Raw genomic sequence first — 57,671 nt, 5'->3', positions numbered from 1 at the left:
AGGGAGATCTTATATTTACAGGGACGCCAGCTGGCGTTGGTCCCATTGCCCAAGGTCAACAGTATAAGGGCTTTTTGAAGGGCCAAGAATTACTGAGCTGCGAAATTCGCTAGCATGTAGGCCCATTAGGTCCTAAAAATTAGGAGGGCTTTAGCCCTCATCAGGCAATTATCGCAAAGCGATAGCATTATTGCTGTGGGCCTTGGCCCACAGTATCGGCTGAGGGATGGAAAAGGGGGCGGCGCAGCCGCAGACCCAGGCGCTGCAAGCGCCGCAGGGCCGAGCAGACCTGCGAGCCCTGACACAGCCCGACCCGAGCCGATAGGCGAGGGGCAGCCCCAAAACAGAGCAATTATGGCAAGAAAAAAACTAGATATCAATATTCGGGCATGGATCGACAAACTGCCCCCTAGCCTCCGCAACAAATATGTGGTGGCCGCTATTGTCTATGGATTTTGGATGTTGCTCTTTGATCAGCATAGTATTATGAATCAATATCGGCTGAATAAAACCTTGCAGGAATTGCAGACCAAAAAGGCTTATTTTGAGACCGAAATTGAGAAAGATAGCCGCAAGAGAGAAAATCTGAGCACTGACGACCGCCACCTCGAGCAATTTGCCCGAGAAGAACACTTGATGAAAAAAGATGATGAAGATATCTTTATCATTCAAAAGAAACCTTAGGGGGAAATTGGCAGGCTAAATATAATTTTCTAAATTTGAACGGAATTCTAAGAGCGAAAAACTCGCTCGGTCTATCACTTGTTTTAAAACCCTTTTTTCATGTCGGTACTCGTTAATAAAGACTCTAAGATTGTCATTCAAGGTTTTACCGGAAAGGAAGGCTCTTTCCATGGTCAACAGATGATTGAATATGGCACCAATGTGGTTGCCGGTGTAACTCCTGGCAAAGGAGGCACAATGCATTTGGACCGCCCTGTTTTTAACACTGTAGAAGATGCAGTGAAAGAGGCCGGCGCTGATGTTTCTATCATTTTTGTACCCCCAGCTTTTGCTGCTGATGCCGTTTTGGAAGCTGCCGATGCTGGTGTAGACCTCATCGTTTGTATTACAGAGGGCATTCCCGTGCAAGACATGTTGAAGGTGAAGGCTTATGTTAAGGACAAAGGCGTGCGCCTTATTGGCCCTAACTGTCCTGGTATTATCACTCCTGCTGGTGCCAAAGTAGGTATCATGCCTGGCTTTATTCATAATCCTGGTCGTATCGGTATCGTTTCTAAGTCAGGTACACTCACTTATGAAGCTGTAGATCAAGTTACTAAAGCCGGTTTGGGCCAGTCTACTTGTATCGGTATCGGTGGTGACCCCGTTTTGGGTACGCCCATGATCGAGGCTGTTCAGTTGCTTATGGCTGATCCCGACACAGACGCTATCGTAATGATTGGCGAAATCGGAGGTCAAATGGAGGTAGAAACTGCCCGTTGGATCAAAGAACATGGTACTAAACCCGTTGTGGGCTTTATCGCTGGTAAAACAGCTCCTAAAGGCCGTAAAATGGGCCATGCTGGTGCTATCGTTGGTGGTAAAGATGATACTGCTGAAGCCAAATACGCTATTCTTCGCGAATGCGGTGTAATCACTGTTGATACTCCCGCTCAAATTGGCGAAACTATCGTTAAAGCACTAGAAGCTGTTAAAGCTTAAGAAGCATACATAATGCTTAGACTGACTAAAGGGTCACTTCTTTTTATGAGGGGTGACTCTTTTTTTATGATTCTTTTTTATTTGGGGCTGCCCCGCCCTTTGGGCGGGTCGGGCTGTGTCGTGGCTCGCAGGTCTGCTCGGCCCTGCGGCGCAAAGCGCCTTGGTCTGCGGCTTCGCCGCCCCACTTTCCATCCCTCAGCCTGCGGCCCTCTGGGCCTGCAAAACGCAGAATTAAACCAAAAAATAAATAATATGAAAACCCTTTTTTCGGCCCTTGTCCTCAGCCTATTTTTATTTTCCGCCTGCCAACCTCCAAATATCAAAGCCTATTATTTCCCCATCAAAGCCCTAGAAGAACCTTTGGTCTATGAGTATGTAGATGATAGCACAGGCCAAACGGATTATTGGCTCTATAATACTGTTTATGATCAAGCGGGCAACCAATTTTTGTTGGGGACCAACTACAACCAAAAAGGAGAGCAACAACAGTTTTTCCGCAGCCAAATCCTAGCCGATGGGGCTATCCTCAAAGATTATCGCTTCTTTCAAACCGATAGCAGCGGAAAAAGCCATAGCAGCTCGGCCAAAATTAAAGAACCCGTTCTTTACCCCTTCAAGCCCACCCAAGCAGAGGGACAAGTTTATCGCTATTGGGTCAATTTTAGCATTGCGCCAGATACCGCCCTGGTCTATGATATTGTCCGAAATAGAAGCTTGTCTAAAGAGCAACCTACTTTTAGTTGGGAGGGCCAAGAACTAGCCGCCATTCAGCTAGATGTAGAAGAGTTTTCAGAAACCCATGATTCGATCAATGGTGGCCACTGGAAAATGCAGGGCCAACGCCAAGAAATTTATGCGGAAGGCCTAGGCTTGGTCTACATCAAAAATATCTCGGATGGGGCTCGGCAACATAGCCGCCTAAAACGACGCTTGCGCAAAGAAGAGTTTGAAGCGCTTTTTAAGGACCAAAACCTTAAACACTAATTGCTGTTTGGTTAAAAAAATGGATAGACTGGAATTAGGGCTAGTCTACCAAGGTTTTACGAGCATTCATCATCTAAATACAACACAACTATGCGCCAAATGTCTGTCTATCGCCGAGCTCATTTTAATGCCGCACACCGCTTGCATAATCCAGCCTGGACCCCAGCGCAAAATGCCGAGGTTTTTGGTCTTTGCAATAATGAATATTACCATGGCCATAATTATGAGCTAGAAGTCAAGGTGACTGGGCCCGTAGATCCAGAAACGGGCTATGTAATTGACCTCAAGATTCTCAACGATATTATCAAGGAGCAGATAGAGGCCAAATTTGACCATAAGAACCTCAATTTGCAGGTCGAAGAGTTCAAAACCCTTAACCCCACGGCGGAAAATATCTGCTGGGTGATTTGGAAAATCCTCAAGGCGCATCTAGATCCCAAATTTAGAGTAGGCGTACGCCTCTATGAAACGCCTCGCAATTATGTGGAGTATGAAGAGCAAGCTTAGGCAAAATCTAAATTCTAATCAAAAGTTTTTATCTTGCTTTAAGCTGCAAAAGAAGTCGCTTTAAGAGCAAGAGCATGCGGTTTCTTTTTCTTTTCCCCAAAGCAGCCGATGCCCCATCATGCAGTCTTTGCGTTTGACGTAAAGGCCGTCCCCGATTGAAGTTACGCTCCTAGGCAGTACAGCTTCTGGAGTAAATGCCGCCTACATGCTTGTACGAACTGCTTATATTTTTACCGTTTGGCTTAGCCTTTTTATTGCCCCAAAAATAAGTTGGGCCCAGCCTTCTTTTACCCAAAATGGCGCTAGCCAGTTGGTTTCTGAAAACTGTTATCGCCTCACCTCTGATGAGGTGAATGAGGAAGTAGGGAGTATCTGGTGTGAGTATCCCATCCGTATGGAAAATGCTCTAGAGCTTCATTTTGCGGTCAATTTTGGCTGCGATCGTTATGCTGGAGAGGGGTTGGCCTTTGTTTTTCATCAGGATAAAACGGGCTTTGATGCCTTGGGCTGCTCAGGCAAGAGTTTAGGCTTTGGTAAAACAAAGGATTGCGAAGGGTTAGCCCCTTCTTTGGCTATTGAACTGGATAGCAAATATAGCCCAGGCATTGGCGATATGTATTTGCCTCATTTGGCGGTGGTCCAAAATGGACAACAAGAGTTTCCCATTGGTGCTGCTAAGCGTTTGCGCAGTAATGGCCAATCTGTAGTAGATTGTGAGTACCATGATGTAATGATTCGCTGGTCTCCTTCTAAGCAGTTGCTAGAGGTTTTTTTTGATGGCGAACTTCGCTTAAGTTTGCGTAAGGACCTCAGCCAGTTTTTTGGTATAGACCAAGATGTTTATTTTGGGTTTACGGCCAGTACAGGAAAAAAACCGAATATGCAGATGGTCTGTGTGCAGTCGGTCTCGGTTTCAGTAGATGAAGTTTTTGAGCAAAAACGCTCCTTTCAAGAAGGGGTAGGTATCTACCCCAATCCCATTCAAGAAAAGCTGACGATTGATCTTCAACTGCCAGAAGAACAGTATATCCAAATGCAGCTTTTTGATGCTACGGGCAAACTCATCTATGAAATCCCCACCCATTCGGTTCGACAAAATCAATATTACTTTAATCTGCCTGGTCTTCCTTCTGGGATCTATTATATTAGCGTGACCAATGGAGACCATCGGGTAAGCAAAAAAATTGTACACATAGCCACCATTCGGGCTTAAAATTATTAGGGGTTTATGGCGCTAATTAAAACCGTAAGAGGAAAGACGCCCAGCTGGGGCAAAAACTGTTTTTTGGCCGAAAATGCCACGCTCACAGGAGATATCGAAATGGGCGATGATTGCAGTATTTGGTTTCAGGCTGTGCTAAGAGGCGATGTGAATAGCATTCGCATTGGCAATAAGGTAAATATTCAGGATGGGGCAGTGGTGCATTGTACCTACCAAAAAACAAAAACAACAATTGGCAATTCAGTCTCTATTGGACATCGGGCTTTGGTGCACGGTTGTACTATTGGAAACAAGGTGTTGGTTGGTATGGGCGCCATTATTATGGATAATGCCGTAGTGCCCGACAATTGCCTGATTGCCGCAGGGGCCTTAATTTTAGAAAATGCCCAATTAGAATCTAATGCAGTTTATGCGGGAGTACCTGCCAAAAAAATAAAATCTCTTTCTCCAGAGCTCTTCAAAAATGAGATTGAGCGCATTGCCGAGGCTTATATGATGTATGCCTCCTGGTACGAAGAAGAGGAAAAATAGAAAAAATAAGGGCTAGATTGGCCCTTTTTTTCTTGGAGCTTGTATCGGCTGAGGGATGGAAAGTGGTGCGGCGAAGCCGCAGACCAAAGGCGCAGCATGCGCCTGCAGGGCCGAGTGATCAGCGAGCCACGACACAGCCCGACCCGACCGCAGGGAGGGGCAGCCCCAAAAAAATAACAGAAGCGAATAAAAATCATGATGAAATTATATATGCCCCTTTTGGGCTTGATGTTGCTATTTTTGGCCAGTTGTGGTGGTCCAGAAGAGCTGCCAGAAGAAGAACTAAATCTCTCTTTGGAGGATGCTGTTTTGCAGCAAATTTTTGATATTCGCGCCAAGCGAAATGCCGAGGGCAAGGCCAATACCGCAGCTCTATTGACCTATTTGGCTGTGGATAATATAGATCATCGCTATGCAGCAGCAATAGCTTTGGCATCGGTGCAAGATAGCGCAGCCATAGACCATTTAGCAGATGCTTTGCGAGCATCCAATGAGGAGCTTCGGATTGCCGCTGCTTTTGCTTTGGGCCAAACGGAAAAGGCCAAGGCGGCCGATTATTTAGCCGAGGCTTTTCAGCAAGATAGCAGCCGACAGGTACTCGCCAATATTTTGGAGGCGGTGGGGCGAGCTGGAGATGCCAAGGACCTGAAAGATCTTTGTACTTCTAGACCTTATGCGCTGCAAGATTCGCTCTTGCTCAATGGCCTAGCGTTGGGCCTTTATCGCTTTGCTTTGCGGGGCATGGTGCAGCCAGAGGGCAGCTCTCGAATGATTAACGATTATTTGGCCAATAGCCTGATGCCCAAAAAAGCCCGCTTTATTGCCGCCAATTATTTGGCCCGAGTGGCAGGTTTGGATCTTAGCCGATACGAGAATTTGTTGATCAATAATGTGCAAGAAGAAAAGGACCCCAATATGCGGATGTTTCTCGTTTTGGCCCTGGCCAAAGCTAAAACGCCAGCCGCTTTTTCGGCCCTAAAAGCCTGCTATGAGCAAGAAGAGGATTATCGGGTGCGAGCCAATATTTTAAGAGGCTTACAGCATTTTCCCTATGATTCTACTCGAAATTTAGCCTATCAGGCACTTCGAGATACCAGCCGCCAAATTCAGTTGTTGGCCGCACAGTTTTTTAGACAATATGGATTGGAGGGAGATGCTTTTAACTATGTCAAATGGGCCGATGAGCGTACCGACAGCATAGATTGGGCACTGCGGGCCGAGCTTTATGGAGCTTCTTTGGCCAAATTACCCGCCTATCGCCGCCCCTCCAAGCTTTATATTAGTAATAAATTGGCCCAGATGGTCAAAACGAGCAAAAATCCCTACGAACAGCAATTGCTTTTGCAGGCTTTGGGGCGCTATGCACTCAACCATCGCACTTTGGGCGAGTTTGCCTTCCCTGCCGATAGCCATGCCGTGGTTCCACCCATGATTAAATCTGCCGTGGCAGAAGGACTTGTTAGCATTTGTGCCTTGCCCGATTTCGATCTAGTGCATGGGGTGGTGGGCAAAGATAGAGCGCGCAGCGAATTACATCAGCTGCTCCGCAAATTGGTCCAAGATGGCGACCCCGGCGCCTTGGCGGTGGTGGCTACAGCCATTAGCACGCCTAGCCTCAAGCTCAAAGAGGCTTTTCCCGATGCTACTTTTCTTAAGGTGGCCCAAAATCAATTGCAGTTACCCAGAGATCTGGAAACCTATATGTTGCTGCAAAGAGCGATCAATTATATTGAGGGGAGCAAAACGCCAGAGCAACCTTATGCTAAGCAGAAGTTTCCCGAAATCGATTGGGCGCTTATCAAGGCATTACCCGAAAAACCCAAGGTGGAACTCACGACCAGCCGCGGAAAAATTGTGATTGAAACTTACCTCAAAGAATGTCCTGCTACCGTGATCCAATTTATTCAGTTGGTGAAGGCGGGCTACTATGATGGCAAGGCCTTCCACCGTGTGGTGCCCAATTTTGTAGCCCAAACGGGCTGCCCTAGAGGCGATGGTTGGGGCGGCCTCAATTTCAATATCGTTTCAGAATTTAGCCAAAGAAGTTACAAGCAAGCTGGAGCCGTGGGCATGGCCTCTGCGGGTAAGGATACCGAATCTGCCCAGTTTTTTATCACGCATAGCCCAGCTATCCATCTAGACGGAAAATATACCCTCTTTGGTCAGGTGGTTGAGGGCCTAGAGCAAGTTCATTTACTCGAACTAGGCGATCAAATTATTAGTGCGAAGCTATTACAATAGTTGTTTTGGGGCTGCCCCTCGCTTCGCTCGGGTCGGGCTGTTCCGGGCTCGCTGCTCGCTCGGCCCTTCAGCGCTAAAGCGCTTCGGTCTGGCCCTGCGGGCCACTGCTATCCATCCCTCAGCCTGCGCTGGCTTCGCCAGCTGTAGGACCTAAAAAAGGGCGGTTGATTCTAAATCAACCGCCCTTTTGCTATTCGCTATGCTTATTTCTCTTCATTAAAGTAGAGTTTGTAGTAGTACATGCCTTTTTCTTCATCAAAACCTTTTTGGAGTAAGCCGTCTTCTTGGGCTTGGGCCGATTGGACCTTAATTTCCATTTGGCTATCTAGCTGAATAACTCGCTTAAACGAACGAGCGGCTTTCTTGACCGCAGGGGTGGCAATAAAGAAGGGCTCTTCTTCTATATCTTCTAGGCCCACTTTTTCTTGATATTGCTGCTTATAGCTATTAAATTGCTCTTTTTTCTCTTCGTTATCCTCAAAAATCTGCTCGACAAATTCTTCCGCATCAAAGCTATCTTGGGTCTCGAAATACTCCAAAGATTTATTGAGGAAGGCGACTTGCTCTTGCTTTTCTTCGGTTTCAAATTGTTGCTTGCCAAAGTCCTTACACATCTTGAGGTAGGTCTGTGTATAAAAGAGCTCATCTTGCAGTTGAGTAATTTGCAAAAACTCATCTCGCCAATATTTGGCCTCACTACTTTTAAGGTCCACAGAAGCTACTCTAAAACCACTTTCGCTTTCCACATTAAAGACCAAACAACCTTTGTCCATTTTCTTGAGGTCTACGCCCTCTTCAAAATAAAAGGTCCAATCTTCTTCTTCATCTAGACGAAGCTTGAGAAACTGCTCTTTATTCTCGGTCTTAAAAATACCAATGGCTTCCACCAATTCGTCATTGACCAAAATATCTTCAAAATAGACCAAGTAGAATTCGCCCCCCTTAATTTTGGGGTGGTTAGAGCAATTGTAGAGCTGCTGCAACATCAAGACCGATTGCTCATAAAAGGTCTCGGCATCAGCTTGCTCAAAAATGCTCTTGCAATAGCTAAAGATTTCATTCATCTCTAGCTCACTAGGATGGTTAAATTGATAAAACTCCTCAAATTTGAAGGAGCCCAAAAAGAAGTTTTGCAATTGCTCTTTTTGTTCGGCCTGAGGAAGGGGCAGCAGTTTGCTGGCCACCTTCATGCCCTCATCTCGGCTTTTGTTGCCCAAGCGATGTAGGGCCAAACGACGCATTTGTATTTCGGAAAGAACGACTTGGGTATCCATAGCTTTGATTTTGGGCAAAGATAAGGGTTTATTCCCTGCGGCGCATAAAAAAAGTCCCGCTTCCTTTTCAGAAAACGAGACCCACACTATAAGAACACCCAATTAAAACCTTTAAAATCTTTTTTATCAGATTTCATTTTTTTGTCAAAAGCTATGCCAAGGGATAGCCTTTTTATTCACTCAATCCTTAAAGAATTGTTAGTTATATTATTACTTTTCTAGATGATTTCTACCAATAACGGTGCCTAAAGGGAGCTTGTTTTATACCTAAAACTTAAAGTATTGTTAATCTAAAAGAAAAAGAGTATAACGAAACTTTTAGTTGTAGAAAGAGGGCAATAGCTTAGAATCAACAAGCTATTGCCCTCTCTTTTAATTGGGGACCTTTTGCGTTTAGCAGGCGGCGAAGCCGCCGCAAAGGCGCGCAGCGCCTCGGCTGAGGGATGGATAGCAGTGGCCGCAGGCCAGACCAAAGCGCGCAGCGCTGCAGGGCCGAGCGATCAGCGAGCTGCGGCACAGCCCGACCCGAGCCGATAATTCATGAGGGTTTTAACCCTCATTTTTTATCGCTTCGCAAAGCGATACCGCTTTGCGCTGGGTTTCAACCCGGCGGAAGGGGCAGCCCCAAAATACAGCCTACTTAATCCAGTTCAAACTCCTGATCGATTTCGGGAAAATGCTCTTTGAAGAAGTAGACCCATTTCATTTTTTCGTTGCGGTCATTGCTGGCAAATATGAGCGCTTGGCAGCTTTCAGAGACATTATAGGCGCAGCGATCTTCTGATTCGCCAGCTTCTAGGGCCAATAAATAATGCTCAATAGCTTGCTCAAAATTTTCTTGGTAGTAGGCGCAGGCGCCTAGTCCAGTTTGGCATTGAGCCTGATAATCGGGATACTGCTCTTGGATTTGCCAGTAGGCCTGTTTGGCCTCTTCCAAAGCGCCTTTGACCATCAGTTGGGCGGCTAGGTTGAGCAGTTGGCTGAGGTCACTTTCTTCGGCCTCAGGAGACAGCAATTGCTGAAAGCGTTGCATCATGGCTTGGGCCTCTTCTGGGCTAAGACCACCTTCGGCCATGCGGCCATAGAGCTGCATGCTGCCATCTTCTTGCACGGCAATAATGAGTTTGGGTTCTTCCTCTTGGCCTAAGGGCAGCTCTTCGAGCTTGAGGTAATCGGCTGCGCCCTTGAGGTAATGCGTCAGGCGGGCCAACTCAACAATGGCCATACCGAGGTCCTCGGCCTCCGATTCATCGGCAATATAGGCGGACAGTTCGGCTTTCATTTCGGCCAAAACCTCTTCTACATATTCATTCTGCTCAATTTCGGGCAGTTGGACCAACTGTCCGATAAAGCGTTGTAGGCGATCAATGGCTCCAATTAGGGCGGGTTCTACCAGCACGGGTTCATCATCGCTATAGAGCAAAATCTCAAAGGCATCTTGGCCAGCACAAAGGGCGGCATACCAGTCTTCCTGCTCAGCAAGCTGGTCAAATTTCTTTATTTGGGTATAGAATCTTTCCATAACATTTATTTTGTGCTCTAAATTAAGGCTTTTCCTTGAAAGGCTGTTAAATCTATACAATTATGCTAACAACTTTAGATTGGGGAGTCATTATTGGCTTTTTGCTCCTCATTATTGCCCTTGGGCTCTCTTATGGGCGGCAATCGGGCAAGAGCCTAGAGGCTTTTTTCTTGGGCAACCGAAAGCTGCCTTGGTGGCTGGCGGGTTTGTCTATGGTGGCCACTACTTTTGCCGCAGATACCCCCTTGGCGGTGGCCGAATTGGTGGGCCAAAATGGGGTTTCGGGCAATTGGCTTTGGTGGAACTTTTTGGCGGGGGGAATGCTTACGACCTTCTTTTTTGCCCCCCTTTGGCAACGCTCTGGGGTCTTGACGGAGGTGGAATTTATCGAGCTGCGCTATAGCGGTCCCGCTGCTCGCTTTTTAAGGGGCTTTAAGGCCATTTATCTAGGCCTTTTTCTCAATATTATCATCTTGGCCTGGGTCAATTTGGCCATGAGCTCTCTTTTGCAAGGCATTTTTGGCCTGACAGAAGGCATGGCCTTTCTTTATACCTTAGGGTTACTGCTTTTGGGTGCTGTTTATTCGGCTGTGGCGGGCCTCTTGGGCGTGGCCGTAACGGATGCGCTGCAGTTTGTGGTGGCTATTTTGGGCTGTATTATTTTGGCTTATGTGGTTTTGGATCAGCCAGAAATTGGGGGCTTGTCGGGACTTACGACACAGCTTAAAGCAGAAGATCCCGCCCTGCTCGATTTCTTTCCTTCTACCCAAAAAGAGGGTTCTGGTCTCTACTTTGGCATTAGTTCTTTTATTGCCTATTTGGGCATTTTGTGGTGGGCGAGTTGGTACCCCGGCGCCGAGCCAGGTGGAGGCGGCTATACCGCCCAGCGGATGATGAGCACGGGCAGCGAAAAGGCCGCCCAATCAGCCAGTTTGCTTTTTCAGATGGCGCATTATTGCTTGCGGCCTTGGCCTTGGATTTTGGTGGGCTTGGCGGCTATTTTGCTCTATGCTTTGCCCCCCCAATTGCCTGAGGGCCCCCTGAAACAGCAGTATAATCAGTTTGTAGAAGCGGGCTGGACCGCCCAAGAAGTACTGGATGAAAAGGCAGACCTGAGCGCAAAATCTCCTGAATTATTGGCCCAATTGCCCGCTTTTCGCCAGGCACTAACAGCTGCTGCTGCCGAAAATCCCAAGCTGGCCTCAGCCATAGATTATCAACTTTCTTATCGCCAAGGCTATGTAATGGCTATGCGCGATTTCTTACCACCGGGCCTTTTGGGGCTGCTGCTCGTGGCCTTTTTAGCGGCTTATTTGAGTACGGTCTCTACACAGTTGAATTGGGGCGCAGGCTATTTGGTACATGACTTTTATAAGCGTTTTTTGCAGCCTCAACAGACGGAGGGACACTACGTTTGGATCTCTCGTTTGCTCAATATTCTCTTGGCCTTGGCGGCCGCAGGCATCAGCCTCTTCATTGAGCAAATCTCTGGCGCTTGGGCCTTTATTTTACAAGCTGGAGCGGGCTTGGGCTTGCTCCTCATTCTCCGTTGGTATTGGTGGCGCATCAATGCTTGGGCCGAACTGACGGCCATGATTGCCCCCGCCTTGATTAGCATTCCCTTTTTCTATTATGAGGTCCCCTTTGAGGAGGCCCTGCCCACAACGATCCTATTTACCACTATAAGTTGGTTGCTGGTCATGATTTTCACCCCCGCTACCGACCCAAAAGTGCTTCAAGCTTTTTATCAGAAAGTCCGTCCCCTAGGCGATTGGTCGGGCTTGGGCATAAAGAGCAATAACCGCCCTTTACTTTCTTTATTGGGCCAATGGTTGGCGGCTATTGTCCTGACCTACAGCCTGCTTTTTGCGGTGGGCAAATTACTGTTTTTAGCCTATACCGAGGCGGCAATTTTCGGAGGAACGGCCCTTTTGGCCCTGCTTGTCCTTTATCTTTTGCAAAGAAAGAAGTAGGGGAGGGGCCTCCGCTGCGGCTTCGCCTTGCGGCGCTACGCTTCAGGGCTCGCAGGTCTGCTCGGCCCTTCGGCCTCTGGCCTCGGTCTGCCGCCTTCGGCGGCCCCCTTTCGCATCGCTAGGCCAAGTCAGCACTTTTACCTTCTAATAAATTAACTCACGTTTAACAGATTATACATTATAAGAAATAAACAACACTCTTATATTTGAATTTACCTTTTTACTAAAAAAAAACACATAAAAAATTTATTTTTAATCATTATTGCGATTTTATTTTTGGGTTCCTGCTCGAAAGGAAATGTTGTTATTGAACAACAAGTGGAACAATCTAGCGCCACTAAAAACCTATCAGATGATGCTAGTAGCTATACCTATTTTAGTATCCCTACAGAATATCAGGCTGATCCAAATGCAGAACTAACAGTATTTACATTTACAGAAACAGCTGTTGTTAATGGCGAAAAATATAATGTACATATAAAAATTGAGTTAGCAGATCAAGCTATTGGCTCGATTTCATGCAATACTGAATGGGCTGATGCGATTAACTTACCTATAGATTTTATCCTTACTGAAGAAGAGTTTATTCTGGAGTTGAATGATATCATGACAGAGGCACAACACAAAGCACCAAATTGGTGGACTCGCCTTAAAAAATGGACGAGGAGAGTTATTTATGGTTGTGATGGCGTAAGGCTCTCCATTGACCCGGTTACAGGTGCTTGTCAGCAAACTGGAGCTCATTATCATTGGCTAACAGGACCCCGTTATGGAGGTAACTATGGAGGTACACAAAGTTCGGAGATTTGTGGTACTGGTTATAAATGGACGGACTGTTAACTAATTGCAAATTATAAACATAGGAATGCTAGCTAGTGTATAGCATTCCTATGTTCTTTTTACAAAAAAAACTATGCTAAAATATATACTTTTCTGTTGCTGTTGGAGTCTGTCTCTTCACGCCCAAACTAGCTCCTACTTTCTATTTGATGAGGAAAGCCAAACCCCCATTCCCTACACTAGCCTTAGCTTAAAGGACCACAGTCAGCATTGGAGTACAGATAGTTTGGGCCAACTAACTATTGCAGCAGAATTTCAACAAGATAGCCTTTTTGTCCGTAGCCTTAACTACCCCAATGCAGCCATTATCTTAGCTCAGTTGCATACAGATACCATTTGGTTAAGCCCCCAAGCTCATCAATTAGAAGGGATTACCGTCAAAGCCAAAAAAGGAAAGAAAAAACGCATTCGCCCTCAAGGAAAATATAGTAAGGGCTATGGATATAAAACAATGACTTCAGATAATATCCATTACCCCAAACAGCGAGTCGCAAGGTATTTTGAAAACAGAGAACAAAAGACAGGTTATTTAGCAGAAATTGCCTTTGATGTAATCAATAAAAGAGGTTGGGAAAATGCTTTTAGACTTTGGATTTATAGTCATCAAGATAGCGTTCCAGGCCAAGCGATTAGTCCCCCTATTGACTTTATTCCCAAACAGAAAAATACTTGGCAAAAATGCGCTCTTCAAGATTACCAAATAGAAGTACCTAAGAATGGCTTTTGGGTAGTTGTAGAAGCCGTTAGAGATTCTGTCGAACTAGTTAATGAATACTATTTAGCCCAAGACACTATGATTACTGATTTAGAGCGATGGAGCATTTTTCCAGATCAAAATGGCAATGTCCTTTATTATGAAATTAAAGTTCGAACAGGACTTCGAATAGAGCATCCAACGCGTTCCAGTTGTAGTAGTTGTGCTCGTCAGGAATATACAACTACTTCCCCCCAACAGCCCTTAGCTTGGCAAACAAGTTGTAACTATCTTCCTAATGATTTACTCTGGGAAGAAGGACATTTATGGGAAATAAAACATCTAAATTGCCTCAAAATGAAAGCTTGGGTTTATTGGGATTGAATGATGGCTTTTGGGCTTTTGAGCAGCAGCTAAAAACAGAACAGTAAGAAAATATTCTTTTCTACGGTTTTGCAGGCGGCGAAGCCGCCGCAGGCTGAGGGATGGACAGCAGTGGCCGTTAGGCCAGACCCAGCCGCCAAAGGCGGCGCAGGGCCGAGCAGACCTGCGAGCTGCGAAATGGCCCGACCCGACCGAAGGGAGGGGCAGCCCCAAAAAAACAATAAGAAAGAGAGATTTATCTTTCAGATGGCCCAGCCTGATTAAAAAGCCTTATCTTTAAAGCCGTTTTTTGATCGCTTTTAACCTTGCTTATGGCCCCCAAATTATCCTATCGGCAGTCGCTTTATCATCGTCGCTTTGAAAAAATTATGAAGCAGCTCAATGATTCGCAGCGGGCGGCCGTAGAGCAGATTGAAGGGCCGGTGATGACGATTGCTGGGCCGGGGACGGGCAAAACGCATATTTTGGCGGCGCGGATTGGGCAAATTCTCTTGCAGACCGATAGCCGCCCCTATAACATTCTTTGTTTGACCTTTACGGATGCTGGGGTGCAGGCCATGCGTCAGCGATTATTGGAATTTATTGGTCCAGAGGCCTACCGCATTCATATTTATACCTTTCATTCTTTTTGCAATAAGGTCATCCTTGAAAATCCCGATAACTTTGGGCAGAAAAACTGGCAATTGGCCACGGAACTAGAGCAGATTGATTTTGCTCGTCAATTGCTAGATGGTTTGGAGCCCGATCATCCTTTGCGTCGCTCTCGTCGCCAACCTTATCGCTATGAGGGCCAATTGCTGCGGCTATTTCAGTTGATGAAAACAGAGGGTTGGACCCTCGAGCTGGTTCAAGAAAAAATTGAGGATTATCTCGATTATATCAAGGAGGATAAAAAGTATCGCTATCAGCGAAATGGCCATAATTACAAAAAAGGGGAGCTCAAACTCAAGGCCTATCAGGAGGAAAAAGAGCGGATGCAACGGCTATTGTCTGCCGCCGCCCTCTTTGAGGAATATGAGTTTTTGATGGAAGAGGCCAGTTGTTACGACTATGCCGACATGATTCTCTGGGTGTTGCGGGCCTTTTTGGACCCGGAACAGGAGGAGTTGCTGTTGCGCTATCAAGAACAATATCTCTATATCTTGGTCGATGAATTTCAGGATACTAATGGGGCGCAAAATCAGATTTTGATGCAGCTCATTGGCTTTTGGGAGCAGCCCAATATCTTTATTGTGGGCGATGACGACCAATCTATTTTTGAGTTTCAGGGGGCTAGGGTAAAAAACTTGATCGACTTTTTTGAGCGCTATCAAAACGGCCTGAGCTTGGTCATGTTGCAAGACAACTACCGCTCGAGTCAAGAGATTTTGGATGCCTCCAAAGCCTTGATCGATCATAATGAATTGCGTATTATTTCTTTGTTGGAGGCCTTGGAGCTGGACAAAAAACTCAAGGCGCGCCGTCCCTTTAAGCAGGGCGAAGAAATAGAGCTAGAACTACAACAATATCCCAGCGCTTTTGAGGAAGAAGTCGCAATTGTCGAAAAGATCAAGCAGCTCAAAGCCGAAAAGCAAAACCTGGCGGAGGTGGCCATTATTTACGCTCGCCACCGGCAGTCTCAGGACCTGATCCGTTTATTGGAGCAGGCCGAAATTCCTTATCAGACCAAGCGGCAAATCAATATTTTAGAAGAGAGTTTGATTAAGAACTTTTTGCTGTTGTTGGAGTATTTGGCCTTGGAGTTTGAGCAACCTTATGCGGGAGAAGAATACCTTTATGAGCTCTTGCACTTTCAGTTTATTCCCATTTTGGCCAGCGACCGACGCAAGTTGGTCAATTATATGGTGCGGGAAAACCGCCGTCGTTATCTGGCCAAGGAAAGAGAGCCCTTAGCTTGGCGGGACCTGCTGCAAATGGCTCCCGACTTGACTGAACTGCAGCTCATCGCTCCCGAAAAAATCAGGGCTTTGGTCGAGTTTTTTGATGAGGCCACGGGCTGGTCGGTCAACGAGCCGCTCAGTCGCTTGATGGAGCTCCTATTTAACCGATCGGGCCTATTGCAGTACGCCAGTGAAGCCGCAGAAAAAGATTGGTATTTGGGCTTGCTCAACACCTTTTTCGACTTTGTCCGCAGGGAGTCAGAGCGAAAAGAGGACCTTAATTTATGGGGCCTTTTGGAGCTGATCCAGCGCATGAAAGACAATCAGCTGCGCTTGCCCATGACGCATAGCCGCTATGCCGAAGATGGAGTACAGTTGCTGACCGCTCACGCCTCTAAGGGCCTAGAGTTTCAGTATGTCTTTATGCTGCATTGTTTGGATGGAACTTGGGGCCCAAATAGCCGCCGAAGCATCAAGAAGTTCAAATTACCCGATAACTTATCGCAGGCCCATGCGGTTTTGGATCAAGAAGAGGCTAGCCGCCGCTTATTTTATGTGGCCATGACTCGTTCTAGGGCCTATTTGCGGATCTCCTACCATGCTAATGATAGCCAAGGGAAATCGTGCAAACGCCTCTCTTTTGTCGATGATTTGATGATTGATGCGGAGCTAGAAGAGCAGCAAATACAGCTGCCCGCTTCTATTCTTCAGCAATATCGACATCAGTTTTTGCAGTATTTGCCCGAGCACTTACCCCAAGAACTACTGCTCGATCCAGCCACAATTGCGGCCCAACTAGAAGATTTCCGTTTGAGTGTAACGGCCCTGAATGCCTACCTCAACTGCCCTTTGAGCTTTTATTTTCAGCGGGTGTTGCGTCTGCCAGCCAGCCAAAGCGTAGAGGCGCTTTATGGGCAGGCGGTGCATGAGGCCTTAGAAGAGCTTTTGCGGCAGGGGCAAAACAATACGCGGCTGCGGCTGCCTTCTTTGCCCGCTTTCATCTCTCTTTTTGAAGAGCGTTTAGAGATGAAACGGCTGCTATTTAGCCAAAGAGCCTATGAAGAAGCCCTCGATTTGGGCCTCAAATACCTCAAACGTTATTATGAGCAGCGACAAGAGCGCTTTGGGCAGGAACTAGACAAAAAAATCTTGCTAGAACAGTCCTTTTATGGTACTCAATACAAGGGCGTGCCCCTAACTGGAAATATCGATAAATTGGTGCAGGCCGAAAAGGGCAGCAGCCTTTGGCATATTGTCGATTATAAAACGGGCAAGCTCGAAGAGAAGCGCTTTAGTGCGCCAAGCAAACGCAATCCCTTGGGCGGCAATTATTATCGTCAGTTGGTCTTTTACGCCCTACTCTTGGAGAGCTCTCGACAGATAGAGGGACGGGCCATTTCTGCCGAAATTGACTACATCAGTCCCAATGAAGCGGGGCATTTTCCCGAAAAAGAAATGGAGATCCATGCAGAGGATTTGGCCAATATGGGCGAATTGGTGCAGGAGGTCTATGGTAAAATTAAGCGACATGAATTTGCTGAGGGCTGCCAGAAAAAAGACTGTAAATGGTGCAATTTTGTGCAGCATCAGCAGATTCCCAGCAGCTTCCGAGATGAAGAAGTAGAAGCTTTGGATGATTAGGGGCTGCCCCTCGCTTCGCTCGGGTCGGGCCATTTCGCAGCTCGCAGGTCTGCTCGGCCCTGCAGCGCTTTCAGCGCTTTGGTCTGCCGCCTTCGGCGGCCCTGCTACAGCCCCTCAGCCGCGGGCCTTCGGCCCTTTTTACTGTAGGTTGAAACCTACAGCTAGAGTGGTATTGCTTCGCAATGATATATGAAACTAGCTTGGTCGCCTGCAAAACCGTAGAAAGAATATTTTCCTACTGTTCTGTTTTAGCTGCTGCTCAAAGGCCCCAAAGTCATCATTCAATCCCAATAAACCCAAGCTTTCATTTTGATACAGGAGATTTTAACTTCTTTGGTACCATAATAATTACAGCTTGTTTGCCAAGCTACAGGCTGTTGGGGGCCTTTGGTTGTGTAGCTCTGAATAGCGCAAATACTACAATAAGGAGGCTTTAGCAGCTCTGTTCTAAGTCCTGTTCGATGCCGCCTGCTGTACGAAATTACATTACCGTCTTGGTCAGTACGAACTCGCCATCGCTCCAAGTCGGTAATTGTGGTGTCTTTGGCCGAATAAGAGGGAGCCTCTAGATGAGCAGAATCTTTAACGGCTTCTACAACTACCCAAAAGCCATTCTTAGGTACTTCTATTCGGTAATCTTGAAGGTCGCATTTTTGCCAAGCATTTTTTTGTTCGGGAATAAAGTCAATGGGGGGACTAATCGCTTGGCCCGGAACACTATCTTGATGACTATAAATCCAAAGTCTAAAAGCATTTTCCCCACCTCTTTTATTGATTACATCAAAGGCAATTTCTGCTAGATAGCCTGTCTTTTGTTCTCTATTTTCAAAATATCTGGCCTTCCGCTGCCTAACATAACGAGTATTATCAGAGCTAAATTTATTCAAAGAGTAGTAGGCTTTTACCGTTTTTCCTTTAGGGCGGATGCATTTCTTCTTTGCTTTTTTGGCCTTGACGGTAATCCCTTCTAATTGATGAGCTTGGGGGCTTAACCAAATGGTATCTGTATGCAACTGAGCTAAGATAATGGCTGCATTGGGGTAGTTAAGGCTACGGACAAAAAGGCTATCTTGTTGAAATTCTGCTGCAATAGTTAGTTGGCCCAAACTGTCTGTACTCCAATGCTGACTATGATCCTTTAAGCTAAGGCTAGTGTAGGGAATGGGGGTTTGGCTTTCCTCATCAAATAGAAAGTAGGAGCTAGTTTGGGCGTGAAGAGAAAAAGAAAACAGGAGGAAAAAAAGGAGTCTCATCTTTACTATCAATTGTTTAGGTGTAAATAAGGGCAAAGGTAAACGAATGCTTTTTTAAGCCATAAAATTTTGGGGCCGAAGCAGAACGGTTAGCCTGAAAACCAAAGGATGAGCGGCCTAGCGATGGGCAGCAGTGGCCGAAGGCCAGACCCAGCCGCCTTTGGCGGCGCAGGGCCGAACGATCAGCGAGCTGCGAAACGTAGCGCCGCAAGGCGAAGCCGCAGCGGAGGCCCCCAAAAAAAGCCCCATTCTTGACAAGCAAGAATAGGGCTGTAAAGCTGCTTATGAAAGATTAGATACTTTCTTCGGGGCCATGGCCTTTGAAGACCACATAAAGATAGCCTAGAGCGGGGAGGATAAAGAGCGAGCCGAGCATCAGGGCCCAGCCGAGCACGGCTAAGGTGGCATCGGGAGCGCGGCTATCGTAGAGGTCTAGGCTGCCCCCATTGCTGAGCATAATGGCATGCGGATAATGTACGAGCAACCAAGCGCCAAGAATGAGAATCGTTTGAGCGCCAGCCATTAGGCGAGCAAGCAGGACTTTTCCTTGGCGGACCGCCTTAAACAGAAAGGGGAGGGCCGCGGCGGCCACAACAACCGCTACAATACTGAGCGGGCTGCTAATCAACTCATTGAAGAGAGGGAGACCATCTACATAGGCGGCAATAAAAACAATAGGGCCAAGGCCAACGGCTGCCAACAGCCATTTCCAAGCTTTTTGAATAAAAAACTCCTTGACCTCGGGGTCTTCATTTTCGCCGATGAGATAAACAGCGGCTAAAAAGGCAAAAAGAGCAGTAGCCAAAAAGCCTACACTAATAGAAAAGAAATTGAACCAAGGGGCAATATAGCCCATATAAAAATCGCTGGGATTGGGGTCAATTTTGCCTAGGCTCATAGCGCCAAAGGTAATTCCTATAAAGAGAGAAGAAACAAGGCTTCCCCAAACAAACACCCGATGATACATCAACTGGCTTTTTTCGTCCTTGATGGCATCATAGTGTTTAAAGGCATAGGCTGTTCCGCGGAAAATAATGCCCAGCAGCAGGATAAACACAGGAATATGTAGGGCGGTAGAGATCACTTTAAAAATGGCGGGAAAGCCCATAAAGCTAATCACCACAGCAATCACCAGCCACATGTGGTTGGCCTCCCAGATGGGGCCAATAGCTCGGCCAATTACTTTTTCGGCCTTGGGGGTAGTAGATAAAAGCTGAATTACGCCTGCGCCAAAATCGGCCCCGCCCAAAAGGGCGTAAAGGACCAAAGAAAGGAGCAGAAAAGTCAGCACAACAATATACATAAACATAAAATCGGTCTTTTAGAGGCACTAAAAATTAGTCGATAGCTTCTGTTTTGGTATGCACTCGTTTTTGGTTGAGGTCAATCTCCTCATCCATACTATCATAGTTTTGGGCTAGGGTTTGGACCTGTCGTTTCATCAGCCAGCTCACTAAAACGGCCAAAAGCGTATAAACAACGACCACCGTATAGAAAGAATATTGGATGCCAGGCATGGGCGTAACCGCCTCTTTAGTGCGCATAATCCCGTGGATAATCCAGGGTTGGCGGCCTACCTCGGTAACTGTCCAACCCGCCTCTACGGCCAGCATGCCTAGGGGAGTAGATAGGGCAATTAGCCAAAGGAAGTTTTTGTGTCCCAGCCAGCGGGGGCGAAAGCGTTGGGCAAAGAAATAGAGTAAGGCCACCATCATGAGGAAGGTCCCTGCGCCCACCATAATTTGGAAAGCAAAATGGGTAACGGCTATGGGAGGCTGTTCATCTTTGGGAATTTGGTCTAGGCCTACCACCTCCTGTTTAAAGTCGCCATGAGCCAAAAAGCTCAATAGGCCAGGGATTTTGATGCCATAATGTACCTCGCCAGTTTCCTCATTAGGTATCCCACCAATCAATAGGCCGGCATACTCTTCTGTATGAAAGTGGGCCTCCATAGCGGCTAATTTAGCGGGTTGGCGGACCGCCACATCCTTAGCTGAAAGATCACCGCTAATAGGTTGTAGAAAGGCGGCAATTCCACCCACCAGCAGGGCAATGCGCATCGCTTGTTGGTGAAATCGATTGGCGGGTTTACGGATCAGTAAAAAGGCATGCACCCCCGCCACGGCAAAGCCCGTAGCTGTAAATGCGGCTAAAATCATGTGTAGGGCTTGGGTAAACCAGGCGGGATTAAACATAGCGGCAATGGGGTCAATATTACTGTAAGTATTACTGACAGGATCATAATCGAAACCTGCGGGGCTATTCATCCAAGCATTGGCCGCAACGACCAAAATCCCCGAAGCCACCCCCGAAATACCGACCACAAGGCCAGAGCTCCAGTGAATCCATTTGGGGATTTTCCCCCAACCATAAAGAAAAAGGCCAAGAGCAATCGCCTCAATAAAAAAGGCGGTACCCTCTAAAGAAAAGGGCATGCCGAAGATAGGTCCGGCATGCTCCATGAATTCGGGCCACAAAAGGCCCAACTCAAATGATAAAACGGTGCCCGAAACCGCACCAGTGGCAAAAAAGATGGCCACCCCTTTCGACCAAGCTTTACTGAGGTCCTTATACACAGCATCTCCAGTTTTAATATAGCGCCAATGCGCAATAGCCATCAAAAAGGGCATGGCCATGCCCACACAGGCAAAGATGATGTGAAACCCCAAAGAAAAAGCCATCTGTAGACGGGCTGCAAGTAGGTCTCCCATAATGATATATATTATTTATTAGTAGGTAGAAGTAGTTTCTGATTCAAAAGAATAGCTTTTAACCAGCTTCCGTTGTGATGATTAACACAGAGCCAAGGATAAAGCTCCCCAATAAGTGGTAAAAAAGTTCTACAAAAGCGGAGGCCCCTTTTTACTTATGGGGGCGTTCATTAATCTACTCAGCCGCAAAAGCAGGGCCCAAACAATTATTTATTCTGCAGAGCTTTTTTACTCCTAAAAATATTCTGTTTGGGCTTTTCAATCCTAATATTCTTCTGAAGGTCTCTATTTGTTAGAAAAACAAGCAGTTAGAGCGGGCGAATAGGGGCTTTATTTTTTTGTTTTTATGATAAAGGCCTATCTTTGCGCTGATTTTACAGTTTTACTTATACCATTTCATTATTGTCCAAGAATAAAATTATGGCACAAAATACTGGATACATCAAGCAGATCATTGGACCTGTAGTCGATGTAAGCTTTTCAGCCAAAGAGGCTAAACTTCCCGAAATTCTTAGCGCCCTTGAGGTGACTCGCCCCAATGGAGATAAAATTGTTCTCGAATGTCAAAAGCACCTTGGTGAAGATAGCGTCCGTACGATTGCTATGGACAGTACCGAGGGCCTTACTCGTGGCATGGCTGTAGTTGATACAGGAAGTATGATCACGATGCCTGTAGGTGACGAGATCAAAGGTCGTTTGTTTAATGTAGTAGGGGAGCCTATCGATGGTTTGGGTGAATTGCCCAATGCTGAGCGTCGCGCTATCCACAATAAACCTCCTCGTTATGAGGACTTGAGTACTTCTCAAGAGATCCTTTACACAGGTATCAAAGTTATCGACTTGATCGCTCCTTACCTCAAAGGGGGTAAAATTGGTCTTTTCGGTGGTGCAGGTGTAGGTAAAACCGTACTTATTCAGGAATTGATTAACAACATCGCCAAGAAGCATAAAGGACTCTCCGTTTTTGCTGGTGTAGGTGAGCGTACTCGTGAAGGAAATGACCTTATGCGTGAGATGATTGAAGCTAATATCGTTCGTTATGGCGAAGGCTTTAAGCACTCTATGGAAGAAGGTGGATGGGACCTCAGCGCTGTAAAGCATGACGAGCTAGCTGAATCTCAAGCTACCTTTATCTTCGGTCAGATGAACGAACCTCCCGGTGCCCGTGCCCGTGTAGCTCTTTCTGGTCTTACTGTTGCCGAGTACTTCCGCGATGGTGATCCCAATGAAGCTAAAGGTCGTGATATCCTCTTCTTTATCGATAACATCTTCCGCTTTACGCAAGCCGGTGCCGAGGTATCAGCCCTTTTGGGACGTATGCCTTCTGCAGTAGGTTATCAGCCTACGCTCGCTACCGAGATGGGTTTGATGCAAGAGCGTATTACTTCAACTAAGCGTGGTTCAATTACTTCTGTACAGGCCGTTTACGTACCTGCGGATGACTTGACTGACCCCGCTCCCGCAACTACTTTTGCTCACTTGGATGCCACCACGGTACTTAGCCGTAAATTGGCCTCTTTGGGGATCTATCCTGCGGTAGATCCTTTGGATTCAACTTCTAAGATTTTGTCTCCCGATATCGTAGGCGATGAGCACTATACTTGCGCCCAACGTGTAATCAACATTCTTCAGCGCTACAAAGAATTGCAAGATATTATTGCGATCTTGGGTATGGAAGAATTGTCTGAAGAAGATAAATTGGTCGTACACCGCGCCCGCCGTGTACAACGCTTCTTGTCTCAGCCTTTCCACGTAGCCGAGCAGTTTACAGGTCTCCAAGGGGTACTTGTAGACATCAAGGATACGATCAAAGGATTTAATATGATCATTGATGGAGAAGTAGACAAATATCCCGAAGCTGCCTTTAACCTTGTAGGTAGCATCGAGCAAGCTATGGAGAAAGGTGAAAAACTCCTCAGCGAAGCTTAATCCAATAGATAAATAGATCTTAGCCGTGGCTGCTTCGGCCGCGGCTAATTTTTTTAGGCCATCATACAAGATATTATTATGGAACTCATTGTATTGACGCCAGATAAGAAAGTTTTTGAAGGCAAAATCAGCAGCATTACGGTGCCTGGTGTAGATGGAGAATTTGAGGTGCTAGAAAATCACGCCGCTATTGTGGCCTCTTTGCAGGCAGGCGATGTGAGCTTTTTGGCCCAAGAAGGGGGTAAGCAAGAACTCGCTATCCAAAGCGGATTTATCGAGGTGCTCGATAATAAGGTTTCTCTGCTCGTTCAAGAGTAGACCGCCTTTCCACTCTCCCATAAGAGACGCTTCTTTTTGATAAGGAGCGTCTCTTTTTTTTGGGGCCTGCCGCCTTCGGCGGCCGGGCCCTTGCAGGGCTCGCAGGTCTGCTCGGCCCTTCAGCCCTTCGGGCTTTGGTCTGGCCTTCGGCCACCCTTTCAGGCCCCTAGGCCTGCGGGCCTTCGGCCCTTTTTACTGTAGGTTGAAGCCTACAGCAATAAAAGAGACCATTTTTAGCAAACAAGGGCTTCAGCCCAAGGTTCTTGACTGAGCGACTAAAGTCCTTGTTCGTTAGGCCAAAAACCATCTAGTCGCTAAAGAAGAAAGCCCAAAAAAAAAGACAGTACAGATTCGCAGGCGGCGAAGCCGCCGCAGGCCTAGCGATGTGCAGCAGTGGCCGTCAGGCCAGACCAAGCGGGCGAAGCCCGCGCAGGGCCGAGCGACCCGACCAACGGGAGCCGACGCAGCGAAGCAAGTAATAGCGAGCTGCGCAACGTAGCGCCGACGAGCGCAGCGAGGCGGAGGCCCCAAAAAAACAGTTTAGCCAGCAAAATAAAAAGCCGTATTTTAGGGCTGCCCTTTTCCCCGACTCCATACCGCAAAATATCAATCACTTATATGCCCTTAGTTCGTTTTCTACTACTATTAGGCTGTTTGGGCTGTTTGCTGCCTTTTGGGCAGGCCCAAAATACAGGCTCCAAAGCAAGAGCCCTCGAATATGTTGAAAAAGCCAAAAGCCTTTATGCCGAAGCCCAATATGAGGCCTCGGTACAAGAGTTTCAGTTTGCCGCCGCTATTTATCGCCGCCTCAAAGATGTGGAGGGCTATGGCCGTTGTTACAATGGGGTGGGCAATAATTATATAGAATTGACCCGCTACCAAGAGGCCGATAATGAGTTTAAGCGGGGCTTGGCCCTCTTTGATGATTTGGCCCGCTCGGATAGCAGTTTACAGGTCGATAGCCTTATCATTGCCGATGGTTATGAGGGCTTGGGCCGCTACCGTATGAATGCCGAAGTAGACTTTTGGAAGGCCCTAGCTTGGCACCAAAAAGCCCTAGCCATTCGCCTAAAATGGAATGCGCCCAGAGAAGACCTGGCCCAAAGCTATTATTTTATTGGTCGCTGTTATGGCCAACTGAATAAACAGAGCCAGGAAGATAGCAGCAGCTTGCTCGATCCTTTGAGTATGGAGGCTGATTATCTGGACCAAGCGCTCAACTCCTTGGCCAAGGAAAGCTACCTGACCGCAGATATTTATGAGGCTTTAGGCGAGCATTATTATTATCGGAAACAAGATTTTCCCAAAGGCTTTGATTACCACCAAAAGGCCTTGGCAATTCGGCAAAAGTTATTTGGCGAAGAACATCCCAAAATTGCTTCCTCCTATTTGCAGTTGGCCGTTTACTATCGGTTAACCAACCGTTTTGAGGAGGAAGAAGGGGCCTTAGAAAAAGCCCTGAAGATTCAGCTCAAAACCCTAAATAAGGTTCATAAAGATATTGGCCGTAGCTATTATCTCTTGGGGCATCGCAACTTTTATAGTGGAGATTATGATCAGGCGCTCAATTATTATGAGCGCAGTTTGCGCATTTATTTGGAGCTAGTAGGGGGGAAATCCGTAGAGGTGGCCGAACTCTATAAAGCCATTGCCAAAGCCCAAAGGGGATTGGGCAATAGCCGAGAGGAATATATTCATCTGAAAAAATCTTTGGGTTTAGAACGAGAAATTTATGGGCCCGAACACCCAAATTTGGGCTATGTTTATATAGAGTTGGGAGAGTATTTTAAGGCTAAGGCTAAGCCCGATTCTCTGCTCTTCTATTACCAAAAAGCGGCTAAGCTCTGGGAGCAACAACTCACAGAAAATGATTATCGCTTGGCTCAAGCTTATGACCGTTTAGCGGAAGCCTATCGCTTTATTCGAGATGCTAAACAAGAGTACTATTATCTTAATGAAGCCCTGAAAAAGAAAATTAGCATTCGAGATGGAGGGGAGCTGAGCAAGGCCAATTATAGTGATTTTGGACGAGAGCAAGAGGTGGCCATCTTATTTGATAGTTCAGAAGAGGAAGAAGATAATGAAGTAATTGGGGGGAGTCTTTTTGATAGTTACCTCAATTTAGCTTCTTTCTATGAGCGCAAAAGAGATTATAAACTGGCCCTGATTTATGTGCAAAATGCCCTAACAGCAGTCTGTAAGGAACTGTCAGAAGATAAGGTAGACATTTATCAGAATCCAGAGCTAAGCTGCCTAATGCACAATATTGACTGGCTACCCGCTCTGGCCCAAAAAGGCCATCTTCTGTTAGAATTACACCGAGCTACCAAGGCCCCAAAAGAAATTCAGGCCGCAGAGGCTACCTATGCTTTGGCCCTGAATTTAGTGGATAGCCTCCGCCTCAATTTCTCTTCGGATGGCTCTAAACAACAACTGACCAAACGCTCTATTTCAGTCTATGAAGGAGCTATTGAAGTAGCCCATCTACGCTACCAACAAACCAAAAACCCCTCTTATCTCTATCAGGCCTTTGAAATTATGGAGCGGAGCAAAAGCTTTGTGCTTTTGCAAGCCCTACAAGGGGTGGCGGCCCGCTCTTTTAGTGATTTGCCCAGCGAACTGCTAATTCAAGAAGAAAGCCTGCGCCGAAAACTCGCCTATTATTCAGATTATCGCCATCGAAATATGAATCGGGCCGAGGAGTTTGATGAGGCTTATTTCCAAAGCCGAAAGTCTTACGATTCTTTGGTCCAATATATTGAACAAAATTATCCCAAATACTATCAACTCAAATATGAGAGCCCAACGGTAAGTTTGCCCGAATTGCAAAAGGAGATTCTCGGTTCAAAAGACTTACTCTTAGAGTATTTTATTGGCGATCGCTATCTCTATGTCTTCAGAATTACTAAGGATTTCCCCAGCTTTTACCAATTACCCCTGCCACAGGATTTTGACCAAAACCTCCAAGATCTTCGCCATGCCCTAACCGATTACCAAATGATTGGTAAGGACCACAAAAAGGCGTATGAAAATTATGTGCTCTCAGCTCATGCCTTCTATAAAAGCTATGTGATGCCTTTTATTCAAGGGAGTAGCGAGCAATTGGATCGACTTATTGTGATTCCCGATGGCGCTCTCAGCTATATTCCCTTTGAGGTTTTACTCGAAGAGCCTGCGGATTTGAATAAGGTGGACTATAAGAACTTGGCTTACCTTATCCGCCGCTATCAATTGAATTATTCCTACTCTGCTAGCCTGCTGGTCCAAAATATCCGAGCGAAACGCCTAGAAAATAACCGCCAATGCTTAGGCTTTGCCCCCGCTTACCCCCTAGGCGATCCCCTGATTGGAGAACATACGGAACTGCCCTGGGCAGAGGAAGAACTCAAGGCGATCCAATCGCATTTTAGCGGACAATATTTTATGAAACAGGAGGCCGATAAGGAGCATTTTTATGAATACGCTTCTAATTATGGCCTGATCCATTTGGCCATGCACGGTGTGGTCGATATTCGCCACCCCCACAAATCCCTCTTGCTTTTTGCTCGAGATTCTGGAGAAGTAGACAATTTAGATGCTGGCCGCCTTTATGCTTATGAGATTCACAATCTAGACCTCAAAGCGGATTTGGTGGTGCTTTCAGCCTGCGAAACGGGCTTTGGTAAGGTGGTCCGCGGCGAGGGGGTGCTCAGCCTGGCCCGCGCCTTTATGTATGCTGGCGTGCCCTCGGTGGTGACTACCCTCTGGAAGGTGAACGATTATACGAGTGCCGCCCTGATGGCTCGATTTTATGAAAATTTAGCCGATGGAATGAGTAAACCCGCCGCCCTACAAAAAGCTAAATTGGATTATCTGGAGCAGTCCGATCACATTTCTGGACATCCCGCTTTTTGGGGCTCTTTTATCAGCATTGGCAATCCCGCCCCCCTAGATTATGGTTGGTCTTGGTCCAGCATTCTGCTGCTCCTACTCGGACTGAGTCTCGCCCTTGGCGCTACGGGATTCTTCCTCTATCGCCGCCACCAAATAAAGCCCATTTCTTGGCTCTCTAGCCTGATTGAGCGCTGGCAAAAATGGCGCAGCTAACAAACAAAATCTCCAACCTCTTCCAGCTTTGGAGGAGGTTTTTTTATTAGTGAGGATGTTGTTAGGGGCCTGCCGCCTCCGGCGGCCGGGCCCTTTCAGGGCTCGCAGTTCTGCTCGGCCCTGCGCGGGCTTCGCCCGCTTGGTCTGGCCTGCGGCCACCCTTTCAGGCCCCTAGGCCTGCGGGCCTTTGGCCCTTTTTACTGTAGGTTTTAACCTACAGTAAACGGCCTAGCGATGTGGAGGGGTGGCCGAAGGCCAGACCAAGGCGGCGCCGCCGCCGCAGGGCCGAGCGAAGAGCGAGCCCCGCAACGTAGCGCCGACGAGCGCAGCGAGGCGGAGGCCCCAAAAAACACTTAAAATCCAATCAGTTCATCGGTTAATTTTTCTCTGCTCCAGCTATTGAGGTTGATACTGATGCCGAGGCGGGCCCAAAAATTATTTTTCTCCTTCATATAATTGCGGAGGCGTTCATTGGAGTAAAAAGAATAGGAAATTTGGGCCAGTCCATCGCCAATATCGAGCAGCAGACCGAGATCGTAAAAGATGGCATCGGCGGGGCTGTCTAGTTGGAGGGAGGGGGCGGTGTTTTCAAAATAACCCAAATCAAAATAGGGTTGTAGGCGAAAATAGGGCAGGCGGAAAGGCAGGCGAATGGGCAAATCCGCACGGAGATTTATAGCGCCAATAAAGCTATTGCTGCGGCCGTCGCCAATGGCTTGGGCGTTGGCAATGGGCAATTTAAAGCCCCCTTCTTTGATTAAAACCTGCTGTTCGGAAAAGCCCGATTGGATATTTCGGCCCCAAACATAGTTGTCATAATGGTAGTCATGGGCATTTCGGCTGAGCAAATGCAGCGGGTAAGCGCCAAAATCTCGATCGCTATGAAAGGGGAATCCGCCAAAGAAAAAGCGGAGGCCGATCTTTTTGCCTACGGCATAATACCAGTCTTTTTGTCCCTCTAGACTGAGTTTGAGATACTGCTCTTGGCCTTGATCATATTGGGCAAACTCTAGGGACAATTTATATTTTGCTGGGGCCAAAGGGTGGCTATTTTCCCAGCGATAATAGAGGCGGTGGACCGAGCGCTTGCTGCCCGTTTTGCCCAAATAGCTAATATTATTCAGGCTATCGCGCTCAAAGTTTTCCTCTTCTTCTCGAATAAATAGATTTTCTAGGCCAATATATTGCCGCTTAAATTGGCGACCTGCTTTGGGACGCAGAGCCAGCTCCGCCGCCAAGCGCCAACGCTGATATTGTAATTTATAGTCGTAGGACTCATTACTAAAATAGCTGTAGCGCTTATAGCCTAGACTAATTTGATAATCTTTGATTTTGCCCTTTTGCAAACCTTTGTGAAAGGCGAATTGACCTTGGCCCAAGAGCTGCTCGGAGTTCGTTCCAAGCAAAGGATAAAGTTGATAGCGCCAATTTTTGGGCATAATGGGGTTGCTGTAGAGGCCCAACCCAAGCAGCAAGCCATCATGGGCATTATAGCCAATAATCGGGGCCATAGAAGGTGCTTGATCTGTAAAATCTGGACTAGGGTAGAGCAAATGAATGAGATTTCGTTTGGAGCGATCAAAATGCTGCTGTTGGTTGGCTCTATTGTAGTCGGGCAAATAGGCAAAGGGGTCTATTTCTAGACTATGCGCATGGGCCAATTTGGGGATGCGGAAACTTTCTCTTTCTCCCGCCGCCAAGGGGGGGAACTTAAAGGCCTGCAAGACTTGGCCCTCCTCATTCATATAGGCCAAAAAGATGGGGGGCGCGGCCTGGCCCTTATTCTGAATTTGGACCAATAGGCTGTCGCTGCCCCAATTACTTAGTTTGGTTAGGGCCAAATCTACTCGCTTTTTATCTTGTAGCAGCTCCTGAAAACACCAGTTTAAATTTTGGCCGCTGCCCTGCTCAAACTCCTTTTGCAGTTGTTGGGGACTAAGGTGTTTGAACTGCCATTTTTGATAAATCGATTGCAGAATGCTATCCATTTTTGGCTGGCCCAAATGCTGTTCTAGATAAGATAGAATAAGGCTGGGTTTGGCATAGGCGGCCAAATAATAATTAAAATTGCTCAGGCTATCAGAGGGCAGGGCGCTAGATTGTTCCTCATTGCGTTTGGCTTGCAGCAGATAGGCCAAATAGGCTTGGCGCAAGGGCTGGCCGCCATATTCTTGCTGCATATAGCGGCTTTCGATATAGGAATTAAAGCCTTCATCTATCCAAGGGTGTTTGCGCTCATTGCTGGCCAAAATGCCATACCACCAATTATGGCCAATTTCATGGGCCAAAACGAGGTCTAAATATTTTTTACTGCTAGTGGGGTTGATGATAGTAATCATGGGGTATTCCATGCCGCCACCTGCGCCTATGGGGCCTTGGACCGCCGTAATTTGCGGGTAGGGATACTCGCCCATGACTTTAGAATAATAGCGAGTTGATTTTTCCATAAAGTCGGGCGCCAACTGCCAGATATAAGCTTCTTCAGCCTCAAAAAAGGCCCAAAGGGGAAGTTTTCGGCCAGCGGCTAGGGGCATCTCTTTCTTCAGGACATAAAAGTCTTTGTTCAAAAAGAGGGCAAAGTCTTGTACGTTTTTAGCCTGATAGTGCAATTGCTTAAAGCTGCTATCTGAAGGAAGGCTAGGGGGCGGATCTACCGAAAGCCCAATGAGGTCCATTTTTGCGCAGGCTTTGGCCCAATCGGCTAGGCGTTTTTGCTCGGCTGCTGTTTGTAGCTCGCCCGTGGCGGCCACCCAATAATTGGCGGGTAGCTCTATATATATATCGTAATCGCCAAATTCTCCATAAAACTCCCCTTGGTCCAAATAGGGCATAGGATGCCAGCCCTGCTCATCATAAACGGCTACTTTGGGGTACCATTGACAAAGCTGATAATATTGTTTTTGATGGCCCAAACGAGAAAAACTAGCCGGTACTTTTAAGTGAAAAGGGCTTTCAATCAGCAAACTGTCGCCTGGGGCGAGGGGGGCGCTCAGCTCCAGCCGCAGCATTTCTTGGCCGCCCAACGGAAAACTGCTGCTAAGGTTTTGGCCCGGGCTGCTAAAGTCCAGACTATCTATTCCCCCACGGGCCGAATCTGCCGCAAACTGAAAACTCAGGTCGCCATTTTCAGCCAATTGATGGGCAAAGGGACTGCTGTTGTTGCGATAGGCATTGGGCCAAAGATGTATCCATATTTCAGTTAGACTATCTGCCGACTGGTTCTGATAGCTCATTTTCCAATGACCCGATAAACTATGCTGGGCCTCATTAAGCCGAAAGTGAATCTCATAACGGCTCTGCTGCTGAAAGTAGCCGCTGCTTTGCCCCCAAACAGACAGAAAGCAAGAACAGAAAAAGAGCAAAAGTGCTAGAATTGATTTCATATTAGGAAGTATGTTTTTTAGCAATATTTTTTATTGGATTATTTGGAGGGAAATATATCTAGAAATTTTGGGAGTGCTTTATACTGCTCAGGATGATATTAGTTATGAAACTGCAGATGCACCTAAATCTTCAACCATAAGTACACTAAAGAAATTGGGGCAGGTACCTTATTACGCTTACTATGCTAGCAGGAATGATTAAGTTGTTTTGGGGCCTCCCGCAGCAAGCTGCGGGCGCTACGTTTCGCAGCTCGCTGTTCGCTCGGCCCTGCGGCGGCAAAGCCGCCTTGGTCTGGCCTTCGGCCACTGCTGCACATCGCTAGGCCAGGCGCTGCGCGCCTCTGCTGCCGCATCGGTTACTCCCTTCGGTCGTCGAACTGCGCCCTAAAGGGCTTGTTGTGGCCAGGCGCTGCGCGCCTCTGGACCTTATAAAAGCGTGCCCCCGCTGCCATTGGCAGCGGGGGCACTTTTATTTGTCATTCCTCGGCTCGTTTAGAGCAGATTCAATTTAGGCTTGAGGTCTTCATGCGCATAAAACTCATTGATAATGCGGACCACCTCTTTGGGATCATCGGTAATGGGCATAAGATCCAAATCTTTGGGGCTTACATTATGCTCTTGTTCTAGCATCACGTTTTTGATCCAATCCTTTAGGCCAGTCCAGAACTCAGAACCTACCAAAATGATGGGAACAGGAGAGCTCTTATGGGTTTGGACCAAAGTAAGGACCTCAAAGAGTTCGTCCATGGTACCAAAACCACCAGGAAGCACTACAAGGGCTTGCGCATACTTCACAAACATCACTTTGCGGATGAAGAAGTACTTGAAGTTAAAAATCTTGTCGTTGTCGATATAGTCGTTATGGCCTTGCTCAAAAGGAAGGTCAATATTGAGTCCTACAGAAGGACCACCTGCTTGCTTGGCGCCCAAGTTAGCGGCTTCCATAATACCGGGGCCACCACCTGTAATAATACCATAGCCTTCATTGACCATCAATTTGGCAATTTCGGTAGCTAGTTTATAGTAGCGGTTGTCGGGCTTGGTGCGAGCCGAGCCAAAAATAGAAACGCAGGGACCAATATCGTTGAGGCGTTCGTAGCCATCTACAAATTCTGCAATGACCTTGAACATGGTCCAAGAGTTCTCCGCCTTAATTTTAGACCACTGTCTGGGGTTGTTTTTAGAATGCTTTTCTTTTTCTGTCATAGTCAAAATATTTTAAGTTGGGCCCTGGGCACAAAAAAATGCCATCTTTTTAAAGAAAAAGAAGGGCCATCAAGAATAGTCGTTCTGGCTTTTTGCGAGGCAAAAGCTCAGCAATTTATCAAAATAAAACTGAAAAAGGGAAGAGAAAACTGTATTTTAGGCAGCTTGACCACCTTTTTTGGGGCCAAAAAAACAAAAAGCATGAAAAAAATAGCTGTTTTTACATCTGGAGGCGATTCGCCTGGAATGAATGCTTGCATCCGTGCCGTGGTGCGAGCTGCTATATATAATCAGGTAGAGGTACTGGGCATAAGAAGAGGATATGCGGGAATGATTTCGGGAGATTTTGTTCCCTTGGACCGTGAAGGGGTGCAAGGCATTATCAATAGAGGTGGGACCATTTTGGGCTCTGCCCGCTCTGCCGAATTCATGACGCCCGAAGGTCGCCAAAAAGCCTTTGAACAATTGCAAGCAGCTGGAGTAGATGGGGTAGTAGTCATTGGAGGCGATGGTTCTTTTAAGGGGGCTACGGTCTTTATGGAAGAGCATCCCGAAATACCCTTTGTGGGCATTCCTGGTACCATAGACAATGATTTATATGGTACCGATTATACTTTGGGTTATGATACGGCTATCAATACGGCCTTAGAAGCCATTGATAAAATCCGAGATACGGCAGAGGCCTACAATCGTTTGTTTTTTGTGGAAGTTATGGGCCGAGATGCGGGTTTTATTGCCATGCGTTCGGGTATTGCTGGTGGGGCAGAGGCCATTTTGGTCCCTGAAGTAGAAACGGACATCCCTTTGTTGATTCAGCAAATTGGAGAATATCACGAGAAGCACAAACACTCTTGTATTATTGTTGTGGCAGAAGGCGATGATGCTGGTGGAGCTTTTGAATTGGCCAAGCAAGTGCAAGATAAGGTCCCTTATGAAGAAAGCCGAGTGACTGTTTTGGGCCATATTCAGCGAGGGGGAACGCCTACCTGTGCCGACCGTGTGCTGGCTGCCCAAATGGGGATTGGTGCCGTAGAAGCCTTGTTGGAAAACAAAAAAGGAATTATGATAGGGGTACAGCACAAACAAGTTGTTGAAGTTCCCTTTGAGCAATCTACTAAACACAACATTGAAATTAGTCCGAGCTTGGCCAAAGTAGCCCATATTCTTTCGGCCATTTAGGCGCATAGCGCCTGGCCACAACAAGCCCTTTAGGGCGCCGTTCGACGACCGAAGGGAGTAACCGATGCGGCAGCAGAGGCGCGTAGCGCCTGGCCTAGCGATGTGTAGCAGTGGCCGTCAGGCCAGACCAAGCCGCTGAAAGCGGCGAAGGGCCGAGCGAAGAGCGAGCTGCGGAACGTAGCGCCCGCCGAAGGCGGGAGGCCCCAAAAAGAAAAAAAGCTAAAAATAAGCGGGTCAGTGAAATATGCTTATCTTTGTGGGCTGAATGCGAACTATACAGCAGTTGGTCTAGAAAACTTGGGCCGACAGACTTCAGACGAACTTAATCATTATAGAAGATATGGAAAATTTGGTAGCCATTGTAGGGCGGCCCAATGTAGGAAAATCGACCTTTTTTAACCGTATGTTGGGGATGCGTCAGGCAATTGTAGATGATGTGAGCGGCGTAACCCGTGACCGACAATATGGCTCGACAGAATGGAACGGCAAGCGTTTTCATTTGGTAGATACCGGTGGATTTATTGGCGATGGAGAAGATGTATTTGCGGCGGCGATCCGTCAGCAGGTGCGCATGGCCATTGAAGAGGCGCAGGTCGTAGTATTTATGGTAGATGTAGAAACGGGAATTACCGACCTAGATGCGCAGGTGGGCCGCTTGCTCAAAGAGATCAACAAACCTGTTTTGTTGGCTGTGAATAAAGTAGATAATAGTGAGCGTCAGCTCATGATTCATGAGTTTTGGGCCATGGGATTTGATAACCTTTATCCTATTAGCTCGACTTCTGGAGCGGGAACCGGAGACTTATTGGATGCTTTGACGGATATTATTCCGGGTATTCCAGAAGAAGAGAACCGCCTTCCGCATATTGCTATTGTGGGACGTCCCAATGCAGGAAAGTCTTCTTTTGTCAATCTCCTTTTGGATGAAGAGCGCTCTATTGTTACCGATATTGCTGGTACTACTCGTGATAGCGTGCATGCGCATTACAATAAATTTGGACAAGAATTTATCTTGGTTGATACAGCGGGTTTGCGCCGTAAGCGCTCGGTAAAAGAGGATTTAGAGTTTTACTCGGTCTTGAGAGCCATTCGCTCTTTGGAATCTGCTGATATCTGTGTGTTGATGCTAGATGCTAGTAAGGGAATTGAGGCGCAAGACCTCAATATCTTCCGCCTAGCGATCAAGAACAACAAAGGAATTGTCATCTTTGTCAATAAGTGGGATTTGGTGGAGAAAAGCACCAATACCCTCAAAGAATATGAGGACCACATCCGCGAGCGCATTGCGCCCTTTAGCGATGTGCCCATCGTCTTTATCTCTGTTTTGGAGAAGCAGCGGGTACTTAAAGCCATTGATGTGGCTATTGAGGTACATGAAAACCGCAGTAAACGGATTTCTACTTCTAAATTGAATACCTTTTTGGAAGAAACCTTGGCTGCTTATCATCCCCCCGCTTATCGGGGCCGCATGATCTCGATCAAGTACATGGTCCAATTGCCTACGGCTTATCCTTCTTTTGTATTTTTCTGTAATCACCCTAAGCATGTTTCAGAATCTTACAAAAAGTATTTGGAGAACAGCTTGCGAGCTCGCTTCGATTTTACCGGAGTACCGCTTAAACTCTACTTTAGAGATAAATAAGTAAATAAAGCAAATAGAAAAAGGCCAGTAGTTCGCACTATTGGCCTTTTTTGTTAATCAGAATCACTGTGCCAAAGAAAACAAAAATCATCTTGGGGGTAGACCCTGGCTCTATTTTGCTCGGCTACGCCTTTTTAAAAGCCAATGGCCCCAAGGTGGAGCTGCTAAGTATGGGCGTTTTGGATATGCGCAAGATGGACAGCCAGGCCGAAAAGATGAGTTTCATTTATAGCGAGCTAGATCGCCTGATTCAATATTATGAACCTTCTACAGGCGCCTTAGAAGATCCTTTTTATGGCAAAAATGCCCAGTCGATGCTCAAATTAGGGCGGGCGCAGGGGGCGGTCATGGCCGTGATGGGCAATCATGGCCTAAGCGTAACAGAATATAGTCCCCGAAGCATCAAAAAGGCCGTAACGGGCAAGGGCGCCGCTAGCAAAGAGCAAGTAGCGGCCATGTTGCCCCATCTGATTAAAGGCGATTTTCATCACGATTTCTTAGATGCCACGGATGCCGTAGGTGTGGCCTATTGTCATTATTTGCAAGGTAGTTCGGCTAGCAAAGGCGGCAAACGCTATAAGGGCTGGGGCGATTTCCTCAATAATAACCCCAAACGCAAGGGCTAATGGGCAACCGCTTTCGTTTCCTGCTCCAAACGCTTTGGGCCAATAAGGGACTGCGTTTTTTGTTGCAGCTCCTTTTGTTTGTCGCTCTTGCCTACCTGCTCAAGCAGCAGTGGCAGCGGGCGGCAGCGGAGCTGCCGCCCCTCTCTTGGCAACGCTTTCAGGCGGAGTTTTCTTTGGCCTATTTTTCTTTGGCCCTTTTGCTCCTTCCCCTCAATTGGGCTTTGGAGGCCCAAAAATGGCGAGTTTTGCTGGGCGCACCTATGGCTTTTTACCGAGCCCTGAAAGCCGTTTTTATGGGCTTGGCCTTGGGCGTATTTACCCCCAACCGAATAGGCGAACATGCGGGCCGTTTACTCTATTTACCCAAGGAACTTCGAGCCCAAAGTCTGTCGTCTAGCGCCTTTGGTAGCCTGGCCCAATGGATTGTTTTGGTGGCGGCTGGATTACTGGCTTTGGTCTATCGAGAAAGTACCCAATTGCCGATTCCCAGCTGGTTATTGGCCCAAAAATATTGGCTGTATGGGGTTTTGCCTCCGCTTTTGTTGCTCTTGTTGGGCCTGTATTTTTTTGGTCCGCAATTTTGGTCGCGCTGGACCTTTTTGCAAAAATATACCTTCTTAAAACTCAATTTGCCCAAACGCAATTTGACCGCCGTTTTGGGCCTTTCCTTGCTCCGCTATAGCTGCTATATTCTCCAAAATGTGGCCTTGCTCTACGCTTTTGGCGCTCGAGCTCCTTTTTTACTGAGCTTTACGGGCGTGCAATTGGTCTTTTTGGCCCAAACGGCCCTGCCGATTCCCGCCTCCCTGGCCCTACTGGCTCGGGCCTCGCTTTCGCTCCATTTTTTGGCCCCTATCGCCGCCGATCATATCCTTTGGGCCAGTTTTACCCTTTGGCTAATTAACATTTTTTTACCCACACTAATCGCTAGCCTACTAAGCTTTTTCAGCTTGAACGCCAAGCCTAAAGAAAGGAATAAGTAGGCGGTTTTGGGGCCTCCGCTACGGCTACGCCTTGCGGCGCTACGTTTCGCAGCTCGCTATTCGCTCGGCCCTGCGCGGGCTGCGCCCGCTTGGTCTGGCCCTACGGGCCACTGCTGCACATCGCTAGGCCGCTCCTCCCTTCGGTCGTCGAATTGGGCCAAAATAGCCTGTTTTACTAAAGTTTAGCGCTTTAAAGTTTTCTAAAAGGGAGGGCCTTTCTTAATAAAAATCGTATTATTATATAGGGAACTCCAATTTAGAAAAAAGCACTCATTATGAACCAATATCAGACGCTACTCCATAAACTTGATGCGTTTATTCGAAAATACTACCTCAATAACTTGATTCGGGGCAGCTTGCATAGCTTGGCCCTGATTTCTGTAATTTGGGTGACCTTTGTGCTTCTAGAGCATTATGTTTTCACCTCTTCGGTCTCTTCTATGGCTTTCCGCAAAAGCTTGTTTTATAGCTTTGTGGCTTTGGCTGGACTAGGCCTTAGTTATTGGGTACTTTGGCCCTTACTGCAATATTTCCGTTTGGGTAAGGTCATTTCACACGAAAAGGCGGCCCAGATTGTAGGCCAACATTTTACTAATGTACAAGATAAGTTGCTCAATGTTTTGCAGCTCAATCAACAGGCCCAAGCAGAAAATAGCGCTTTGTTGCTAGCTGCTATCAACCAAAAAACAGTGGAGCTGGCCCCGGTGCCTTTCCAAAAGGCCATTGATTTGCGCAAAAACCGCAAGTATTTGCGTTTTGTATTGCCGCCTTTGTTCATCTTTTTTGGACTATTGGTCTTTTCCAATATTGTGCAAAATAGTACGGGCCGTATCCTTTCTAATAATGAAGAGTTTGAGCGCCAAGCGCTCTTTGGCTTTTCGCCTCGCAATTTGGACCAAAAACTAGTGCAATATGAAGATTTTGAGTTGTTGGTAGATATTGAAGAAAAAGGAGCTTTACCCGCAGAGGTATTTATTGAGGTAGACAATTATCAGTTTAAGATGGAGAAACTGAGCCCTACCCAATTTCGCTATGTCTTCCCTAAGGTGCAGGAAGATCTGAATTTCCGCTTTCAAGCCAATGGCTTTAGCTCTAAGAGCTATAGCATGAACGTTTTGGAAAAACCCAATTTGCTGAATTTCCAAACCGCCCTAGATTTTCCAGCTTATACGGGCCGCAAAGATGAAACCCTAGATAATGTAGGCGATCTAGTGGTTCCCGCAGGCACCAAAGTAGAATGGTTGTTCTCTGCCAATTTTACCGATGAACTAGCCCTTCGCTTTGCAGGAGAAGAACGCCAAGAAGCAGAGCGCTCTGGCCGCCAAGATTTTAGCTTCAAGCGCCAATTACAAGCTGATGGTAGCTATAAAATCTATCTCTCTAATGCTAAATTGCCTATGGGAGACTCCTTGAATTATAGCATTACCGTTATTCCCGATCTCTATCCCCAAATTGAATTGGAGAAGTTTGCCGATAGCACAGATAGTAAAGTAATTTACTTCGCAGGCTCAGCCTCTGATGATTATGGCCTAAATAGCTTAGGGTTTCATTATACGATTGAACGAGATGGCAAAATTTTACGCCAAGAAAGAGATCCGCTGCCGATTCTCAGTGATAAACAAACGACTTATCGCTATGCCCTCAACTTGCGCAATTTGGGACTAGAACCTGGCGATAAACTCAGCTATTACTTTCAGGTTTGGGACAATGATGGGGTACAGGGAAGCAAATCTTCTAAAACGAGCATGATGGTTTACCAAATGGCTACCGTAGAAGAAATGAAGGCCCAAGAGGAGAAAAATGACCAAGCGATTAAGTCGGACCTAGAAGAAGCCATGGCCGAAATGGAGAAACTCAAACGAGCAATCAAAGAGGCCAAGGAAAATGTATTGCAGAAAAATGAGCTAAACTGGCAAGACCGCCGAGAAATCGAAAAGCTCATCCAACAACAGAAAGAAACACAGGAGAAAATCCAAAACGCCCAGCAGAATTTCCAAGAGAATAAAGAGCAGCAAGAACAATATCAAAAACCAGATGAAGAGTTGCTCAAAAAACAGGAAATGATCGAAAAGCTTTTTGAAGAAGTCATGTCAGATGAGATGAAAGAACTCTTTGAAAAGATGGAGGAGATGCTGGACAAAATGGATAAAAATGAGGTCCTCGAACAACTCGAAAATATGGAGATGAACGAGGAAGAAGTGAAAGACGAATTGGACCGCATGCTCAGCCTCTTCAAGAAAATGGAGGTGGAAAAAGAAATGATGGACGCCAAAGAAGAACTCGAACAATTGGCCGAAGAACAAGAAGAACTGGCCGAAGAAACGGAGCAAAAAGAAGGCGAGCAACAATCTGCTGAAGAGCAAAAAGAACTAGAGCAAAAACAAGAGGAGATCAATAAGAAGTTCGAAGAGATTCAAGACAAAATGGACAAGGCGAAAGAGAAAAACGAAGAACTCGATCAGCCAATGGAAATGGAGAATGAGGACCTCAAGGAACAGAAGAAAGAAACCCAAGAAAACTTGGAGAACTCTTCTAAGCAGCTCAAGCAAAAGCAAAATAAACAGGCCGCTAAATCACAAAAAAATGCTTCTAAAAAGATGAAGCAAATGGCCAAGGAAATGGAGGATATGATGGGCATGAACCAAATGCAGCAGATGGAGCAAGATGTAAAAGCTATGCGCCAATTGCTCGAAAATTTGGTGGACCTCTCTTTTGATCAAGAAGCCCTGATCGATGAGGTACAAAATACTTTGCCCAATACCCCCAAATATGTCAAACTGGTCCAAAAGCAATACAAAATCAAAGATGATTTTAAGCAGGTGGAGGATAGTTTGCAGGCTCTAGCCAAAAGAGTTTATCAACTCGAAAGCTTTATTACCGAAAAGGTCAATGACACCAAAAAGACCTTGAATAAAAGTATCGACTTGTTGGAGGAACGCCAAAAACGCCCCGCTATGGTCCAACAACAATATAGCATGACTTATATCAATGATCTGGCCCTTATGCTCAGCGAATCTATGGACCAAATGCAACAGCAAATGGCTAGCGAAATGGCTGGCGAGCAGATGTGCGAGAAACCAGGTGGCCAAGGCAAACCTGGTAGCGATGGCAAAGGCAAAGGCGAAAAAGGTAGCGAACCCAATATGGGCGGTATGAAGGAAATGCAAAAGAGCCTACAAGAACAATTGCAAAGACTAGAGCAAATGATGAAAAATGGCCAATCGCCCTCTAGTAAACAATTTGCCGAAATGGCCGCCAAACAAGCCGCTATCCGTAAAGCTATGGAGAAAATGAAACGCGAACTCCAAGAAAAAGGCAAAGGCGGAGGCAAAGAACTTCAAGATATTATTGACCAAATGGATAAGGTGGAAACCGACTTAGTGAATAAGCGCCTCCCCGCCGATATCAACAAACGTCAACAAGATATTTTGACCCGTATGCTCGAACATGAAAAGGCCCAAAGAGAAAGAGAATACGATGACCAAAGACGAGCCGAACGCCCAGATGAAAACTTGCCCAAAAATATGCCTCCCGCTATGGAGGAATATCTCAAACAAAGAGAAGGACAGGTTGAACTCTTCCGTACGGTTTCGCCTAATCTGAAACCTTACTATAAAAAGCGAGTAGAAGGCTATTTTAGAGCCTTGAGATAAATGTGGTTAGTTTATAGAATTCTCCCCAAGGAGCCCCGCAATTGCGGGGCTCCTTTTTTTGTCCAGCTACTGCGTCTAGAATTCTGGGCGAAGCCCAGAATGGCCTAGGGGCCTGTAAGGGTGGCCAACGGCCAGACCAAGGCGGCAAAGCCGCCGAAGGGCCGAGCGAATAGCGAGCCCTGAAAGGGCCCGGCCGCCAAAGGCGGCAGGCCCCAAAAAAGGTTACATAAACTAGATTAACTTTAAATGAGAATTAGGTTTATTTCAAATGAAGTGAAGCTTAATTAGTTGTTAAGCAGAATATTGTTTTGGCAATTTTACCCAATTAAAGATAATAGGCAATTAACGACTAGTTAAAGAGAAAAGACTTCCTTTGCAGGCAAATGGTCCCCCCAAGCATTAGATTGACTTTTCTCAACTCCAAATTTTACTTCATGAAACATCTTCGCATTCTCTCTTTCTTGCTGCTGCTGAGCAGCCTGCTTTTTACGGCCTGTAAAAAAGATGAGGCCAATTCGGGCATCTCTGGTACCCTAACCGATAGCCAGGGCGATGCGCTAGCGGGCGTGACCGTGACGGTTTACGATCTGGATGGGGCCGAAATCGCCAGCACTAGCTCGGAAGCTGACGGCAGCTATTACCTAGAAGGGGCGAGCAACGGTAGTATCGAGTTTATTAAGTTGGCTTACCGCAGTATTGAAGAAACTTTGAATGGCGAAGAGGAGCAAACGATTAACGCTTCTTTGCAAGATGATGCTTTTGTGTCTAGCTATTTTGGAACCGCCAATAACCTAGTCGATACTAGCGCGAACATCTTCCAGAGCAACTCGATTTTGCCCGCAAGCAGCGTCAATTTTGGTACGCAGGCCGTATTGAATAATAGCTGGTTTGTATCTACGAACTTTAAAGGGGCCGTGGACCCCAACGGCACAGCTTGGTACGATGGCTGGTCGTTTTATAGCCGAATTGTAGCGGGCAACACAACTTCTGCCGCTTTGCCCAGCAGTCGCCCTCTTCAAACTATTAGCGACAGCCTTTTGCAAAATGCAGCAGATTCGGTTTACTGGAGCAATGATACCACCTATGTACTGGACGGTTTTGTCTTTGTTGGCGATGGCCAAACACTCTTCATCGAAAAAGGGACAATTATCCAAGGTAAAGCAGGTTCTGGCGCCGATGCTTCGGCCCTTATTGTGGCCCGTGGAGGTAAATTGATAGCCGAAGGTACCGCCGCCGAACCAATTATTTTCACTTTTGAAGGCGACCAAGGCGGAACTGCCGCTACCGAACGCGCCCGCTGGGGTGGCCTGATCGTTTTAGGGAAAGCTAGCCTCAATTCTACTCCTGGCGAAACTCAAATTGAAGGGATTCCCAGCTCGGAAAGCCGTGGCCTTTATGGCGGAACCCTAGACAATGATAATTCTGGCGTAATTCGCTATGTTTCTATTCGTCATGGCGGCTCAAATATTGGCGCCGATAACGAAATCAACGGCCTTACGCTTGGCGGAGTAGGCAACGGAACGACTATCGAATATGTCGAAATTATCGGCAATAAGGATGATGGAATCGAATGGTTTGGCGGAACAGTAGATGCCAAATACCTGATCTCTGCTTACTGCGCCGATGATGCCCTAGATTATGACGAAGGCTACCGCGGCCGCAACCAGTTTGTGATCGTACACCAAAATGAAAATCCCAATGATGATGCCGACCGCGGAGGGGAACATGATGGCGGAACCAATCCCGAAACGGCCACGCCCTACGCTACGCCCATTTTTGCCAACGCCACTTTTGTGGGCAATCCCAATAGCCGCGCCGTCACTTTCCGTGACAATGCCGGCGGACAATATTACAACTCGATTTTCAGCGGTTTTGATCGCGGCATTGATATCGAAGACCTGATCGGTCAAGAACAAGATAGCTACAAACAATGGCAAGATGGTAACCTCAAAATTGAGGGCTGTTTCTTCCACAACATCAATGCGAGCAACATCTTCCGCACATCCAACTAAGTCAGTTTTTTCATAGGCTCAGCGTCTTTTAGGCGCTGGGCTTTTTTTATGATTTTTTGGGGCCTCCTGCCTGCGGCAGGCGCTACGTTTCAGGGCTCGCTATTCGCTCGGCCCTGCGGCCTAACGGCCTTGGTCTGCGGCTGCGCCGCCCCCTTTCACATCGCTAGGCCAAATGAAAGCTCTGCGCTTCGCGCCCTGCCCACCGTAAGATATCCTTTCCGTTTTCTTCAATAGCATTGATTATGAAACAATTTTTACTTATCATTTCCCTGCTTTTTATTAGCCTGGGTCTTACCCAAGCTCAAGAAAATAGCAATCTGGCCAGTATTACAGGCAAGGTTATAGAAGCTAGTTCTGGTTATCCCGTAATTGGGGCCACTGTTTTCCTACCCGATCTCAATGTTGGCGTAATTACCGATTTTGAAGGACAATACCGCATTCCAAACCTGCAAGCAGGGAGCTATAAGTTGCAATGCTCTTATTTGGGCTTTACGACTCAAACCGTAGAAGGTATTAGTCTTGAGGTAGGGCAAAATTTTCAAATCGATTTTTCTCTTCAAGAGGAGGCCTTGGCCCAAGATGAAGTGGTTGTTGAAGCCAAACAAATTCGCAATACAGCTAATGCTTTGCTGACCATCAAAAGACAATCGTCTCAAGTTTTAGATGGGGTTTCAGCCGCAGAAATCAAAAAAACAGGAGATAATGATGCCGCCGCCGCTATGCGCCGAATTACAGGGGTTACCGTTGAAGGAGGCAAATATGTATATGTGCGTGGACTAAGCGATCGCTATAGCAAAACTACACTAAATGGGGCCGAAATCCCCAGCCTAGACCCTAACCGAAACTCGGTCCAAATGGACCTTTTTCCCGCTAGCCTCATTGATAATATCCTCGTCTATAAATCTTTTAGCCCTAATCTTTATGGAGATTTTACTGGGGGCTATATTGATATTGAGACCAAGGATTTTCCAGAGCTCTTTAGTATCAATGCGAGTTGGTCTACTTCTTATAATACGGTCTCTAGCTTCAATCCCAATTTGAATAGCTATGCGGGCAGTAGCACAGACCTACTCGGATTTGATGATGGTCTTCGCCAATTACCAGCTACTATCCCCAATATTGAAGAGGGCCAATTACCCGAATTTGAACCCAATAGCTCCGCCAACTTTAATGCAGCAGATGCACAGACGATTGCTGCAGCTAGCCGCAGCTTTGCCAATAACTGGGAACAGTCGGGCCGTAGCCGCTTCCTCAATAGCCGGGCGTCTTTTTCTATTGGCAATCAAACTAAGCTTTTTGGGAAACCACTGGGCTTTATTGCCTCACTCAGTTATAGCCAGCAGGCTAGCGGCTATACCAACGGAAATTATGGAATTTATGAATTGGGCGGCAATAGCCAAACGACTAATCGCCTCACTTCTCAGCTTCAATTGGAGGAGCAGCTGGGCCGAGATGAAACGCTTTGGGGAGCCATGCTAGGCGCTAGCTATAAATTGAATAAAAATAATCAGCTTCGCCTAACTGTTTTGCGCAACCAAAGTGCAACCTCTACCGCCCGCTATGCAAAAGGAACCAAATTTAGAGATGATCCCGATGATGTCTTTATTAGCCAGTCATGGCGGTTTTTAGAGCGCAGTTTAGGGAGTTACCAATTAGGCGGAAAACATTTCATCCCTAAATGGAAAAACCTAGAGATCAAATGGCAAAGCGCTTATTCACTTTCTGCTCAAGATGAGCCCGACCTGCGCTATTTTACTTATCGCTATCGCCCTGATCAAGATCGCTATTTTTTAAAGTTAAGTAGTGATAATAGCCCTAGCCGCTTCTATCGAGAAATGAATGAAAGTACTTGGTCCAACCGAGTTGATTTTAGCTTGCCCTACAAACAATGGAATGGCCTTTCGGCTAAGCTGATGGCAGGAGCTAGCTATAATAGAAAGGCCAGAGTCTTTAGAGAAAACCGCATTGTCTTTCAGCAATCGGGGATTGTACCCTTCAATGGCAATTTGAGTGATTATTTTGCAGAAGAACAATTGGTCCAATATGATGCAGGCGAAAACCAATGGGCCAATAATGGCCAAGGTCTGTATGCCGATTCTGATATTGACCTCCAAAATAGCTATGATGCCCAACAAGATGTTTTGGGCCTCTACCTCATGACCGAACTGCCCCTAACTAAAAAGTTGCGCTTGGTTACGGGCCTAAGAATGGAGCAAACGCGCTTGAGTATGCTTTCACTAGATCCTAGTCTACAAGCTATTGATTCTTTGCATTTGGACCAATCTTCTCCTTTGCTCGAAAATTTGGACCTCTTGCCAGCCCTTAGCCTCAATTATGAGTTGAATGATAAAATGAAGTTGCGCTTCGCCTATTCTAGAACCTTGGCCCGCCCTAGTTTTAGAGAGTTGGCGCCTTATACCAACTTTGATGTAGATGGGGGCTATCTCTTGGCGGGTAATCCCAATTTGCAGCGCAGCCTAGCCGATAATATTGATCTGCGCTATGAATTTTATCCCAGCTTTGCAGAATTGATTTCGGTTACTGCTTTTTTCAAGCAGTTTTATAATCCTATCGAACGCACGTTTAATCCCACGGCACCCAACTCAGAGATTACTTTTCGTAATGTAGAAGAGGCCCAAATTTTAGGTTTGGAGCTAGAGCTGCGCAAAAACTTAGGCTTTATTGCCGCTCCACTCAAGAGCTTTAGCTTGGCAGCTAATTTTGCCTATATCTATTCAGAGACCAAAATTGATCCTTTAGAGTTAGCGGAAATTCGCGCTACTGTAGCCGATGCTAAGGATAGCCGCCCCATGTTTGGCCAGTCGCCTTATTCGGCCAACTTCCTTTTGGCCTATAAAAATGATTATGGCACAGAGGCCAATCTCGTCTTTAATGTTATTGGTCCTCGCATTTCCTTGATTGTTCGTGGGGGAACCCCCAATGTGTATGAGCAGCCTGTTCCCCTTTTGGGCTTCAACCTTGCTCAAGATTTGGGCAAGGGCTTCCGCCTCAGCTTCCGGGCAAACAATCTTTTGGGCAGTCGCTATCGGGAATCTTTGGAGTACAAAGGCAAAGAATACTTTATTCAGCGCTATGATTTGGGCCAAAGCTTTTCTTTGGGAGTCAACTATCGCTTTAATCGAGCCGCCGAATAGCGTCCTTTCTAGTTTGGCTTATCCTATATAGTATTAGCCCAAGCATTATTAAAATGCTTGGGCTTTTTTAGGTAGCTACTTAGCTATCTATCAACTAGCTTAGCTAAATTTAGCAGGGCCAATAATTGCTTAGGTTAAGGCATAAAAAATCCCCTCCGAGGAGGGGATGATGTTTTATATGGCCTAGCGATGTGCAGCAGTGGCCGTCAGGCCAGACCAAGGCGGCAAAGCCGCCGCAGGGCCGAGCGAATAGCGAGCTGCGGAACGTAGCGCCCGCCGCAGGCGGGAGGCCCCAAAACCTTATCCTTTTTGGATAGAAAAGCTCATTCCAGCTTTAGGGATAAAGAGGTTTTTGCCTTTAGCTTCAAAGGCGGCTTTAGCTTCTTTATGATCGATAGTAATAAAGCCAAAAGTATCGAAATGGACACCGACGATTGTATTACATTCGATAAAATCGGAGGCAATGATGGCATGTTCGTAGCTCATTGTAAAATTGTCACCGATAGGGAGCAGGGCAAAATCGAGTTTGGGATAGAGCATAGGAATCAGCTTCATATCCATAGTTAGGGCCGTATCTCCGGCAAAGTAGAAGGTCCCATCATTGGAGCTAATGACGAAGCCCATGGGGTTGCCGCCATAGCTGCCATCGGGCAGGGCAGAAGAGTGGACGGCAGTGGTGCAATGGACCGTAAACTCGCCAAAATTCCATTTGCCGCCGATATTCATGGGGTGAGTATTTTCGATTCCTTGTTTTTGTAGCCATTCGGCCACCTCATAGATAGCGACCACCTTAGCGCCAGTGCGTTGGGCAATACTCACGGCATCGCTGACATGATCGGCATGTCCGTGCGAGAGTAAAATATAATCGGGTTCCAAATCATCTGCAGAAATGCTAGCTTCTTGGGCTAGGGGATTTGGGGTAATAAAGGGATCAAAAAGTAGTTTTTTACCGCCTAATTCTACCATAAAAGCAGAGTGGCCGTAGTAGGTGATTTTCATAAGGCAAAATAATTTCTGAGGTAAACGGAATAAGCGAAGTGGTATTAGGGCTTCGCGACTGAGCTAATTTAAGCTTTTCCCTATTTTTACCTAGTTTTTTTAAGAACTTTGGCCTTTGGGGCTTGTTCCCTTTTTATTTAAAGCCAAAGAAGTACCGTATAGGGCTTCTATTAGTATATATATTTATGATTGTAGTAATTTCGGGGACCAATCGTCCCAACAGCAAAACAAGAATCGTCGCAGAAGCGGCCTTTGCTCATTTTCAAGAAAAGGCAGAAGAAGAGGTACGCTTTTTTAGTTTGGAAGAGTTGCCCGATGATGTTTTACATATAGATATGTATGACCCTCAGCAGCAATCTCCTGCTTTGCAAGAGATTCAAGAGCGATATTTGATTGCGCCCGACAAGTTATTTATCGTTATGCCAGAGTACAATGGAAGTTATCCTGGGGTGCTCAAATTATTTTTGGATGCCTGTTCGGTTTATGCTTATAAAGAAACATTTCAGGGCGGTAAGAAAGCTGGCTTAGTGGGAGTAGCTGCTGGTCGAGCGGGCAATTTGCGTGGAATGGAGCATTTGACGGGAGCGCTCAATTATTTGGAGTTGGTGGTCATGCCTCAAAAGTTGCCTATTTCAAGTATTGGGGGCCAAATTGATGAGGAAGGAAAACTACGAGCGCCTAGCCTAAAGGCCCTAGAGGAGCAGGTAGAGCGTTTCTTGGCCTTTTAGGAACTCTTTTGCGAGAAAAGCTTTAACTTGGGGGAAACAAATCTCCAAATTCTATGCGTGGTATTCAATATCTCAATGATAGCAGTGGCCGAAGAATAAAGGCCGTGATCGACCTCAAAAAGTACGGAAAAGAGTTTGAGGCTTTCGTGAAAAGTTTAGAAGCTGCAGAAAATAGCAATAATAATAGCAACTCAGGAATGAGTAGCCCCTTTGGCAGCAATCCTGTTGCTGGAGATAATATTGCCTATATGGGCAGTTCGGCTAGTAAGCAAGTCAAAGTAAATGCCCTGATCGCCAAAGCCCAAAGCTTTTATGGTACGCCCTACCGCACGGGAGGAACTACGGCTAGTGGGATGGATTGTTCGGGCCTGACCCAAACGGTGTTTAAAACCATTGGGGTCCAAATTCCAAGAGTATCCAGAGATCAAGCTCGCACTGGCCAAGCTGTGAAGTTTGATGATGCCCAAGCTGGGGATCTCATCTTTTTTGCTACGGGTACCCCCAACCGCATCAATCATGTAGGGGTGGTTTCTTCTAATGTCAATGGAGAAGTGAAATTTATTCACGCTTCTTCTAGCCGTGGCGTAATGGAAGCTTCAATGAATAATAATTATTGGCGAAAAGTCTATATGGGTTTGCGCAGAGTACTTTAAGTTGCTCCAATCAGCAAAACGATTTTCGAATCTGTTCTCCTGCAAGCAAGCTCTGAGCTCAGAGCTTGCTTGTTTAATTTTTATCCTATGCGTTTATATCTTCCTTTTTTATTGAGCCTTTTTCTGCTCAGTACAGCCTGCCATCGCCCGCCAGGCAAACTCAAAAAAGAACGGCCCGAATCTGTGGCCCTGCATTTTATGCACGCCTTTTTAGATGGCGATTTTGAGAAGGCCGAGCAATTGTCTACTCCCGAATCTAAAGAAATCTTGGTCTTTTTTGAGCAAACCCTCAATGCCGTGACCGAAAGCGAGCAAAAAGCTATGAGAGCCGAAGCCGCCGAAAATAAAAAGCGCATCAAAACAGCCGAATGCGAATTGCTTTCTAGCCAAGAAGCCCTCTGCTCTTTTTGCTGCGATCAGGCTGGCCAAAAATTATCAGGTAGCCAAATGCGGCTGCTTCGCCAAGAAGATGATAGCTGGAAGGTGGTCCTCGAACTGCCCGAAGCTCCCGATCTATAAATCACCCCTTTTTTTGATTATTAACTATGAATATTAGACTCCTACATCGCGACGAAATTGATTTGCCTCGCTGGAATGGTTGCGTGCACTACGCCCCAAATAGCCTGATTTATGGCTATGCCTGGTATCTCGATAATGTAGCCGATAATTGGTGGGGCCTAGTGGAAGATGATTATCAATCCGTTTTTCCCTTGCCCTGGAATGATAAACTCTTTGGCATCAAACGCCTATACCAACCTCCACTTTGCCAACAGTTGGGCCTATTTACCGTAAACGGCTTCTCCGAAGCCCGCATTAAGGCCTTTCTACAGGCTATCCCAAAAGAATTTAAGCATAGCCAGCTGGCCTTTAATGATAGTATGAGTGCTATCCAACGCTTGTCAGATTATAAGGTGGTGGAACGACCCAATTATCTACTGCCCCTCAACCAAGCTTATGAAAAACTCTATGAAAAATATAGCAGCAACCATAAGCGAAATATCAAAAAGGGCGAAAAAGCGAATCTATTTGCCACCAGCTCGATCAAACCTGAGGATTTTGTGGCCCAATTAGAACAAGAGATGCTTCGAAAAGGGGAGCAGTTCCCACAGGCTACCTACCATGCCGCTTTGCGCATTATCTATAATGCCCTGCACCGCGGCCAAGGCTTCTTTATGCTTTGCCTCAATGAACAAAAGGAGGTCTGCGCAGCCGTTTTTTGGCTGCTCAATGGCGCCCGATATATCAATCTACTCAATTATACCACTCCCGCAGGCAAAGAGGTTGGCGCTATGCCTTACCTCATAGACCTCTTTATTCAGGGCCAAGCCAATAAGCCCATGTTTATTGACTTTGAGGGCTCTAGCATCCCCGGAATTGCCCGCTTTTATGAGGGCTTCGGCGCCGAAAATATGCCTTTCTATCAATGGACCGAAAATCGCCTCCCTTGGTGGATCCGCTGGAAGGGCTAGCTGTTTGGGGCCTCCGCAGCAAAGCTGCGGCGCTACGTTGCAGGGCTCGCAGGTCTGCTCGGCCCTGCGTCGCCTTCGGCTCCTTGGTCTGGCCTAACGGCCACCCTTTCACATCGCTAGGCCAGTCGCTTCGCTCCTTTGCGGCGGCTTCGCCGCCTGTAGGACGCCATGGGCCAAAGTTCTTCCTGCATTCTTTTTGCTATGGCCCTAAAAATTATATTTTTGTGAGCGCTATTCCCTTGCTCGGAATGGCCTTTCTTATCTAAGATAATTCATCTACTTTATGCAACAATATATTAAGGATTTTGCACAGCTCGTAGGCCATGAGGTTTGTGTCAAAGGTTGGGTAACCAAAATCCGCAAAAGTAAAACGGCTTGCTTTGCCGACTTTAGAGATGGTTCTGGCTTTACCCAAGCCGTTTTTGCCCTAGAAAGCCTAGGCGAAGAACAATTTGAGTTGGCCAAAACGCTAACCCTAGAAAGTTCATTGGCCATTACAGGCCAGCTCATCCGAAATGAAAAGAGCTTGGGCGGTTATGAACTTCAAGTGAGCAGCTTCGAGATTTACCATAATGCAGAAGGCTATCCCATCACAAAATCTGATGAGGAGATGGGCGTAAAGTTTTTGAGCGATAAACGCCACCTTTGGCTCCGCAGCCGCCGCCAATGGGCCATTATGCGTTTGCGCAACCAGCTGATTATGAGCATTCACAATTTCTTCCAATCAGAGGATTTTGTGCAAATGGATGCCCCTTTGCTCACGGGCAGCGCCTGTGAAGGCACTACCGACCTTTTTGAGACCGACTTTTTTGGCCAACCCGCCTATTTGTCTCAATCGGGCCAGCTTTATGGAGAGGCCATGGCTATGGCTATGGGCAAGATTTACACCTTTGGTCCCACCTTCCGTGCAGAAAAATCAAATACGCCCCGCCACTTATCTGAGTTTTGGATGATTGAGCCCGAAATGGCCTTTTATACCAATGAGGATAATATGAACTTGATCGAGCGCTTTATCAAGTCAGTTATTGGCGAGGTCCTTTATCGTTGTAAAGATGAGCTAGAGGTATTGGGCCGAGATACCAGCAGCCTCGAAAAAGTAGTGGCCGAAACCTTCCCTAGAGTAGCTTATAGCGATGCCGTGAAAATTTTGCGTGGAGAGCTAGAGGTCAATGGCAAAAATGCCATCAAATTGCAGGAAGAAGATTTGGCCCAAGCCACGGCCCGCCTAGCTGAAATCCAAGCAGAGATTGCAGAAAGAGAGGAAGCTATTGCTGCAGGCATGAAAAAAGGCGCGCGCAAATTCAATGAAGGAAAAATTTTGGCCCTAAGAGGAGAGGCCAAAGAATTGGAAGAGAAGCAGCGTCATATTCCAGACTGGATCGAGTCAGCCAAAAACTTTGAAGATGGCGAAGACTTTGGTAACTCGGATGAAACCGTATTGACCAGAGTATTCTCTACGCCTGTGATGGTGTATAACTGGCCCGCCAAAATCAAATCTTTCTATATGAAAGAAGTAGATGGCGATCCTTCTTTGGTTAAGGGGGTAGACCTCTTGGCTCCTGATGGTTATGGCGAGATTGTGGGAGGTTCTGAGCGGGAAACCAGCCTAGACGTTTTGGTCCGCAAAATTGCTGAGCACAACTTAGATCAAGACGACTTTGAGTGGTATTTGGACCTTCGTCGTTTTGGTTCTGTGCCTCATTCTGGTTTTGGTTTGGGCCTAGAGCGTTTGGTTCGTTGGGTTTGTGGCCTCAACCACGTTAGAGAGACCTTGCCTTTCCAGCGTCGTTATGGACAAATTAAGCCTTAAGGCTAATAGCATAATAAAAAGAGCGCCTAGTTTCTGTGTAGAGACTAGGCGCTTTTTTATGTGTTTAGCAGGCGGCGAAGCCGCCGCAAAGGAGCGCAGCGACTCGGCTGAGGGATGGAAAGGGGGGCGGCGTAGCCGCAGACCCAAGGCAGGCATCGCCTGCCTGCAGGGCCGAGCAGTCTTGCGAGCCACGACACAGCCCGGCCCGCCCATAGGGCGGGACAGCCCCAAAAACAAATTAACTAAGTAATTGATAGCTTAAAAAGGCCAGTAAATAGGCGAGGCCCGTCATGTAGAGCAGTTGTAGCAGCGGCCATTTCCAAGAGCGAGTTTCTTTGTAGACCACGGCTAGGGTGCTCATACATTGCATAGCAAAGACGTAGAAGACCAGTAGAGAAATGCCTGTGGGCAGGCTGTAAACTGCTTTTTGGCTATCTTCAAAGCGTTCGGCTCGCATCCTTTCGATCAGGGAATTTTCTTCGGGTTCGCTGCCCATACTATATATAGTACCCATTGTGCCGACAAAAACCTCGCGGGCGGCAAAAGAGGCCAGCAAGCCGATGCCAATTTTCCAGTCGTAGCCGAGTGGGCGGATAGCGGGTTCGATGGCGTGGCCGAGATGGCCGAGATAGCTAGCGGATAATTTTTCGGCGGCCATGTTTTGGGCCAATTCGCTTTCATTTTGGCTCATTTGCTGGGCGCGTTCTTCGGCGGCCTGCATCGCTTCGCTGGGGCCGTAGCTACCTAGAATCCAGAGTAAAATCGAGAGGGCTAGAATCACTTTACCGGCTTCTAGGACAAAAGATTTCGATTTTTGGTAGGCGGTGAGAAAGACATTTTGCCAGCGGGGCCATTTATAGCTGGGAAGATCAATCACAAAAGGGTTTTGGTCCTTTTTGGGCAGGATAAAGCGGAGGGCGAGGCCCGTGAGCAGGGCGCCGATTACGCCAAGGAGATAAAGGCCCAGCATGGCGAGACCTTTCCAGCCAAAGCCCCAGCTATTGCCATCGGGAATCACGAGAGCGATCAGGATAACATAAACGGGCAGGCGGGCGGCGCAGCTAATCATGGGGCTGACAAAAATGGTGGCCATGCGTTCTCGCCAGCTACCGATATTTCGGGCGGCCATTACGGCAGGAATAGCGCAGGCGGCTCCAGAAAGGAGGGGGAGCACACTTTGTCCGCTCAGGCCAAAAAAGCGCATGGGTTTATCCATTAGGAAAACCACTCTAGAGATGTAGCCCGTTTCTTCGAGGATCGAGAGGGCAAAAAAGAGGATAGCAATTTGGGGGACAAAAATCACGACTCCGCCGATGCCGGGGATAATCCCCTCTGTAATCAGTTCATTGATTGGGCCAGCGGGAAGGAGATTAGAAATAAGGCTAGCTAGGGCTCCTGTACCTTCATCGATCAGGCCCATAGGCCAATCGGCCAGGCTAAAAATCAGTTGAAAAATGCCAAAGAGGACCGTAAGGTAGATGAGATAGCCAGCGATGGGGTGGCTGGTCCATTGATCTAAGAAATGGGACCAATTGCGTTTGGTCTCGGCTTTTTTTCGGGCCTTTTTAAGTTGCGGGCGAATTTGGTCGAGTCGTTTTTGGCTATCGGCCAATTGGGCTTCATAGTTAGCGGCTTGGATCAAAGTTCGGAAATCGGCATCGGCCAGAGGGGGTTCTTGGGCGAGTAGTTGTTCAATGGCATTGGGAATTCGGTCAAGGCCAGATCCTTGGCGGGCATTGATACGGAGAGGTTCTTGGCCAAGGAGGGGAATAAGTTCGAGAGTATCAAACTGAAACCCTTGTCCCTCTGCTTGGTCGAGCATATTGAGTAGAGGCAAAACGGGAATGCCCATCGCTAGTGCTTGTTGGGCCAAGAGCAAGCTTCTTTCGAGATGGCTAGCATCAAGGACAAGAAGTAGGAGGTCAAAGCTTTCTTCTTCCAATGCTTTGATCACGACTTCTTCATCGGGTGATTTAGCGAAGAGGCTATAAAGACCAGGAAGGTCAGTCAGTTGGCCTTCTAGGTTTTGGAGTTGAATTTTGCCCACTTTCTTCTCTACGGTAACGCCAGGAAAGTTGCCGACCTTTTGTTGGAGGCCAGTTAGTTGGTTAAAGAGAGAAGTTTTGCCCACATTAGGGGGGCCGAGCAGGGCGATATTTAAGTTCTTATTGGCTACTGTATCCATATTTCTTTGGCTTCTGCTGGCCCAATGGCCAATTGTTGCAAATTATCGGCTAGTTCGAGGAGTAGGGGACCAGCTAGAGGGGCTCTTTTGAGGAGGCGAAATTTAGCGGCGGGAAAGAGGCCCATCTCCATAAGTTTTAGGCTGAGCAAAGGGGAGTCGCTGCGGAGAAAGGTCAGTTGTTCTCCGGCTTTGGCTTCCCATAGTCGGCGTTCTGAAGAATTCTGAGTCATATATTATTATAGTATTGCAGTAAGTTTGTTTGCAAATTTAGACTAAATCTACAAAAGCCCCAAAAAAAGATCATTTTGTCTTTTTTTTGGCTTGGCTAAATTAGTGAAAAAGAGGGAAGGGGCAAAGTCAGGGGCTAAAATGCCCTAATGGGCTAAAAAAATATCCGCCTACAATACTGTAGGCGGATATTGGAAAAAGGAAAAGAGGGACAAATTAGGGTTCCATCATCCAACGTTGGAGTTGGGGGTTTTTAGCTTGTCCATTTTTTTTGATGAAATAGTTGGCATAGCTACCTAGAGATTGGAATTTAAACTCGACATAATGGTCGCCAATTTTTTTGGCTACCCATTCTTGAATATAGCGAGATTTTTTTTCCTCTTTAGCGGCCATTTGGATGCGGCTATAATCATCTTCGAGATTTGCGACATGGGGAATAGTTCTATTTCGGATTTTAATGAGGGAGTATTCTTTTTCTCCAAAGGGGGTACTGTACTCAATTGCTTCAGAGATTTCCCCTTTTTTAAGTTTTTCGATAGCGAAATAGACTTCGGGGTTAAGGTCTCCTAGCTCCCAGTAAGGTTCTCCAGTTTGGGGATTCATCATAGCGCCGTTTCGGGTTTTACTAAATTCATCTTCTGAAAAACGTTGAACAGCTTGGTCAAAAGTAAAAGAATCGAGTAAGATAAGGGAGCGGATGCTATCGGCTTGTTGTTTAGCTCGTTCTTCATCGGCAGGGGTGAGTTCTGCTTTAATGAGAATATGGCGGGTATGGATATTATTACCTAAGCGTTCGAGCAGTTGGATAATATGGTAGCCATATTCAGATTTAACGAGTTCAGAGACTTCATTTTCATCGAGTTGGTAGGCTGCGGCTTCAAATTCTGGAACAAAGCTACCTCGGTTAGTGATACCTAAATCTCCACCTCGGGCGCCAGAGCCAGGGTCTTGTGAGTATTGCTTGGCTAATTCGGCAAAGTCGGCGCCATTGAGAATTTCTTGGCGGATGCGTTCTGCTTCTTGGCGGGCTCTCTCATCTTCTTGCTCATTGACTTTGGGGTTGATTACAATTTGGGCAAGCTCTACGGTAGAGTTAAAGTAGGGTAAGCTATCTTGGGGAATTTTGTTAAAGAAAGTTTGGACTTCTTTGGGGGTCACTGTAACAGATTGCATGATGTTCGATGACATTCTTTGTACAACCATTTGTTTACGCATACTTTCTCGCATATCATTTTTGACCTCATCGGGAGTTTTGCCATAATAAGCTTTAAACTGTTCAGGGTCATTATTCATATATCGAAGTATCTCTGAGATACGAGAATCTAATTGGCCTTCAATTTCTACGGCGGAGACGGTAAAGCTATCGCGTTCTGCCTCTGCGAGGACGACTGCATTCGTCAGTAGCTGATCTAAGATGACTGCTCGGGCATTTTCAGGTGGGGCTTCTTTTGTTCTAGATAGGAGTAAGCGATATTGAGCTTCGATATCAGAAACAAGAATGGGTTCATTGCCTACAAGGGCGACTACTCGGTCAATTTGCTGTTGAGCAAATAGGCTACTACTCAGTAGCAGGCAACAGAAAAGGAGTCTATACATCATAATAGTTAATAATCATTAGCATTTAGGGGTAAACAGATTGTTTATAGCCTTGCAACGCAAGAAGCGAAAGGAAGGATGGGTTTAGAAGCGTTCAAAAACATTACCTTCCTTAGCTTTGGTGCGGGCTTCTTTTCGGACCTGATCAAGGATAAGTTGACGTCTTTGGTGAAGAATAATTCTAGAAATTTCGTCTTGGACCTCGGGTAGGGGAGCGGGTTCATCTTTATCTTTATATTCAAAGACCTTGCAGAGATAAACATATTTGCTATCGCTACGATCAAAAACGCGATCTTTTTCGAGATAACTAGAAGGTAGGCGATTTTCGGGTAGGCGGTCAGCTACTCGTTTATATTTTACCCAGCGGTCTTTTTCTAGGGCAAAGACCATTTGACTTTCATTGGACAAGCAAAATTGCTTTACTTTTTCTTCATCGCTTTTTTTGTCAGATTTGAACCAATTGCGAAGTTTGTCTACGCCTTCTAGTTTTCTAGGAACACGGATAAAGTGGCAGCGGAGCCAGCTTTCTCCAGCGATGTATTGATCTTTATTGGCATTATAGTATTGGGCCAATTGGACAGGAGTAACTGTAGTATCTAATTCTCGGTTGATTAGTTCTTGCTCAAAATAGGCAATGACTAAAGATGCTTTATAGCTTTCTGCTAGGCGGTCAATGCGCTGAGCTTCTTTGGCCGGCAGCTGTTTTTGGGCCACACCAAGAAGCATTTGGTCCATAATCCATTTATCAATATAGAGTTCAGCTTGCTGAGCGCTATCTTTAGGTGATAGTCCCTTGCCAATACCATCTAGAGCAGAGGCATATAGGTAATTATCATAAACTCTTGCTAAAGGATTTTCTTCTGTAGGGGCTTCTGGGCCATTATTACAGGCTTGGACAACTAGCCCAAAGAAGAGTAGGGCAAGAAAAGGGCGGTAGTAGCTCATAGAATCAATTGCTAAAGAAGGTGGTATAAAATCAAGGGGCAAAGATAAGAAGTTTTCCATCGAATTTGGTGGTGAGCCCTTTTAGGCTACTGTTTTTAGCTGGATTCTAAGGGAAAAGCTGAGGGCAGATAGACAAAGCTGCCTAAAAAAACCGTTCTTTGCCAAAAAAATATCAATGACAAAAACCGATTCTCGCAAGGCCTTTATTGCTTTGGCTTTGGTGAGCTTTTTTTGGGGAACGACCTATTTGGCAACCCGTATAGGTGTAAAAGAGGCACACGGACTTTTTCTCTCTTCTGTTCGACAATGCACAGCTGGTGTTTCACTGATCGCTTTTATGTGGGCAAGAGGTGCAATGCTTCCTAAAGGAAAGGCATTACTACATACTATTATTATAGGGCTGATGCTTTTGGGGGCCGGAAATGCCTTGATGACTTGGGCACTACAATATGTAGAAAGTGGATTCGCTTCTGTGGTTTCTGCTAGTGGACCAATCTTTATTGCGCTCTTTAGCCATTTTATGATTCGGCCACTGCCCTGGTCACCCAAGTTAATAGGGGGAATGGCTTTAGGCATGCTAGGAATTCTAGGTGTTTTCTCTAATTACCTCGATAGCTTTGATCAAAGTCCCAATTTTTCCTTAGGCTTACTCATTATGTTTGGAGCTACTTTGTTTTGGTCTTTGGGCTCTGTCTTTGCCGCTAAATGGAAGCCAGATACTTCTTTATTGATGGGCGCTGGCTTGCAAATGTTTTCTGGAGGTCTTTTTACAGCCATTATTTGCTCTTTCTTTAGTTGGGACCAACTCGTTTTTGGCGAGTTGAGTATGCAGTTTTGGGGATCGATTTTATATCTAGTGGTTTTTGGCTCTTTTATCGCCTATTCCGCCTATATATATGTAATGGAGCATTTACCTCCTACTCAAGCGGCTTTGAGTGCTTATATCAATCCTATTGTTGCTGTGATTGCTGGAGCTCTTGTTTTAGGCGAGCGCCTGACCTGGCTTACCCTAATCGGAATGTTATTGACCATTTTAGGCGTCTATTTGGTGAATCAATGCTTTAAAACAGCCAATAAGAAGATGACAGCAGCTGCTGAAGAAGTTTTGGAATTAGATAAGGAGGTTGTTTAGGGGCTTTGCCTTGTAGCGCTACGTTTACTCCCATTGGTCGTCGAAGACGGACTAAAGTCCTTGTTGTCGCAGCTCGCTGCTGTTTAGGGGCCTCCGCCTCGCTTTGCTCGTCGGCGCTACGTTTCGCAGCTCGCTATTACTTGCTTCGCTGCGTCGGCTCCCTTTGGTCGGGTCGCTCGGCCCTTCGTCGCTTTGCTCCTTGGTCTGGCCTTCGGCCACTGCTACACATCGCTAGGCCACTGCTCAGCTAGAAGCCGCTCTGCGTCTACAAGCTTCGCAGCAGATTGACCCGGCCGGCGGTAGTCGGCGGCCAGGGGAGTTTTCTGCTATATATATAGTATAGGCTCAAAATGTTTCATTTCAGTTTTGGCTCCCCCTTTCGCCGCCTCCGCCTGGGGGCTGTGCTCCTTTGGCCTTGGGGGCCAAAGCGCC

At 46.6% G+C, this 57,671-nt stretch carries 41 protein-coding genes (1 of these 41 cut by a window edge); 29 read left to right on the top strand and 12 right to left on the bottom strand.

Translation table 11 applies throughout. From position 1 onward, the window contains the following. The 8 genes from PPO43_RS07550 to PPO43_RS07515 all read left to right on the top strand — a co-directional run. A protein-coding gene (locus PPO43_RS07550; RefSeq protein WP_272621197.1) for a fumarylacetoacetate hydrolase family protein crosses the window boundary here: on the top strand, positions 1-113 show its end. Its footprint begins 502 nt before the window's first position; 113 of the gene's 615 nt are visible here — the last part of the coding sequence; its start codon lies beyond the left edge, outside the window; it ends in the stop codon at positions 111-113. 241 nt (positions 114-354) lie between these two features. Next, positions 355-684 carry an FtsB family cell division protein gene (locus PPO43_RS07545; RefSeq protein WP_272621196.1) on the top strand — a complete coding sequence of 110 codons (330 nt, stop codon included), beginning with the start codon at positions 355-357 and terminating at the stop codon, positions 682-684. 99 nt (positions 685-783) lie between these two features. Continuing rightward, complete coding sequence (gene sucD / locus PPO43_RS07540) at positions 784-1,665, top strand: succinate--CoA ligase subunit alpha (RefSeq protein WP_272621195.1); 882 nt, start codon at positions 784-786, stop codon at positions 1,663-1,665. A 252-nt stretch (positions 1,666-1,917) separates the two neighbouring features. Then, positions 1,918-2,649 carry a hypothetical protein gene (locus PPO43_RS07535; RefSeq protein ID WP_272621194.1) on the top strand — a complete coding sequence of 244 codons (732 nt, stop codon included), beginning with the start codon at positions 1,918-1,920 and terminating at the stop codon, positions 2,647-2,649. Positions 2,650-2,739: 90 nt separating this feature from the next. Next, entirely contained in the window at positions 2,740-3,156 is a 417-nt protein-coding gene (locus PPO43_RS07530; RefSeq protein WP_272621193.1) for a 6-pyruvoyl trahydropterin synthase family protein, read from the top strand. A 205-nt stretch (positions 3,157-3,361) separates the two neighbouring features. Continuing rightward, positions 3,362-4,369 (top strand): lectin-like domain-containing protein, encoded by a 1,008-nt coding sequence (locus PPO43_RS07525; RefSeq protein WP_272621192.1) that lies wholly within the window; start codon positions 3,362-3,364, stop codon positions 4,367-4,369. A gap of 15 nt (positions 4,370-4,384) precedes the next feature. Continuing rightward, complete coding sequence (locus tag PPO43_RS07520; protein WP_270100662.1) at positions 4,385-4,909, top strand: gamma carbonic anhydrase family protein; 525 nt, start codon at positions 4,385-4,387, stop codon at positions 4,907-4,909. A gap of 195 nt (positions 4,910-5,104) precedes the next feature. Beyond that, the gene (locus PPO43_RS07515) at positions 5,105-7,150 is read left to right on the top strand and encodes a peptidylprolyl isomerase (RefSeq protein ID WP_272621190.1); all 2,046 of its coding nucleotides are present in this window, start codon (positions 5,105-5,107) and stop codon (positions 7,148-7,150) included. Between the two features lie 203 nt (positions 7,151-7,353). Here PPO43_RS07515 and PPO43_RS07510 read toward each other — a convergent pair whose 3' ends face one another. Together PPO43_RS07510 and PPO43_RS07505 are read right to left on the bottom strand one after the other, a co-directional pair. Further along, positions 7,354-8,442, bottom strand: a complete 1,089-nt coding sequence (locus tag PPO43_RS07510) for a nucleoid-associated protein (RefSeq protein ID WP_272621189.1) — start codon at positions 8,440-8,442, stop codon at positions 7,354-7,356. 622 nt (positions 8,443-9,064) lie between these two features. Further along, a complete protein-coding gene (locus tag PPO43_RS07505; protein ID WP_272621188.1) occupies positions 9,065-9,946 on the bottom strand; it encodes a hypothetical protein in 882 nt (293 codons plus the stop codon). Positions 9,947-10,008: 62 nt separating this feature from the next. Between PPO43_RS07505 and PPO43_RS07500 the strand changes: the two genes are divergently transcribed. The 4 genes from PPO43_RS07500 to PPO43_RS07485 all read left to right on the top strand — a co-directional run bounded on the left by PPO43_RS07500 (position 10,009) and on the right by PPO43_RS07485 (position 17,358). Continuing rightward, the gene (locus PPO43_RS07500; RefSeq protein ID WP_272621187.1) at positions 10,009-11,919 is read left to right on the top strand and encodes a sodium:solute symporter family protein; all 1,911 of its coding nucleotides are present in this window, start codon (positions 10,009-10,011) and stop codon (positions 11,917-11,919) included. A 318-nt stretch (positions 11,920-12,237) separates the two neighbouring features. After that, complete coding sequence (locus tag PPO43_RS07495) at positions 12,238-12,759, top strand: hypothetical protein (RefSeq protein WP_272621186.1); 522 nt, start codon at positions 12,238-12,240, stop codon at positions 12,757-12,759. Between the two features lie 73 nt (positions 12,760-12,832). Beyond that, positions 12,833-13,837, top strand: a complete 1,005-nt coding sequence (locus PPO43_RS07490; protein WP_272621185.1) for a hypothetical protein — start codon at positions 12,833-12,835, stop codon at positions 13,835-13,837. 311 nt (positions 13,838-14,148) lie between these two features. Continuing rightward, the gene (locus PPO43_RS07485; protein ID WP_272621184.1) at positions 14,149-17,358 is read left to right on the top strand and encodes an ATP-dependent helicase; all 3,210 of its coding nucleotides are present in this window, start codon (positions 14,149-14,151) and stop codon (positions 17,356-17,358) included. Between the two features lie 281 nt (positions 17,359-17,639). Here PPO43_RS07485 and PPO43_RS07480 read toward each other — a convergent pair whose 3' ends face one another. From PPO43_RS07480 to PPO43_RS07470, 3 genes are all read right to left on the bottom strand, one after another. Further along, positions 17,640-18,611, bottom strand: coding sequence for a hypothetical protein (locus PPO43_RS07480; protein WP_272621183.1), 972 nt, complete (start codon positions 18,609-18,611; stop codon positions 17,640-17,642). 292 nt (positions 18,612-18,903) lie between these two features. Beyond that, positions 18,904-19,920, bottom strand: a complete 1,017-nt coding sequence (locus PPO43_RS07475; protein WP_272621182.1) for a cytochrome d ubiquinol oxidase subunit II — start codon at positions 19,918-19,920, stop codon at positions 18,904-18,906. Positions 19,921-19,948: 28 nt separating this feature from the next. Beyond that, the gene (locus PPO43_RS07470) at positions 19,949-21,322 is read right to left on the bottom strand and encodes a cytochrome ubiquinol oxidase subunit I (RefSeq protein ID WP_272621181.1); all 1,374 of its coding nucleotides are present in this window, start codon (positions 21,320-21,322) and stop codon (positions 19,949-19,951) included. 420 nt (positions 21,323-21,742) lie between these two features. Here PPO43_RS07470 and atpD point away from each other — a divergent pair, with 420 nt between their 5' ends. From atpD to PPO43_RS07455, 3 genes are all read left to right on the top strand, one after another. Continuing rightward, on the top strand, positions 21,743-23,251 hold the full coding sequence (gene atpD, locus PPO43_RS07465) for a F0F1 ATP synthase subunit beta (protein ID WP_272621180.1): 1,509 nt from the start codon (positions 21,743-21,745) through the stop codon (positions 23,249-23,251). A 78-nt stretch (positions 23,252-23,329) separates the two neighbouring features. Further along, positions 23,330-23,569 carry an ATP synthase F1 subunit epsilon gene (gene atpC, locus PPO43_RS07460; protein WP_002658810.1) on the top strand — a complete coding sequence of 80 codons (240 nt, stop codon included), beginning with the start codon at positions 23,330-23,332 and terminating at the stop codon, positions 23,567-23,569. Positions 23,570-24,187: 618 nt separating this feature from the next. Beyond that, positions 24,188-27,655 (top strand): CHAT domain-containing protein, encoded by a 3,468-nt coding sequence (locus tag PPO43_RS07455; protein ID WP_272621179.1) that lies wholly within the window; start codon positions 24,188-24,190, stop codon positions 27,653-27,655. 353 nt (positions 27,656-28,008) lie between these two features. On the opposite strand, the gene PPO43_RS07450 is transcribed toward PPO43_RS07455, so the two are convergent. Continuing rightward, entirely contained in the window at positions 28,009-31,038 is a 3,030-nt protein-coding gene (locus PPO43_RS07450) for a M1 family metallopeptidase (protein WP_272621178.1), read from the bottom strand. Between the two features lie 67 nt (positions 31,039-31,105). On the opposite strand from PPO43_RS07450, the gene PPO43_RS07445 reads away from it, so the two are divergent. Further along, a complete protein-coding gene (locus PPO43_RS07445) occupies positions 31,106-31,240 on the top strand; it encodes a hypothetical protein (protein WP_272621177.1) in 135 nt (44 codons plus the stop codon). Between the two features lie 290 nt (positions 31,241-31,530). On the opposite strand, the gene PPO43_RS07440 is transcribed toward PPO43_RS07445, so the two are convergent. Further along, the gene (locus PPO43_RS07440; protein WP_272621176.1) at positions 31,531-32,244 is read right to left on the bottom strand and encodes a TIGR00730 family Rossman fold protein; all 714 of its coding nucleotides are present in this window, start codon (positions 32,242-32,244) and stop codon (positions 31,531-31,533) included. Between the two features lie 201 nt (positions 32,245-32,445). Here PPO43_RS07440 and pfkA point away from each other — a divergent pair, with 201 nt between their 5' ends. From pfkA to PPO43_RS07405, 7 genes are all read left to right on the top strand, one after another. Next, on the top strand, positions 32,446-33,423 hold the full coding sequence (gene pfkA, locus PPO43_RS07435) for a 6-phosphofructokinase (protein WP_272621175.1): 978 nt from the start codon (positions 32,446-32,448) through the stop codon (positions 33,421-33,423). Between the two features lie 340 nt (positions 33,424-33,763). Next, positions 33,764-35,065 carry a ribosome biogenesis GTPase Der gene (gene der, locus PPO43_RS07430; RefSeq protein WP_272621174.1) on the top strand — a complete coding sequence of 434 codons (1,302 nt, stop codon included), beginning with the start codon at positions 33,764-33,766 and terminating at the stop codon, positions 35,063-35,065. 68 nt (positions 35,066-35,133) lie between these two features. Further along, the gene (ruvC, locus tag PPO43_RS07425) at positions 35,134-35,691 is read left to right on the top strand and encodes a crossover junction endodeoxyribonuclease RuvC (protein WP_272621173.1); all 558 of its coding nucleotides are present in this window, start codon (positions 35,134-35,136) and stop codon (positions 35,689-35,691) included. Continuing rightward, positions 35,691-36,674: a lysylphosphatidylglycerol synthase domain-containing protein gene (locus PPO43_RS07420; RefSeq protein WP_272621172.1), complete on the top strand. Its 984-nt coding sequence runs from the start codon at positions 35,691-35,693 to the stop codon at positions 36,672-36,674. Before ruvC ends, PPO43_RS07420 begins: the two co-directional genes overlap by 1 nt. Positions 36,675-36,949: 275 nt before the next feature. Continuing rightward, positions 36,950-40,327 (top strand): DUF4175 family protein, encoded by a 3,378-nt coding sequence (locus tag PPO43_RS07415; protein ID WP_272621171.1) that lies wholly within the window; start codon positions 36,950-36,952, stop codon positions 40,325-40,327. A gap of 434 nt (positions 40,328-40,761) precedes the next feature. Further along, entirely contained in the window at positions 40,762-42,339 is a 1,578-nt protein-coding gene (locus PPO43_RS07410) for a carboxypeptidase-like regulatory domain-containing protein (RefSeq protein WP_272621170.1), read from the top strand. Positions 42,340-42,581: 242 nt separating this feature from the next. Further along, positions 42,582-45,494, top strand: coding sequence for a TonB-dependent receptor (locus PPO43_RS07405; RefSeq protein ID WP_272621169.1), 2,913 nt, complete (start codon positions 42,582-42,584; stop codon positions 45,492-45,494). Positions 45,495-45,794: 300 nt separating this feature from the next. On the opposite strand, the gene PPO43_RS07400 is transcribed toward PPO43_RS07405, so the two are convergent. Continuing rightward, a complete protein-coding gene (locus PPO43_RS07400) occupies positions 45,795-46,493 on the bottom strand; it encodes a metal-dependent hydrolase (protein WP_272621168.1) in 699 nt (232 codons plus the stop codon). A gap of 185 nt (positions 46,494-46,678) precedes the next feature. Between PPO43_RS07400 and PPO43_RS07395 the strand changes: the two genes are divergently transcribed. From PPO43_RS07395 to PPO43_RS07375, 5 genes are all read left to right on the top strand, one after another. After that, positions 46,679-47,221: an NADPH-dependent FMN reductase gene (locus PPO43_RS07395; protein WP_272621167.1), complete on the top strand. Its 543-nt coding sequence runs from the start codon at positions 46,679-46,681 to the stop codon at positions 47,219-47,221. Positions 47,222-47,274: 53 nt separating this feature from the next. Further along, on the top strand, positions 47,275-47,874 hold the full coding sequence (locus tag PPO43_RS07390) for a C40 family peptidase (protein WP_272621166.1): 600 nt from the start codon (positions 47,275-47,277) through the stop codon (positions 47,872-47,874). 87 nt (positions 47,875-47,961) lie between these two features. After that, complete coding sequence (locus tag PPO43_RS07385) at positions 47,962-48,393, top strand: hypothetical protein (protein WP_272621165.1); 432 nt, start codon at positions 47,962-47,964, stop codon at positions 48,391-48,393. A 26-nt stretch (positions 48,394-48,419) separates the two neighbouring features. Beyond that, complete coding sequence (locus tag PPO43_RS07380) at positions 48,420-49,343, top strand: hypothetical protein (protein ID WP_272621164.1); 924 nt, start codon at positions 48,420-48,422, stop codon at positions 49,341-49,343. A 283-nt stretch (positions 49,344-49,626) separates the two neighbouring features. Next, positions 49,627-51,153, top strand: coding sequence for an asparagine--tRNA ligase (locus tag PPO43_RS07375; protein ID WP_272621163.1), 1,527 nt, complete (start codon positions 49,627-49,629; stop codon positions 51,151-51,153). Positions 51,154-51,391: 238 nt separating this feature from the next. Here the strand turns inward: PPO43_RS07375 and feoB are convergent, their stop codons facing one another. The 4 genes from feoB to PPO43_RS07355 all read right to left on the bottom strand — a co-directional run bounded on the left by feoB (position 51,392) and on the right by PPO43_RS07355 (position 56,167). Beyond that, the gene (gene feoB, locus PPO43_RS07370) at positions 51,392-53,338 is read right to left on the bottom strand and encodes a ferrous iron transporter B (protein ID WP_272621162.1); all 1,947 of its coding nucleotides are present in this window, start codon (positions 53,336-53,338) and stop codon (positions 51,392-51,394) included. After that, positions 53,326-53,568, bottom strand: coding sequence for a FeoA family protein (locus PPO43_RS07365; protein ID WP_272621161.1), 243 nt, complete (start codon positions 53,566-53,568; stop codon positions 53,326-53,328). Before PPO43_RS07365 ends, feoB begins: the two co-directional genes overlap by 13 nt. A gap of 214 nt (positions 53,569-53,782) precedes the next feature. Next, entirely contained in the window at positions 53,783-55,165 is a 1,383-nt protein-coding gene (locus PPO43_RS07360) for a peptidylprolyl isomerase (protein ID WP_272621160.1), read from the bottom strand. Between the two features lie 81 nt (positions 55,166-55,246). Beyond that, positions 55,247-56,167 (bottom strand): hypothetical protein, encoded by a 921-nt coding sequence (locus PPO43_RS07355; RefSeq protein WP_272621159.1) that lies wholly within the window; start codon positions 56,165-56,167, stop codon positions 55,247-55,249. Between the two features lie 115 nt (positions 56,168-56,282). Here PPO43_RS07355 and PPO43_RS07350 point away from each other — a divergent pair, with 115 nt between their 5' ends. Further along, positions 56,283-57,239, top strand: a complete 957-nt coding sequence (locus tag PPO43_RS07350) for a DMT family transporter (protein ID WP_272621158.1) — start codon at positions 56,283-56,285, stop codon at positions 57,237-57,239. The last annotated feature ends 432 nt before the right edge of the window (positions 57,240-57,671 follow it).

This window comes from Saprospira sp. CCB-QB6 (assembly GCF_028464065.1).
In the GTDB taxonomy this organism is placed as follows: Bacteria; Bacteroidota; Bacteroidia; order Chitinophagales; family Saprospiraceae; genus Saprospira.
This window is presented reverse-complemented; position numbering and strand designations above follow the sequence as displayed.

Coding starts and splice junctions, on each gene's coding strand:
- PPO43_RS07535 (WP_272621194.1), top strand. CDS start 1,918: ATGAAAACCCTTTTTTCGGCCCTTGTCCTCAGCCTATTTTTATTTTCC.
- PPO43_RS07375 (WP_272621163.1), top strand. CDS start 49,627: ATGCAACAATATATTAAGGATTTTGCACAGCTCGTAGGCCATGAGGTT.
- PPO43_RS07350 (WP_272621158.1), top strand. CDS start 56,283: ATGACAAAAACCGATTCTCGCAAGGCCTTTATTGCTTTGGCTTTGGTG.
- PPO43_RS07450 (WP_272621178.1), bottom strand. CDS start 31,038: ATGAAATCAATTCTAGCACTTTTGCTCTTTTTCTGTTCTTGCTTTCTG.
- atpC (WP_002658810.1), top strand. CDS start 23,330: ATGGAACTCATTGTATTGACGCCAGATAAGAAAGTTTTTGAAGGCAAA.
- PPO43_RS07485 (WP_272621184.1), top strand. CDS start 14,149: ATGGCCCCCAAATTATCCTATCGGCAGTCGCTTTATCATCGTCGCTTT.
- PPO43_RS07385 (WP_272621165.1), top strand. CDS start 47,962: ATGCGTTTATATCTTCCTTTTTTATTGAGCCTTTTTCTGCTCAGTACA.
- PPO43_RS07410 (WP_272621170.1), top strand. CDS start 40,762: ATGAAACATCTTCGCATTCTCTCTTTCTTGCTGCTGCTGAGCAGCCTG.
- PPO43_RS07380 (WP_272621164.1), top strand. CDS start 48,420: ATGAATATTAGACTCCTACATCGCGACGAAATTGATTTGCCTCGCTGG.
- PPO43_RS07520 (WP_270100662.1), top strand. CDS start 4,385: ATGGCGCTAATTAAAACCGTAAGAGGAAAGACGCCCAGCTGGGGCAAA.
- atpD (WP_272621180.1), top strand. CDS start 21,743: ATGGCACAAAATACTGGATACATCAAGCAGATCATTGGACCTGTAGTC.
- PPO43_RS07515 (WP_272621190.1), top strand. CDS start 5,105: ATGATGAAATTATATATGCCCCTTTTGGGCTTGATGTTGCTATTTTTG.
- PPO43_RS07360 (WP_272621160.1), bottom strand. CDS start 55,165: ATGATGTATAGACTCCTTTTCTGTTGCCTGCTACTGAGTAGTAGCCTA.
- PPO43_RS07355 (WP_272621159.1), bottom strand. CDS start 56,167: ATGGAAAACTTCTTATCTTTGCCCCTTGATTTTATACCACCTTCTTTA.
- PPO43_RS07420 (WP_272621172.1), top strand. CDS start 35,691: ATGGGCAACCGCTTTCGTTTCCTGCTCCAAACGCTTTGGGCCAATAAG.
- PPO43_RS07400 (WP_272621168.1), bottom strand. CDS start 46,493: ATGAAAATCACCTACTACGGCCACTCTGCTTTTATGGTAGAATTAGGC.
- feoB (WP_272621162.1), bottom strand. CDS start 53,338: ATGGATACAGTAGCCAATAAGAACTTAAATATCGCCCTGCTCGGCCCC.
- PPO43_RS07500 (WP_272621187.1), top strand. CDS start 10,009: ATGCTAACAACTTTAGATTGGGGAGTCATTATTGGCTTTTTGCTCCTC.
- PPO43_RS07455 (WP_272621179.1), top strand. CDS start 24,188: ATGCCCTTAGTTCGTTTTCTACTACTATTAGGCTGTTTGGGCTGTTTG.
- PPO43_RS07475 (WP_272621182.1), bottom strand. CDS start 19,920: ATGTTTATGTATATTGTTGTGCTGACTTTTCTGCTCCTTTCTTTGGTC.
- PPO43_RS07365 (WP_272621161.1), bottom strand. CDS start 53,568: ATGACTCAGAATTCTTCAGAACGCCGACTATGGGAAGCCAAAGCCGGA.
- PPO43_RS07480 (WP_272621183.1), bottom strand. CDS start 18,611: ATGAGACTCCTTTTTTTCCTCCTGTTTTCTTTTTCTCTTCACGCCCAA.
- pfkA (WP_272621175.1), top strand. CDS start 32,446: ATGAAAAAAATAGCTGTTTTTACATCTGGAGGCGATTCGCCTGGAATG.
- sucD (WP_272621195.1), top strand. CDS start 784: ATGTCGGTACTCGTTAATAAAGACTCTAAGATTGTCATTCAAGGTTTT.
- PPO43_RS07470 (WP_272621181.1), bottom strand. CDS start 21,322: ATGGGAGACCTACTTGCAGCCCGTCTACAGATGGCTTTTTCTTTGGGG.
- PPO43_RS07505 (WP_272621188.1), bottom strand. CDS start 9,946: ATGGAAAGATTCTATACCCAAATAAAGAAATTTGACCAGCTTGCTGAG.
- der (WP_272621174.1), top strand. CDS start 33,764: ATGGAAAATTTGGTAGCCATTGTAGGGCGGCCCAATGTAGGAAAATCG.
- PPO43_RS07530 (WP_272621193.1), top strand. CDS start 2,740: ATGCGCCAAATGTCTGTCTATCGCCGAGCTCATTTTAATGCCGCACAC.
- PPO43_RS07395 (WP_272621167.1), top strand. CDS start 46,679: ATGATTGTAGTAATTTCGGGGACCAATCGTCCCAACAGCAAAACAAGA.
- PPO43_RS07440 (WP_272621176.1), bottom strand. CDS start 32,244: ATGACAGAAAAAGAAAAGCATTCTAAAAACAACCCCAGACAGTGGTCT.
- PPO43_RS07415 (WP_272621171.1), top strand. CDS start 36,950: ATGAACCAATATCAGACGCTACTCCATAAACTTGATGCGTTTATTCGA.
- PPO43_RS07390 (WP_272621166.1), top strand. CDS start 47,275: ATGCGTGGTATTCAATATCTCAATGATAGCAGTGGCCGAAGAATAAAG.
- PPO43_RS07525 (WP_272621192.1), top strand. CDS start 3,362: ATGCTTGTACGAACTGCTTATATTTTTACCGTTTGGCTTAGCCTTTTT.
- PPO43_RS07405 (WP_272621169.1), top strand. CDS start 42,582: ATGAAACAATTTTTACTTATCATTTCCCTGCTTTTTATTAGCCTGGGT.
- PPO43_RS07490 (WP_272621185.1), top strand. CDS start 12,833: ATGCTAAAATATATACTTTTCTGTTGCTGTTGGAGTCTGTCTCTTCAC.
- PPO43_RS07545 (WP_272621196.1), top strand. CDS start 355: ATGGCAAGAAAAAAACTAGATATCAATATTCGGGCATGGATCGACAAA.